Genomic DNA, 45117 nt, shown 5'->3' with positions numbered 1-45117 from the left:
CTCCGGCAGCGCCCGCCGTCACCGCAGCGCCCGCTGCGGGTGCGGTAACACCAGACCAACCCTCACAGCCGAGGTGATCCCGTGAGCATGGACATCAGCGATTTTTACCAGACGTTTTTTGACGAGGCCGATGAGCTGTTAGCGGACATGGAGCAACACCTGTTGGGACTGGATCCCCAGGAGCCCGATGCCGAACAGTTAAATGCCATTTTTCGTGCCGCTCACTCTATCAAGGGCGGGGCGGGCACGTTTGGCTTTACGGTTTTACAGGAGACAACCCATATCCTGGAGAACATTCTGGATGGTGCGCGCCGCGGCGAAATGCAGCTCAGCACCGACATCATCAACCTGTTTTTGGAAACCAAAGATATTATGCAGGAACAGCTCGATGCGTATAAAACTGCGCAGGAGCCTAATGCGGAGAGCTTTAACTACATCTGCGAGGCGCTGCGTCAACTGGCACTGGAAGCGAAAGGTATTCTGCCTGAAGCGCCTGCTGCTGCGGTAGTCGATATCCCTGCAGCGGCGAAGGCTGCCAGCCGCGGCCTGCGCCTGCAGCTGGTCGATCTTAAAGAGAAAGAGCCAGAGCTGATGCTGGAGGAGCTGAGCAACCTCGGCAGCGTCACCGACGTCGTTAAAGGCACGCATTCGCTGGAAGCCACGATTGAAGGTGTGGATAAAGATGACATCGTTGCGGTGCTCTGCTTTGTCATCGATGAAGCGCAGATCCGCTTCCCGCAGGCAGAGGCCGCCGCCCCGCTTGCAGAAGCAGCAGCTGAAACGGCAACCGCGCCGCCGCAGAGCGCGACGGTAACGGATATCACACCGGCAGTAAAACGCGAAAGCAAGCGCGCCGCGGCGCCGGCCAAAGCGAGCGAATCCAGCAGTATTCGCGTGGCGGTGGAGAAAGTGGATCAGCTGATTAACCTGGTCGGCGAGCTGGTCATTACCCAGTCGATGCTGGCGCAGCGTTCCGGTGCGCTGGATCCGGTCGCCCATGGCGATCTTCTCAACAGCATGGGCCAGCTGGAGCGCAACGCGCGCGACCTGCAGGAGTCGGTGATGTCGATTCGTATGATGCCGATGGAGTATGTGTTCAGCCGCTTCCCGCGTCTGGTACGCGACCTCGCGAGCAAGCTCGGTAAAGAAGTTGAGCTGACGCTGCTGGGCAGCTCAACCGAGCTGGATAAGAGCCTGATTGAGCGCATTATCGATCCGTTAACTCACCTGGTGCGCAACAGTCTGGATCACGGTATCGAAACACCGGAAAAACGCCTGGCAACCAATAAAACCGCCACGGGTAATCTGACGCTCTCTGCTGAGCACCAGGGCGGCAATATCTGTATTGAGGTGATCGACGACGGAGCTGGCCTGAATCGCGAGCGCATTCTGGCTAAAGCGCTCTCTTCAGGGCTGCCGGTCAGCGACAGCATGAGTGATGAAGAGGTCGGCATGCTGATCTTCGCTCCCGGCTTCTCTACCGCTGAGCAGGTTACCGATGTCTCCGGACGCGGCGTGGGTATGGACGTGGTGAAACGTAATATCCAGGAGATGGGTGGCCATGTCGAGATTGCGTCAAAACAGGGCAAAGGCACAACCATTCGTATTCTGCTGCCGCTGACGCTGGCAATCCTGGATGGCATGTCGGTACGCGTAGCGGATGAAGTCTTTATCCTGCCGCTGAACGCCGTCATGGAGTCGCTGCAGCCAACGGCAGAAGAGCTGAAGCCGCTGGCTGGCGGAGAGCGCGTGCTGGAAGTGCGCGGCGAATATCTGCCGCTGGTTGAGCTGTGGAACGTCTTTGATGTGCAGAATGCCAAAACCGATGCGACGCAGGGGATCGTGGTTATTCTGCAGAGTGCGGGCCGCCGCTATGCGCTGCTGGTCGATCAGTTAATCGGTCAGCATCAGGTGGTGGTGAAAAACCTGGAGAGTAACTACCGCAAAGTGCCGGGTATCTCTGCTGCCACCATTCTGGGGGATGGCAGCGTAGCGCTGATTGTGGACGTCTCCGCACTGCAGTCGCTGAACCGTGAAAAGCGTGTGGCCGGTGCCGCAGCATAACTGATAAATAAAGGGCAAAAAAATGACTGACATGGCAACCGTGACCAAAATCGCTGGCGAAACCGTCGGCCAGGAGTTTCTGGTATTCACCCTGGGTGATGAAGAGTACGGCATCGATATTCTTAAAGTACAGGAGATCCGCGGCTACGATCAGGTCACGCGCATCGCCAATACGCCGGAATTTATCAAAGGGGTGACCAATCTGCGCGGCGTCATCGTGCCAATTATCGACCTGCGCGTGAAGTTTTCGCAGCCGGACGTCGAGTACAACGATAACACCGTGGTGATTGTGCTCAATCTGGAGCATCGCGTGGTCGGCATTGTGGTGGATGGCGTTTCCGATGTGCTGTCGCTGACGCATGAGCAGATCCGGCCGGCACCGGAGTTCGCCGTGACGATGTCTACCGAGTATCTGACCGGACTCGGCGCGCTGGGCGAGCGCATGCTGATTCTGGTCGACATTGAAAAGCTGCTCAGCAGCGAAGAGATGGCGCTGATGGATACGCTGCGCAGCGTATAAACCTTACCGCCGGGCCGCCTCAGAGCGGCCCTTTTTCTTTACCACTATCCTGTTTCGATGGACCCCATTATGTTTACCCGAATTCGTGTTGTCACCAGCCTGCTGGTGGTACTGGTGCTTTTTGCTGCCCTGCAGCTGACGTCCGGATCGCTGTTTATCCGCGCACTGCATCATGACAAAACCAGTTTTTCGGCCTCACAGCTCTCTGCGCAGAATCTTGCGGCGATCACCGATGCTTATATGAGCCTTAACCAGAGCCGGGTGGTGTTGACGCGTATGCTGCTGCGCATCACTACCGGTAAACTGGAGGGGAAAGAGGCTGATGTCAGCGAACTTTACTTACAGAGTCGGGATTTCCAGCAGCGAGCTGCGGACAACTTTACTCTGTTCCGTAATCTGCCTGATACGCCGGGGCTGGATAAACAGCTTAATCAGCAGCTGGAGCAGAGCTACAGCGCTTACAGTCAGGCGCTGGCTGCAATGCAGGCCGCGCTGCAAAATAAAGATATGGTACAGGCCTATAAAGCGCCGGTAGCGCCCAGCCAGAGCGCCTTTTACGCTGATTACACGCGCTGGCGGGCCGACCAGAACCGTCTTACGCAGGCTGGCGCAGAAGAAAACAGCGCGGCTTATGCCCGTATGCTCTGGCTGATTGGTGCCGTTATGACCGTCGTGATTGCCGTTGGTGTTCTGTGCTGGTTCGGGCTGCGCCGGATACTCATCCAGCCGCTTAATCAGAGCATCCAGCATATCCGGCATATTGCGCAGGGCGATCTTACCCAGCCGATTACCATCACCGGGCGCAATGAGATGAGTCAGCTGGCCACCAGCCTGCATGAGATGCAGCAGGCGCTGACGCGCACGGTCAGCGACGTGCGCGACGGCGCAGATGCGATCTTTACCGGGGCGAGTGAGATCTCCGCCGGTAATAACGATCTTTCGGCGCGCACCGAGCAGCAGGCTGCATCACTGGAGCAGACGGCGGCCAGCATGGAGCAGCTGACGGCAACGGTGAAGCAGAATGCTGAAAATGCCCGTCAGGCGTCGCAGCTGGCGCTGACCGCTTCAGGCACGGCGCAGAAAGGCGGCACGGTTGTCGAGGGCGTAGTCTCGACAATGAAAGATATTGCCGGCAGTTCAAAGAAAATCGCTGACATTATCAGCGTCATTGACGGCATTGCATTTCAGACCAATATTCTGGCGCTTAACGCTGCGGTGGAAGCCGCCCGCGCTGGCGAGCAGGGCCGCGGCTTTGCCGTTGTGGCCGGTGAGGTACGCAGTCTGGCGCAGCGCAGCGCTCAGGCGGCCAAAGAGATCAAAGGGCTGATTGAAGACTCAGTCCGGCGCGTTAATAGTGGTTCCGTGCTGGTAGAGAGCGCCGGTGAGACCATGGGTGAGATAGTCAGTGCGGTGACGCGCGTCACCGATATCATGGGCGAAATTGCTTCAGCGTCTGACGAGCAGAGCCGGGGTATCGATCAGGTGGGTCACGCGGTCACTGAAATGGATCGGGTCACTCAGCAAAACGCGGCGCTGGTTGAAGAGTCGGCCTCAGCTGCTGCTTCACTGGAGGCGCAGGCCAGCCGCCTCAGCCAGTCGGTGGCGCTGTTCCGCATTACGCGAGGCGCTGCGCAGGTGACTGGCGTGCGTCATCCGCAGATTGCCCCGCCTGCAGTTGCAGTTGCTGCCGCACCGCGTCGTGCGGCCACGACCACAGGCGCAGAGAGCCACTGGGAAACCTTCTGAGTGTCGTTATGCCCTCTGTCATGCGTGACGGAGGGCAGTTTTTTTAGTTATTAATCAGGCTCAAAAGCTTCAATAGGACCAGACTGGCGCAAAGAAGCGTAAACCGCCTCAATTAATTGCGGCTGGCGTCGATAACAGGGTGTCAAAATTCTTCCTGGAGACACCATGTTAAAACGTATCAACGTCGTTACCAGTCTGATCGCCGTGCTGCTGATTTTTGGCGCGCTGCAGCTGCTCTCGGGCGGCCTGTTCTGGTCAGCGCTGAACAAAGATAAAGAGGCGTTTGCCGTCGCACAGACCTCTACCAATAATGTTGCCGCTATGTCGGATGCGTGGATTGAGCTTAATCAGACCCGCACCGTGCTCAACCGCGCCATGCTGCGTATGCAGGGCAGTATGGCAGCGCAAACCAACGGCGGACAGCTCAATGCGCTGATTGCCCAGACGGAAAAGCAGCTGAGCGTGGCCGCAGAGCACTACCAGCGTTACTACAACCTTCCTTCCACACCGGGCCTGCCGGAAGCCTTAACCGAACGGCTGGAGTCTGACTACAACGCGTTTAACGACGGCCTGAAAGCGATGCTCGATCGCCTGAAAGCCAACGATCTGCAGGGTATGTTTGCGCAGAATATTGAGGCGCGCCAGGTCAAAATGAAAGCGACCTATGAAGAGTGGCGTACTGCCCAGGCGGAACTCGCGGCGAAAGGCGTCGTCCAGAACCAGCGCGCCTTTACCACCATGATGTGGCTGCTGGCCGCGGTGATGGTCGTGGTGATCGCGGTGATCGCGGGCTGCTGGTTTGGCCTGCGGGTGGTGCTGATCCGTCCGCTGCACGCGCTGCTGGGGCATATCCGACATATCGCATCCGGCGACCTGACCCAGCCGATTCAGGTGGAAGGACGCAATGAGATGAGCCAGCTGGCGGCCAGCCTGCATGAGATGCAGCAGTCGCTGGTGCGTACCGTCAGCGATGTGCGCGACGGCTCCGATGCGATTTTCACCGGTGCCAGCGAAATCTCTGCCGGCAACAATGACCTTTCCGCCCGCACCGAAGAGCAGGCGGCCTCGCTGGAACAGACGGCTGCCAGCATGGAACAGCTGACCGCTACGGTAAAACAGAACGCTGAAAATGCCCGTCAGGCGTCGCAGCTGGCGCTGAGCGCTTCTGATACTGCCCGTAAAGGCGGTGACGTGGTGGAAGGTGTTGTGCGCACCATGAGTGATATTGCCGGCAGTTCAAAGAAGATTGCCGACATTATCAGCGTTATCGACGGCATTGCGTTCCAGACGAATATTCTGGCGCTCAACGCTGCCGTTGAAGCGGCACGCGCCGGTGAGCAGGGCCGCGGCTTTGCTGTCGTGGCGGGTGAGGTGCGCAGTCTGGCACAGCGCAGCGCTCAGGCGGCGAAAGAGATCAAAGGGCTGATTGAAGAGTCGGTCACGCGGGTTAACGCCGGTTCGCAGCTGGTCGGTACCGCCGGTGACACCATGAGCGATATTGTCGGTGCCGTCACGCGCGTCACCGATATCATGGGCGAGATCGCCTCGGCGTCAGATGAACAGAGTCGCGGTATTGATCAGGTGGGTCACGCGGTCACTGAGATGGATCGCGTGACGCAGCAGAACGCCGCTCTGGTCGAGGAGTCCGCCGCCGCCGCCGCGTCACTGGAAGCGCAGGCGAGCAGGCTGAGTCAGTCGGTTGCCGTGTTTCATATTCCGCGTACTGCAGCGCCGGCCGCTCAGCGTCTGACAGAGAGCAGAAAACCGCAGCCGCTGCGCAGCCCGGCGCGCAAAGCCGCTACCGCCGCCCCGGCCAGCGATACGAACTGGGAAACGTTTTAAGGGATTTTACCAGGTCGCATAAATGCCGACCCTGCATGCTTATACACTGCGCATTCACGGCTAATCAGACACCGGCATGAATGCCAGCCCGTTAATCCCGCAGGGAGCGCATTAATGCGCTCCTGGCCCGGTCTGCCTTACTGCCACCTCTGCACCCAACGCATAAACTGCGTGCCGCGTGCATAAAGATCCCCTCATCCACGCCGATAACTACAGCGATCCGCCAACCAATGAGGTGTTTATGTTTAGTCGTATTCGTGTTGTTTCCGGCCTGCTCTGCGTGCTGGCGCTGTTTGCGCTGCTGCAGCTCTTTTCCGGTGGGATGTTCTTCTCAACGGTAAAAGCTGATAAAGATAATTTTGCCTATAACCAGCGCCTCAGTACCCTGCAGCGCGCCATGGGCACCTCCTGGGTATCGCTGGTGCAGGCGCGTAATACGCTAAACCGCGCCGGTATTCGCTATTTACAGGATAGCCAGATGGCAGGATCGGGGGCCACGGTGAAAGAGCTGGTTGCGCTCGCCAATGAGGAGCTGCAAACCGCCGATGCGGGCTTTGCCGATTTTAATGCCAGCCTTTCGGAGCAGGGCAAAAGCGCTGCGAACGTGCTGGCGCTGCAGGCCAACTATAAAGCCTACCGCGATGCGCTGGCTGAGCTGGTGGTTTTCCTCGGCTCAGGCAACTTCAAAGGGTTTGTCGATCAGCCTACGCAGAGTCTGCAGGACAAATTTGAAAAGGATTACAACGCCTGGCTCACTACTAACCTTGGCCTGGCGCAGCAGGGCGTTGACGCCAATGAGAGCGCATATCGTCACGCCATTATGCTGGTGCTGGGCACCCTGCTGGTGACGCTGCTGGTGATTATGCTGGTCTGGAGCGGAATGCGCTCAGCGCTGATCCGGCCGCTGAAGCAGAGCATTGAACATATCCGCCACATTGCGCGGGGCGATCTGACCCAGAGTATTGACGTCAGCGTACGTAACGAAGTGGGCGATCTGCTCAGTTCGCTGGCAGAGATGCAGCAGGAGCTGGCGCGCACGGTGCGTACCGTACGCGATGGATCTGACGCTATCTATACCGGCGCGAGTGAAATCGCGATGGGCAATAACGACCTCTCTTCCCGTACCGAACAGCAGGCGGCTTCGCTGGAGCAGACGGCTGCCAGCATGGAGCAGCTTACCGCCACGGTGAGACTGAATGCAGAAAATGCACGTCAGGCCTCGCAGCTGGCGCTTAACGCCTCAGAGACCGCGCAGCAGGGCGGCAAAGTGGTCGATGGCGTGGTGAGCACCATGAAAGATATCGCCGGCAGCTCGAAGAAAATTGCGGACATCACCAGCGTTATTGACGGTATCGCATTCCAGACCAATATCCTGGCGCTGAACGCTGCCGTAGAAGCGGCACGCGCCGGTGAACAGGGACGCGGGTTTGCGGTGGTTGCAGGTGAAGTGCGCAGTCTGGCACAGCGCAGCGCTCAGGCGGCGAAAGAGATCAAAGCGCTGATTGAAGACTCTGTCAGCCGCGTTAACACCGGCTCGGTGCTGGTCGAAAGCGCAGGTGAAACCATGAGTGAGATCGTCAGCGCCGTAACGCGAGTGACCGATATCATGGGTGAAATCGCCTCCGCCTCCGATGAGCAGAGCAAAGGTATCGACCAGGTGGGCGTGGCCGTGACGGAAATGGACCGGGTAACACAGCAAAACGCCGCGCTGGTTGAAGAGTCTGCGACGGCCGCTGCCGCTCTGGAAGAGCAGGCCAGCCGCCTGAAACAATCCGTTGCCGTGTTCAATATTGGTAAAGAATTTGTCGCGCAGGCCGTTAACGTATCTACAGCGTTAAAAAAGGTATCGCCGGTTGCGCAAAAAGCGCTGGCACCCGCTACTGGCGCACGCGGCGCTGATGATAACTGGGAAACCTTTTAATGCAGCCGGGCCGCTTTGGGCGGCCCGCTTACCCGGTAAGTACCGGCAGCAGCGTAGCAATCAGAGAACTATCACTTAACAGTTTGTTGCCGGATGGCCCGAGATGAAGAAATCGACGTTCCTCGATCAAAATGAGCCGACCACGCTGCTTGCGCAGATGGTACAGCGTCTGCCGCTTTCCGATACGCACTTTCGTCGTATCAGCCAGCTGATCTATCAGCGCGCGGGTATTGTCCTGGCCGATCATAAGCGTGAGATGGTCTACAACCGCCTGGTTCGCCGGCTGCGGACGCTGAATATCGACGATTTCGGCCGCTATCTGGCGCTGCTTGAACAGGATCCAAACAGCGCGGAGTGGCAGGCGTTTATCAATGCGCTGACCACTAACCTGACCTCGTTTTTTCGCGAAGCGCATCATTTCCCGATCCTGGCAGAACACGCCCGGAAACGCAGCGGCAGCTACAGCGTCTGGAGTACGGCCGCGTCAACCGGCGAAGAGCCCTATTCCATTGCGATGACGCTGGCTGAAACGCTGGGCACCGGACCTGGCAAATTTCAGGTTCACGCCAGCGACATCGACACGCAGGTGCTGGAGAAAGCGGTAGCGGGCGTCTATCGCCAGGAGGAGCTGCGCACGCTGTCGCAATCGCAGCTGCAGCGTTTCTTTCTGCGCGGCACCGGCCCGCATGAAGGCATGGTGCGCGTCCGCCCTGAGCTGGCAGGTATGGTGCACTACTCGCAGCTTAATCTGCTGGCTAATGAGTGGGCGCTGCCTGGCCCGTTTGACGCTATTTTTTGCCGCAACGTAATGATCTACTTCGATAAAGAGACTCAGGAAAAAATCCTGCGCCGTTTTGTTCCGCTGCTGAAGCCGGGCGGAGTGCTGTTTGCCGGGCATTCAGAAAACTTCAGCCAGATCAGCAAAGAGTTCTGGCTGCGCGGGCAGACCGTGTATGGGCTGACTAAGGAAAGACGATGAGCAAAATCACCGTGATGTGCGTGGATGACTCGGCGCTGATGCGCCAGCTGATGACGGAGATCATCAACAGCCATCCCGATATGGAGATGGTTGCGACGGCACCGGACCCGCTGGTAGCGCGGGATTTAATCAAACAGTACAACCCGCAGGTGCTGACGCTGGATGTTGAGATGCCGCGTATGGATGGCCTCGACTTTCTGGAAAAACTGATGCGTCTGCGGCCGATGCCGGTGGTGATGGTCTCCTCTCTCACCGGTAAGGGTTCGGAAGTCACGCTGCGCGCGCTGGAGCTGGGCGCGGTGGATTTTGTCACGAAACCGCAGCTGGGGATCCGCGAGGGCATGCTGGCTTACAGCCAGATGATCGCCGACAAAATTCGCGGCGCGGCGCGGGCGAAGCTGCATACGCGCACCGTGTCGCCGGCGCCGGTCACGCTGAAAGCGGGTCCGCTGCTCAGCAGTGAAAAGCTGATTGCGATCGGCTCGTCCACCGGCGGTACGGAAGCGATCCGCCATGTACTGCAGCCGCTGCCGGCGACCAGTCCGGCGCTGCTGATCACGCAGCATATGCCGCCGGGATTTACCCGCTCGTTTGCCGAGCGGCTGAACAAGCTCTGCCAGATCACCGTGAAAGAGGCGGAGGATGGCGAACGTATTCTGCCGGGTCACGCCTATATCGCGCCAGGCGCAATGCATATGGAGCTGGGGCGTAGCGGAGCGAACTACGTTGTAAAACTTAATGATGGCCCGCCGGTTAACCGGCACAAACCCTCTGTGGATGTGCTGTTTCGCTCGGTGGCCGTCAATGCAGGACGAAATGCAGTGGGCGTCATTCTGACCGGGATGGGAAATGACGGCGCGGCCGGGATGCTGGAAATGCATCGCGCAGGCGCCTGGACCATCGCGCAGGATGAAGCCAGCTGTGTGGTATTTGGCATGCCGCGCGAAGCAATAGCGATGGGCGGCACCAGTGAAGTGGTCGATCTGGGCCACATCAGCCAGCATATGCTGGCAAAAATTAGCGCCGGACAGGCATTGCGAATTTAACGAGCCCGTCCTGCCGGACGAGACAACACAGGAGTAGATATGGCTGATAAAAATATGCGCTTTTTGGTAGTGGACGACTTTAACACCATGCGTCGCATCGTCCGCAACCTGCTGAAAGAGCTGGGTTTCAATAACGTTGAAGAAGCCGAGGATGGCGTTGATGCGCTGAATAAACTGCGCGCAGGCGGCTTCGACTTCGTGGTCTCTGACTGGAACATGCCAAACATGGATGGCCTGCAGCTGCTGCAGACCATTCGCGCCGACGCCACGCTGAGCAAGCTGCCGGTGCTGATGGTGACGGCAGAAGCGAAGAAAGAGAACATTATTGCTGCCGCTCAGGCTGGCGCCAGCGGCTACGTAGTGAAACCTTTCACCGCCGCCACGCTGGAAGAGAAGCTGGGTAAAATATTCGAAAAACTGGGCATGTAAGGAGATGTGATGAGCGACCTTCCGAAATCAACTGAAGAAGCCTCGGCACACGACATTATTGTCCGAATTGGCTCGCTGACGCGTATGCTGCGCGACAGCCTGCGTGAACTCGGGCTGGATCAGGCGATTGCCGAAGCCGCAGAAGCGATCCCGGATGCCCGCGATCGTCTGGATTATGTAGTACAGATGACGGCGCAGGCAGCAGAACGCGCGCTGAACAGCGTGGAAGCGTCACAGCCGCATCAGGATAAGATGGAAGCGGGCGCCACGCAGTTAAAAGGGCGCTGGGATGCGTGGTTTGAAAACCCGATTGAGCTTGCTGATGCGCGCGAGTTGGTTTCGGATACGCGTGAGTTTCTCGCTGAGGTGCCGCAGCACACGTCATTCACCAACAAGCAGCTGCTGGATATTATGATGGCGCAGGATTTTCAGGACCTCACGGGTCAGGTGATCAAGCGCATGATGGATGTCATCCAGGAAATTGAACGGCAGCTGCTGATGGTGCTGCTGGAGAACATGCCAGAGGCAAACGCGGCGGCGCGCAAAGAGGCCACCAGCCTGCTGAACGGCCCGCAGATCCACGCTAATGCCCCTGGCGTGGTTTCCAGTCAGGATCAGGTTGATGATCTGCTGGACAGCTTAGGTTTTTAACCGCAGCGCAGAGACAGGCACCCGGTCTGTCTCTGCACTGCTCTGCCATACGCCCGCACCGCTTTCCGTAAATCCTCCTAAATTGCCTGCAGAATCAGCAGAGTGTGATAAGGTTAGATCTGCCGTTTTGTGATCGCCGTCTACTTTATTACCGAAACGATAGCTGATTTTATGTTGCCACTGCTTATCCGCACACTTCTGCCATTCTGCCTGACTGGCGTAGCGCTGCCTGCGCTGGCGCTGACGACCGCTACCCGCGTGGCTGACGCGCCCTTTACCGATCCCGCTCACTTCCGGCAAATGGCTGATGACCTGCCGGCGCTGGGCTATAACGCTGATAGCGACGTCTTAAGTAAAAAACTGGCGACCATCGCAAAGAGCATCGGCGAAGCGAGCCAGAACGGTGACAGTGAGACGTCGCTCGGGCAGCAGGCCGGGATCTGGGCGTTTAATCACTTTCGCGATGAGGTGGCCACCCGGGTGGCGGATGAAGGCCAGCTGCTGCTGTCGCCTTACGGTCAGGCGCAAATCGATCTTAATGTCGACATGGAAGGTAACTTCAGCGGCAGCGGGGCGTCGCTGCTGACGCCGTGGGCCGATCGCTATAACTATCTGACCTTCAGCGAGCTGGGCGTGCATCAGACGGATAACGGGCTGATTGGTAATGCTGGCCTGGGTCAGCGCTGGGTGGCGGGCAACTGGCTGCTTGGTTATAACGGATTTGTCGATCGTATGTTCGACAGCGGGCTGCAGCGGGCATCAGTGGGTACGGAGGCCTGGTCTGACTTTTTGCGCTTTTCAGCCAACTACTACACGCCGCTCTCAGGCTGGCGCAACCGCAATCCGTTTCAGCAGCAGCGGCTGGCGCGCGGTTATGACGTTACCACGCGCGGCTATCTGCCGTTTTATCGTCAGCTGGGCGTCTCCGTTAGCTGGCAGCAGTATCTGGGCAACAATGTCGATCTGTTCAACTCCGGCAACACGTATCACAACCCCTCTGCGCTGACGCTGGGCCTCTCCTATACGCCAGTGCCGCTGGTCACCGTTTCCGCCAGCCACAAAACCAGCAGCGAAGGGGAGAGTCAGGATCAGCTCGGGCTGCACCTTAACTACCGGTTCGGCGTGGCGCTCAGCCAGCAGCTCAGCCCGGATAACGTTGCAGCCACCCGTTCGCTGCGCGGCAGCCGCTACGATACGGTGACGCGCAGCTCGACGCCGGTTCTGGCTTTTCGCCAGCGAAAAACCTTCTCTGTTTTTCTCGCCACGCCGCCGTGGCAGTTGAATCCTGGTGAGAGTCTGTCGCTGAAAGTGCAGATCCGCAGCGCGAATCCGGTACGTAAAGTAAGCTGGCAGGGCGACACGCAGGCGCTGAGCCTGACGCCGGGGACCCGGCCTGACGATCCGCAGGGCTGGAGTATTATTATGCCCGCCTGGGACACGTCGCCAGGCGCAACGAATCACTATCGTCTGTCGGTAACGGTTGAAGACAGCAAACAGCAGCGGGTGACGTCAAACTGGATCGATCTTCAGCTGCAGCCGCCGGTGGCACTGGCGCCACAAAACCAGGACAGCTTCGATATCATGGCGCCCTGATCGCCCCCGTGCGCGAAGGCGCTTTTTCGCACCATGATAGCGCGTGCTGCGCTGCCAGCGCGCGCCATCTGCCCTGTTATGGCGAAATATTTGTTGTGCGATCACAAAAGCAACATTTCCTTCCATAAATGCATAAATCCGCTAAATAATTTGCTGCCTTAGCGGCGGCGCAACCGTAATATTCACTTTTTATGCAAAATAAGTGAATAGCAGCCTGCCGTAACCCATTGAAATTTCGTCGCTGACTCCCTTTTATGCATTATTCCCTCTGGCTGGCACGCTTGCTGCACCTTATAGTCGGGCTGCTGATTACGCACTCTTAACAATTTTAAAACAATAGCTTCACCCGGGGTGAGGCAGGAGATCCGGCTATGTCACTGCAGGTTACACGTCACGATTTTGATCAATGGATGATGCCGGTCTATGCACCCGCAACCTTTATACCGGTACGGGCTGAAGGATCGCGGTTGTGGGATCAACAGGGCAAAGAGTATATCGATTTTGCTGGCGGGATCGCAGTGAATGCGCTGGGTCATGCACACCCGGCGCTGCAGCAGGCGCTGACAGAGCAGGCGGCAAAGCTGTGGCATACCGGCAATGGCTATACCAACGAGCCGGTATTGCGGCTGGCAAAACAGCTGATTGATGCCACCTTTGCCGACCGCGTTTTCTTCTGCAACTCCGGCGCTGAGGCGAACGAAGCTGCGCTTAAGCTGGCGCGCAAAGTGGCACACGACCGTTTCGGCGATCAAAAAAGCGGCATTGTGGCGTTCACTAACGCTTTTCATGGCCGCACCCTGTTTACGGTGTCGGCTGGCGGCCAGCCCGCCTATTCGCGCGACTTTGCGCCGCTGCCGCCGGCCATTCAGCATGCGCAGTTTAATCACCTGGAATCGGCCGCCGCGCTGATTAACGACAGCACCTGTGCCGTGATTGTTGAACCGATTCAGGGCGAGGGCGGCGTATTGCCTGCCGATGCAGCCTTCCTGCGCGGCCTGCGGGAGCTGTGCGACCGCCATCAGGCGCTGCTGATTTTTGATGAAGTGCAGAGCGGTGTGGGACGCACCGGATCGCTTTACGCCTATATGCACTATGGCGTTACGCCGGATGTGCTGAGTACCGCAAAAGCGCTGGGCGGCGGCTTTCCGATTGGTGCCATGCTGACGCGTGAGGATCTGGCGCAGGTAATGGGGGTGGGCACCCACGGTACGACCTATGGCGGTAACCCGCTGGCGGGTGCGGTGGCGGGTAAAGTGCTGGAGCTGGTCAACCAGCCCGCTTTTCTCGCTGGCGTGACCGAGCGGCATCAGTGGTTTGTTGATCGGCTCCAGGCGATTAACCAGCGGCTGCCGGTGTTTAAAACCATCCGCGGCCTCGGGCTGCTGATTGGCGCCGTACTCAACGACGATTTCGCCGGAAAAGCCAAACAGTTCAATCTCACGGCCGCCGAAGAGGGCGTCATGGTCCTGATTGCCGGTGCCAGCGTCGTGCGCTTTGCGCCCGCGCTAAACATCAGCCAGGAGGAGGTGCAGCAGGGGCTGGCGCGTTTTGAGCGCGCCTGTGAACGTATTCTCAGAGGAGCCACATCATGATGGTGATCCGCCCGGTTGAACATGATGACCTGGCGCAGCTGCTTCTGCTGGCGGGTAAAACCGGCGGCGGCCTTACCTCGCTGCCGGAAGACAGCGCCACGCTGCAGGCGCGTATTGAGCGTTCACTGCTGACCTGGCAGGGGGCGCTGCCGCGCGCTGAACAGGGTTACGTCTTTGTGCTGGCCGACAGTGACGATAACCGGGCCGTGGGGATCTGCGCGATTGAAGTGGCGGTCGGGTTGCAGGAGCCGTGGTACAACTTTCGGGTTGGCACGCAGGTACACGCCTCCAGAGAGCTGAACGTGTATGCCAGCCTGCCAGTGCTGTCGCTCAGCAACGATCACACCGGCAGCAGCGAACTCTGTACGCTATTTCTCGATCCCGACTACCGCGACGGCAGAAACGGCTATTTACTCTCTAAATCACGCTTTCTTTTTATGGCGAACTTTCGCGATCGCTTTATGCGCAACGTGGTGGCAGAGATGCGCGGCGTCAGCGATGACAGCGGTCATTCCCCTTTCTGGGAGAGCGTGGGCAGCCATTTCTTCTCTATGCCGTTTCGCCAGGCTGATTTTCTTAGCGGTACCGGTCAGAAAGCGTTTATCGCAGAGCTGATGCCGAAACATCCGCTCTATATTCACTATCTCAGCGAGGCAGCGCAGCGCGTCATTGGTGAAGTACACCCGAAAACGGCGCCGGCGCGCGCGGTGCTGGAAGCGGAAGGTTTTCGCTATCAGAACTATGTCGACATCTTTGATGGCGGACCGACGCTGGAGTGTGAAATTGATCGTATCCGGGCCATTCGCAAAAGTACGCTGCTGCCGGCAGGCGCCGGTGACGCGCAGGCGCACTGGCCGCTCTGCCTGGTCGCTAACAGCAACTATCAGCAGTTTCGCGCCACGCTACTGCCGGTGGATATCGCCGCCGGTCACGTCTGCCTCAGTGAGAGCCAGCGTCAGGCGCTGCGCTGTGAATATGGTGATGCGCTACGGGTTGTAACACTCTGCCGTGAGGAGAAACAGGCATGACGCACTTTATTAATAATCAGTGGCTGCGCGGCGACGGTGACCTCTTCACAAAAGCCGATCCGGTCTCAGGCGAACAACTGTGGCAGGGCAACGCCGCCTCTGCGGCTCAGGTCAGCGCCGCCTGTGCGGCAGCCCGCGCAGCGTTCCCGCACTGGGCGCGCCTGCCGTTCACGGCACGTCAGGCAGGAATTGAAACCTTTGCCGCGCTGCTGGAGCAGCATAAGGTGGAGCTGGCGGAGATCATCTCACAGGAAACCGGCAAGCCGCGCTGGGAGACGCTGACGGAAGTGCAGGCGATGATCAATAAAATTGCCATTTCAGTGAAAGCGTATCACGCCCGTACCGGCGAACAGCAGTCGGGTGAAAGCGCACTGCGCCATCGTCCGCACGGTGTACTGGCGGTATTCGGGCCCTATAATTTTCCGGGGCATCTGCCAAATGGCCACATTGTGCCCGCGCTACTGGCAGGAAACTGCGTGGTGTTTAAGCCGAGCGAGCTGACGCCGCTGACGGCGGAACGCACCGTGCAGCTGTGGAAGCAGGCAGCGCTCCCGGCGGGGGTCATCAATATGGTGCAGGGCGGACGGGAAAGCGGCCAGGCGCTGGCACAGGCAGAGCAGATTGATGGCGTACTGTTTACCGGCAGCGCGGCTACCGGGTATCACCTGCACCGGCAGTTTGCCGGCCAGCCGGAGAAGATGCTCGCGCTGGAGATGGGTGGCAATAATGCGCTGATTGTGGAAGATCCGGCCGATATTGATGGCGCCGTACATATCGCCATCCAGTCAGCTTTTATTTCTGCCGGGCAGCGCTGCACCTGCGCACGTCGCCTGCTGGTAAAACGTGGCGCGGCGGGCGACGCGTTTCTGCAGCGGCTGGTGGCTGTCAGCGCCCGGCTGCAGCCCGCAGCGTGGAATGCTGAGCCACAGCCATTTATGGGCAGCGTCATTTCGCCTGCGGCGGCCGGACAGATCTATCAGGCGTGGCAGCAGCGCGTGGCGCTGGGCGGTGAAGTGCTGCTGAATATGCAGTGGCCGGATCGCCAGCGCGCACTTATTACGCCAGGCATTATCGATATGACCCATGTAAGTGCGCTGCCGGATGAGGAGGTGTTCGGACCGCTGCTGCAAATCATCCGTTATGACGACTACAGTGAGGCGATTACGCTGGCTAACGCCACGCGCTATGGCCTCTCATGCGGTCTGATCTCACCGCAGCGGGCGCAGTTTGATCAGCTGCTGCTGGAGGCGCGCGCCGGTATCGTCAACTGGAACAAGCCGCTGACCGGTGCGGCCAGCACCGCGCCGTTTGGCGGCATAGGCGCCTCCGGCAACCACCGCGCCAGCGCCTGGTACGCTGCAGATTACTGCGCCTGGCCGATGGCAACCCTGGAGAGCAGCAGTCTGGCCCTGCCCGATACGCTCTCGCCGGGTCTCGATTTCTCTGCTCAGGGAGCGCGCCATGAACGCAGCTGAAGTCAATTTTGATGGACTGGTTGGCCTGACGCACCACTACGCGGGCCTCTCATTTGGTAATGAGGCGTCAACCCGCAATCAGCTGCAGCCCTCTAATCCCAGGCTGGCGGTGCTGCAGGGACTGCGCAAAATGAAAGCGCTGGCCGATCTCGGCTATCTGCAGGGCGTGATCCCGCCGCACGAGCGGCCTAATCTGCCGCTGCTGCGCCAGCTCGGTTTTCACGGCAGTGACGCGCAGGTGCTGGCGCGCGCTGCGCAGCAGGCGCCGCAGCTGCTCTCAGCCGCCAGTTCAGCCTCGGCGATGTGGGTTGCCAACGCGGCCACCGTATCGCCCTCGGCAGACAGCGGTGACGGACGCGTTCATTTTACCGTTGCCAATCTGAATAATAAGTTTCACCGGTCCATTGAAGCACCGGAAACGGCTGATCTGCTGCGGGCGATCTTCCGCGACCCGCAGCGTTTCTGCGTGCATGACGCACTGCCTCAGGTGGCGCTGTTTGGTGACGAAGGAGCCGCGAATCACAATCGCTTCGGGGCGCGCTACGGCGACGCCGGCCTGCAGCTGTTCGTCTATGGACGCGAAGGGCAGCACGCCGGCATCACGCCGGAACGCTATCCGGCGCGCCAGACGCTGGAAGCGAGCAGAGCGGTCGCGCGTCTGCATCAGCTTGACGAGGCGCGCACGCTCTTCGTGCAGCAGAACCCGGCGGTGATCGATCAGGGCGTTTTCCATAACGACGTGATTGCCGTCAGTAATCAGCAGGTGCTGTTCTGTCACGAAGAGGCTTTCGTCAATCAGCCTGCGTTGCTGGAGCAGCTGGCAGAGCGGGTGCCGGGGTTTACCGCCATCGTGGTGCCGCGCGCGCGCGTATCCGTCAGCGACGCGGTGGCGACCTATCTCTTCAACAGTCAGCTGCTGCAGCACCCCGATGGCGGTATGCGGCTGATACTGCCTGAAGAGGCACGGCAGCATCCGGGCGTCTGGGCTTATCTGACGGAGCTGGCAGAGAGCGGCGGACCGATTCGGGAGCTCACGGTATTCGATCTGCGTGAAAGCATGTGCAACGGCGGCGGGCCAGCCTGCCTGCGCCTGCGGGTTGTGTTGACGGCAGAAGAGCAGCGGGCGGTCAACCCGGCGGTAATGATGAACGAGCAGCTGTTTACGCAGCTCAGCCAGTGGGCAGAACGCCACTATCGCGACTATCTCACGCAGGCGGATTTAGCCGATCCGGCGCTGCTGCAGGAGGGGCGTGACGCTCTGGATGCGCTGACGCAGCTGCTGAAGCTGGGCAGCGTCTACGCCTTTCAGCGCTGAGGCTGAGGCAGGATTAAGGAGAAAATATGCGCAGTTTTTTACAGCAGACGCTGGCGGGCACGCCGCCTGCCGTCACGCAGGGCGAGACAGCTTATCTGCGCTGGCAGTGGCAGGCGGAAGGGATCCTCTCGCTGACGCCGCTGACGCACTGCGACCGGGCGCTGGTGCTGTCAGCCGGGATCCACGGCAATGAAACCGCGCCGGTGGAGATAGTGGAGCAGCTGCTGGCGCCGCTGCTTAGCGGAGAAAAACCGCTGGCGGTGCGGCTGCTGGTGATACTGGGTAATCCGGCGGCGCTGCGCAGCGGCCGTCGCTATCAGCAGTACGATCTCAACCGGCTGTTTGGTGGCCGCTGGCAGCGGGTCAGTGAAACCAGTGAGGCACAGCGCGCCCTGCAGCTGGAACAGGTGATGGAGCGCTTCTGGCGCAGCTGCCACAGGCAGACGTCGCGCTGGCATCTTGATCTGCATACCGCTATTCGCGGCTCTTATTATCCACGCTTTGCCGTTATGCCCGCGAACGCGCGACCGTGGCCGGATACGTTTATGCAGTGGCTGGCCGCAGCTGAGCTGGAGGCGCTGGTTTTTCATCGTGCGCCGGGCGGCACCTTCACCCACTATAGTTGTGAGCATCATCATGCGGCGAGTTCGACGCTGGAACTGGGTAAGGCGCTGCCGTTTGGTGAAAATGATCTCACGCAGTTCAGGGCAGTGCAGCGGGCACTCGCTGCGCTGCTGGAGGGCGAAACGTGGCCGCAGCCGCATACGCAGCCGCGGCGCTATCACGTTTCACAACAAATCACCCGTCAGGGAGAGGGATTTACGCTGCATATGAGCGCGGACACGCTGAATTTCACCGCGTTTCCCCAGGGCACGCTGCTGGCAGAAGAGGGCGACACGCGCTATTACGTACAGCAGGCGCGGGAATATGTACTGTTTCCCAATCCGCAGGTGGCGCCGGGATTACGCGCCGGGCTGATGCTGACGGAAGAGAACGCACAGATGCCGGCGCAATAAACGGCTGCAGCATAGCTGACGCCTGATGGCGTCAGCCATGCTGATAGCGATCGCTTAACATTTTGCTTTCCCGGCGCGGGCAAACTCATTACACTCCTCCTTAATTCCTGCCATTTTCCCGCTATTGTCATACTTTTTTGCATTTTCTCACGTAATTCTTCGCAATCTCTCCACGATCGCACGATATCTATCTTCTATGCTTTCAGGGCTTTACTCAGGTTCTGAGTAGTTGACGTTCAGCGTCGTATGCTTGTTTCCGAAGACGCGACACAGGCTGTCGTCATATAACTGACAAGAAAGGACAATATTATGCGTAAACTGACTTCTGTTTTTCTGGCTACCGCAATGGCACTGGGTGCCGCCAATATCGTCCACGCTGCGGCCGATAACCTGACGCCACCGCCGGCCGGCACTGAAAAGCCGATGCATAAGCCGATGCGTCATCACGGTATGGAGATGTTCAAAGGCATTACTCTGACCGATGCGCAGAAAACACAGATCCGCACCATCATGCAGGATGGTCATAAAGAGATGCAGCGCCCGTCGCCGGAGGCGCGCCGCGCGAACCATGCCATTATTGCCGCCGACAGCTTCGATCGCAGCAAAGCGGAAGCACAGGCTGAGAAGATGACCGCAAACGCCAAAGAGAATGCGGTACGCATGATGGAAACCCAGAACAAAATCTACAACGTACTGACGCCGGAACAGAAAAAGCAGTACAACGCCAATTTCGAAACGCGCCTGACGGAAAAAGCGCCACACGATGGTAAAATGCCACCACCGCCTGCTGACGGTGAGTAAACACACACCGTGATCGATCCGGATTAAGACCGCCGGCGCTGTTCAGGGCAGAGTACCGCCCTGAACAGCGTCGGCGGTTTTTTTTATAGTTCTATCAGCGGGAACTCGCCGGAAAGCAGCGGACGGCAGAGAATTTTATAGCCGTCGTGATCAAACCCCTGGCGCGCGCGCTGCAGCTGGCGCGCTTCCGCTTCAGTGGCAACAGAACCCAGCCAGAACCAGTGATCGATCACATGGATTTGTGTCATCTCAGCGCCGCGCTCCACCATGCCAACCGGGCCTTCCCACGGCCAGCACACCACGCGAAAGCGTTCCAGCCCCTCGCGGAGCCGCTGCTGGTGCGCTTCAACACTCTCTTTTCCGCAGCAGGCGCCGGCACAGCGCTTCAGTGCTGCGCGAAAGCAGCCGCGCCCTGGCCGCAGGCTCTCCAGCCCAAGCAGGCCGTGACAGAGCTGCAGCTCATCGGCCATGCTTTTAAGCTTCTCCAGCGCGGCAAAACGGCTGCGAAACAGCCCGTAGAGATCGGGTGAACGAGAGAAATCGACATCTTTTGCATAGACCACTTCCGGCGCGCCTTCTCCCAGCTGAAGTGAGCAGAGCTGACGATTTTTGCGCAGGCGCTTATTAAATAACGGCTGCTGCGTTTTAATCATCTGCGCTTCCAGCAGCTGCGCGCCAATATCGCCGGCGGTGGGGATCCAGCTTACGCGCCGCGCCTGACGCAGCATGCTCGCTTCATCCGTGGTGCGAAAATGCGCCATCACCCGGCTGCGCAAATTAATGCTCTTGCCGATATAAAGAGGCAGATTTTCACTCTCGCCGTGAAAGGTATAGACGCCAGGCACTTTAGGCAGCCCTTCAAGCCACTGGCGCAGGTGTTCGGGATATTGATAGATTGCCGCCGCGTCAAAGTCGAGGCGATGGCTGGTTGCTCGTCTGACCAAAGAATGCTCCGCTTACTGGTTTTGTATACAGTGTATCAGCGTGCTGCTTTTATCGCCAGTGGCAAGCGAGGCGCGACTCTCTCTCCGCAGAGGGAGAGTCGCAGGGAGGGTCTACTTTTTCCAGTAGTCGTCAAACACAGTCACCGGCATACGGCGCTTATGTTCGGTTTTGGTGTACCAGCCCTCGATAATTTTCGCCGATTCGCCATTGATGGTTTTGCCTTCCAGATAATCATCGATCTGCTGATAGGTTACGCCAAGCGCCACCTCATCCTGCAGGCCGGGACGATCGTCTTCAAGATCGGCCGTGGGATGTTTCATCCAGAGGTGCTCCGGGCAGCCCAGCGCCTTCAGCAGCTGTTTACCCTGGCCTTTGTTAAGGCGAAAGATCGGGTTCACGTCGCTGCCGCCATCGCCATATTTGGTATAAAAACCGGTCACCGCTTCCGCCGCGTGATCGGTGCCCAGCACGATACCTTTGGTCATGCCGGCGATGCTGTACTGCGCCTTCATGCGTTCACGCGCCTTTTCGTTACCGCGGACAAAATCTGACAGCGCAATACCCGCTTCCTGCAGTGCGCGCTCGCTCGCCAGCACCGCCTCTTTGATATTGACCACCAGGGTACGATCGGGCTGAATAAACGCCAGCGCATCCTGACAATCCTGCTCGTCGGCCTGTTTACCATACGGCAGGCGCACGGCAATAAAGGTGTACTCTTTATCGCCGGTCTCATGACGCAGTTCGCTGACCGCCATCTGCGCCAGCTTACCGGTCAGCGTTGAGTCCTGCCCGCCGCTGATGCCCAGCACCAGCGTTTTCAGAAAAGGATGCGCTTTCAGGTACGCTTTCAGGAAATCGACGCTGACGCGGATCTCCTGCTGCGGATCGATAGCGGGTTTAACACCAAGGGCCTGAATAATTTCCTGCTGCAGTGACATGAACCTCTCCTCAAGTCAGAAGCCTGACGGCATGATGCGTAACATCAGCTAAAGCTAACGCCTTGGCCGCAAAACAACAAGCCAAACGGCGACTGGCGCAGACGGTTTGCTGCTGAATCAGGCGCTTTCAGGCCGCTGCGCCAGCAGGGTAAACATCAGGATTGCCAGCATAAAGCAGCCGAAAATGGTGGCGCTCATGCTGATAACCGAGGTCCCGCCCACGCCGCTAACCGGCACGCTGATGGCGCCCAGCGTAAACATGGTGACGCCGATAACCGCAGAAGCACTGCCGGCGCGGTGCCCCTGACTCTGCATCGCCAGCGATGCGGCGGTGGTTGCGATTACACCGTTACTGGCAATAGAGAAAAATAGCGCCACCAGAATCACCGGCAGGGCGGCGTCGCTCAGCGCGGCGGTCAGCAGCGTGGCGGAGGCGACAAATGCCAGCGTCAGCCCGCCCTTAAGCACCCGGTATTCGCCCCAGAGCGGACAGAGCCGTGCGCTGGTTTGTGAGGCGATAATCAGGCCGCACCCGTTGGCAGCAAAGCAGAGGCTGAACGCCTGAGGCGAGAGGCCGTAGATCTGCTGCAGCACAAACGGTGAGGCGCCGATATAGGCAAACATGCCTGACATCATAAAGCCCTGCGTCAGGCAAAAACCCATAAAGGGCCGATGCGTAACGACCTGGCCCAGCGCCGCCCAGGCGGAAAACAGAGAGCCCTGGCTACGGCGTGCAGGCGGCAGCGTCTCATGCAGCTGCCAGCGCGCCAGCAGAATCAGCAGAATGGCGATCGCCGCCAGTACGAGAAAAATGCCGCGCCAGCTCATGATTGTCATCAGCGCGCCGCCCAGTACCGGCGCTCCCACCGGTGCAAGGCCGTTGACCAGCATCAGCAGCGCAAAAAAGCGCGTCAGCTCGTGTCCGCTATACATATCCCGGGCGATAGCGCGCGACAGCACGGCACCGCCAGCGCCAGCCAGCCCCTCAAACAGGCGGGCAATCAGTAGCGAATGGATATCTTTTGCCAGCGCGCAGCCGACAGAGGCAATAAACAGCAGCAGCAGCGACAGCAGCAGGGGCCGGATGCGGCCAAATTTATCGCTCATGGGACCAAATAGCAGCTGTCCCGCCCCGAGGCCCAGCAGGCCGGCAGTCAGACTGAGCTGAGCGGTGGAGGTCTGCGTGTGCAGATCGCGCGCCAGTTCAGGCAGAGCGGGGAGATAGAGGTCGATACAGAGCGGTCCGAGCGCCGCCAGAAGTCCGAGCGTGATGGCGTAAACCAGCCGGTTAGGGTGTGCAGATGTCATGGGGCCTCTGAGCCGGGTAAAAAGTTAACCGCGCGATTATACGGAGCAGGGCGCAGCAGCACAGCTTTTTTACTCCGGATATATTGCGATGAACGCATCTAAAAGCGTCGCCACCAGGTTGATAAATCTGAATTTGTGTTCCAGGCTTATTCCGACATGGACAAAGTATGAGGAACAAAAAATGAATAAAGTGCTGGGATGTATCGCTGCCGCTATGACGCTGGCTGCTCTGTCTGGTTGTACCACTTACGATCGCGCGGAAAGTTATGTCACCAAACCGGTGGTAAAAGATGTTAAAAAAGGCATGACGCGTGAACAGGTGCGTCAGATTGCGGGTCCGGCTTCGACCGAAGTGACCATGGCGCACGCGCGTGGCACCTGCCAGACTTACGTTATCGGCGAGCGCGATGGCAAAATGCAGACCTATTTTGTCAGCTACAACGATACCGGTCGCGTGATGAACTACGGCTTCCAGAGCTGCAAAGAGTACGACACCGATCCGCAGGTTGCGCAGTAACTCTTTTTTGCTGAATAAAAAAGGGCCCGTCTGAGACGGGCCCTTTTTCATGCTGAAGTCAGCGCTTAGCGATGCGCCAGTTCGGCGTGCTCATCGCTCTCCAGAATTTTTTTGTCGGTCTGACCCAGCCAGCGGCTGGTCAGCGAACCGGCCGTCATTGAGCCGTTCACGTTGAGCGCGGTACGGCCCATATCAATCAGCGGCTCAATGGAAATCAGCAGCGCGACCAGCGTCACCGGCAGCCCCATTGCCGGCAGCACAATCAGCGCAGCAAAGGTAGCACCGCCGCCCACACCGGCTACGCCAGCGGAACTCAGGGTGACGATCCCGACCAGCGTGGCGATCCAGACCGGATCAAACGGGTTAATACCGACAGTAGGAGCAACCATCACGGCCAGCATTGTCGGATAGAGTCCGGCACAGCCGTTCTGACCAATTGTGGCACCGAAGGAGGCGGAAAAGCTGGCAATCGCTTCCGGCACGCCGAGACGGCGCGTCTGCGTTTCCACATTCAGCGGAATGCTGGCCGCGCTGGAGCGGCTGGTGAAAGCGAAAGTGATCACCGGCCATACTTTGCGGAAGAAGCGCAGCGGATTGATGCCGTTGATCGACAGCAACAGCGCATGCACGCCAAACATAATCGCAAGGCCAAGATAGGAGGCGAGAACAAAGCTGCCCAGCTTAACGATATCGTGCAGGTTAGAGCCGGCGACCACTTTGGTCATCAGAGCCAGTACGCCATATGGCGTCAGCTTCATGATCAGGCGCACCAGTTTCATCACCCAGGACTGCAGCGTATCAATCGCCGCCAGTACGCGTTCACCTTTCACTTTATCATCGCGCAGCAGATGCAGTGCAGCGACGCCGAGGAAAGCAGCAAAGATAACGACACTGATAATGGAGGTCGGGTTCGCGCCTGCCAGATCGGCAAACGGGTTTTTAGGGATGAAAGAGAGCAGCAGCTGCGGCGTGCTGAGATCTGCGACTTTACCCGCATAGTTGCTCTGAATAGCATTCAGACGCGCGGTCTCCTGCGCACCCTGCACCAGCCCTTCAGCGCTGAGGTGGAAGAGGCCGGTCACCATCACGCCGACCAGCGCGGAGATAGCCGTGGTAAACAGCAGTACACCGATGGTCAGCACGCTGATTTTGCCCAGCGAGGAGGCGTTATGCAGACGCGCCACCGCGCTCAGTATTGAGGCGAATACCAGCGGCATAACAATCATCTGCAGCAGCTGTACATAGCCATTACCGACCAGATTAAACCAGCCGATCGAATCCTTAACCACTGCGCTGTTTTCGCCATAAACCGCCTGAAGCGCCAGGCCAAACAGCACGCCCAGCACCAGGCCGGTCAGTACGCGCTTTGACAGGCTCCAGCTCTGGTTGCCAATGCGGTTAAGCAGCACCAGCAGAGCGGCAAAGACCACTATGTTGATAATAAGAGGGAAATCCATACTTAACTCCAGAAAGATGCCGTCCTGCAAAGTGCAGGCGGCATAGCGTAACGTAAATTTCTATCAGAGAATGTCAGGGATGTTAGCAGCACAATTAAGTGCAGGCTTATACCCAAAAAGTATGGGTTATAACTTTTTGTTTAATATGGCGTAATTATTATCCGTTTAGCGGATTAATTAACCGGTTCACGCTGGATTGCAGTGTATCAAACAGCTGCTGCGGCCAGCCGTTTGCACCAAAATCAGGCATGCCAGCCGGAAACCAGAGCGCCGCAACCACCAGTCCCAGACAAAGTATCCGCTCCAGCTGATTACCGCTCTGGCTTCTGAGAATAGGCAGACGAAAGCGCCAGCGGCAGGGCCACAGCAGCGGAACGCCAGCTGGCGTCAGCATGTCAGCCACGATATGGCTCAGGTAGCCCAGCGTCAGTCCCTGCAGCACATCCGCCGGCAGAAACCAGTCTGCCGGCACGTTCACTTTAAACAGCCACAGGCTGATAGCCACTGCCAGCAAACTGTGGGTAAAACCGCGATGTCCAAACGCCCGCGCGATGGGCTGAGAGAGCCAGCGAAAACGCTGGCCCAGCGTGGATCGGGGGTGGTCGATATCCGGCAGCAGGCAGGTCAGCAGCGTAGCGGGAACCAGATGCCACCAGTCCGCCGCAGCCAGAACCGGTGTCAGCTCAGCACGCTTGGCAAAAATAGCGCTGGCGATAGCAAAAATTACATGGCCTTCGGCCGTCATGATTAAATCCGGATACAAAACTGTCAATGCATCCAGTATAGGGATTTATCCAGTAAATGAGAACGGTGACGCTGTAACGAAGAGTGAATTATTTTCGCGCTGGCTGACCGCTGTATCAGACTGCGCCATACACCCTGCGGTCAGTTAAACAGATGCTCTGCGCGCAGTTCCGTCAGGCTCGGCAGCCGCACTTCTGCCAGCGCCCAGCGGGCATCCGCGTAGTGTGCAGCCGCAGGCACCACAATAGAACGCATGCGCGCCGCTTTACAGGCGATCATGCCGTTGAAGGAGTCTTCCAGCGCCACACAGTTAAGCGGATCGATATCAAGCGCCGCTGCCGCATTCAGATAGACCTGCGGATGAGGTTTGCTCAGCGGCAGCGCTTCAGCGGAGGCGAGGGCGGAAAAGCAGGGCCGCAGCCGGAACATCTCCAGCACCCGCTCCAGCATGGCCAGCGGCGAAGCGGAAGCGAGCGCAATCCGCAGCCCCTGCTGCTGACAGAGCTGCAGCGCCTGATCGACACCGGGCAGCAGCGGCTGCTGCGCTTCGATCAGCGATAGCGTACGATCGATAATACGCGCCGTGACGTCGGCCTGAGTCGCACCCTGCCACGGCTGTGCCTCATACCACATGCGTACGGTCTGATCGATGCGCAGGCCAAGCGTGTCAGGCAGCTCCGCGCGACGACTGACGTCAACGCCAAGGCTTGCCAGTACCTCCATCTCAGCCTGATCCCACAGCGGTTCAGAATCAATCAGTAAACCATCCATATCAAAAATAGCGGCGTACACCGGACGACGATAGCGCATGACAATATCCTTCTTAGCGGTTTGCGCCACCTTATCACGCCAGAGTGCGAAAACAAGGACGCGACAGGTAACGCATTTTTCAGGAAAAAATCGCCGACTGCAGGTAGACTTAGGGCAAAATAATTATCTGTATAGGGAAGTCTGCATGACATACCAACAGGCTGGCCAGGTCGCCATCCTTAAGCGCGTGGCTGGCTGGATCATTTTCATTCCGGCACTGCTGTCGACAATTGTTTCCATGCTCGGTTATTTATATCAGCACAGCGTAAAGCAGCCCGGACTGGATGCCGTATTGCTGGATTTTATCCATGTCATGGTGGACATGCTTAAGTTCAATACGTCGTTTCTCAATCCGTTCTGGCACAACTCGCCGGTGCCCGATTTTCACGGCGGGGCAAATATCGGTTTCTGGATCGTTTATGCGCTGATTTTCATCGGCATGGCTTTACAGGCATCGGGTGCGCGCATGTGGCGCCAGTCGCGGCATGTTAAAGAGGGCATTGAAGATCAGCTGATTCTGGAGCAGGCAAAGGGCAGCGAAGGCCGCACGCGCGCGCAGCTTGAGGAAAAAATCCGCGTCCCGCACCACACTATTCTGCTGCAGATTTTTCCGCTCTATATCCTGCCAGTAATTATTGCTGTTGCCGGCTACTTTTTACTGACGCTGCTGGGCATGCTTTAAATCATCAGGCCGGTCTGGCCCGATCCTGCGCCAGTTTGTCGTCGCTAAGCAGCTGACTGACGGCAAACTGCGCCTCCTCCTGCCACTGGCCGGAAAAAACGTTCGCGCGGTTCAGCAGGTAATAGAGCTGATATACAGGCTGGCGTTGCGAAAATCCCTCTGCCAGCGGCCACTCTGCGTGATAGCCCTGCATGATCTCACGCGGCAGTTCATGGTAATAACTCAGCATCGCCAGGTCGCATTCGCGGTCACCCCAGTAGCAGGCAGGATCGAAAATCCATGGCCCGCTGCTGCTATCTGCACAGTTGGCAGGCCAGAGATCGCCATGCAGTAGCGAAGGCTGCGGATGATGATGAGCCAGCGCCTGCTGAACGCTGTCAATAATCTGATTCATGTCACCATAGGTTACACCGCGTTCCGCTGCCAGCTGCAGCTGCCAGCCGATACGCTGCTCCGCAAAAAACAGCGACCAGCGCCGCAGCCAGCTATTGGGCTGCAGGGTAGTGGTAATATTATTATCGAAATCGAGTCCGAACTGGCGCTGCTCACTCCATTGATGCAGGCGCGCCAGCTGCTGCCCGAGCTGATAACCCGCTTCCGCGCTGAGCGGCTGCGGCGGAATATACTCCAGCAGAAGAAAACTGGCGTCGCGCGTGCTGCCGACGCCGTAGACGGTCGGCACCCGGACTGTCTGCGTGCGCGCCAGCAGACTGAGCTGATCGGCCTCCCAGCGGAACAGGTCCAGCCGGTCATGGGTGTTGCACTTGACGAAGACATCCAGATCGCCGTAGCGGATACGCCAGGCGGGATGGATATCCCCGCCGGGCAGGGGCTCGCGCTGCGTAATCTCTGCTGGCTGAGTCTGTTCGCTTAACAGGCGGCTGATGGCTGACCACATGGCGGGCTCCTCGTTAATCGCGATATCGCTGCAATTGTAGCGCGCAAAAAATAGGCAAGGCCAGTTTTACCGGCGGCCTCAGACAGGGTTCTGCAAAAATTGCTGCAGCGTTGTAACCTTTGTCTGCGGAGACTGATGCAATGCCACCTCTGCAATACGCGCAGCCTGCTCCGAAACCGCTTCAGGCGTCAGCGTGCTGACAATGCCGAAGCTGTTGGTTCCCAGTTCATGCGGATGTCCTTCAGCATCGTGCAGGGTGGTGCTATATCCGCTATTGACCATAGCGCTGGTCAGCGATTGAAGATCGCTTAGCCCCGACTCCTGATAGTGGAAAGTGACAACGTAACTCATAACGTCCAGCGTGCTCATTTTCTCACCTCACTGTAACCAAACAGATTTCAGCGTAGTCCACCCCACAGCTGAGAGCGAATTTTGTTCAGTTGCAGCGTAAGGCTGTGTCAGCAGCGGCAAAATTCCTGATAATTGCGGGCTGTTATTTCTCTGAACGGCACCTATAATGCGCGCCGTTAGTGAACGCGTCTGCAACGTATCATGCTGGTTGATGCAGGGAACGGCCTGATGCCGCCTCATAATTTTTTACAAAACTTACAGTAAATTGCATTGATTGCCGGTAAAAACGCTGCAGACTCACCTGTTTTTAAATTGCCGCACGGATCACCCTTTAATGAAAGTTCTTAATAAGCTGTCCGCTATTTTTCTGCTCTCTGCCGGAGCATTTTGTCACCAGGCTTTTGCTGATAACGCTGTCTTCACCTCAATGGATGATCCTTCAACGGCCAAACAGCCGTTTGAAGGCAGCGCATCAGCCGGTTACCTGGCGCAAACCGGTAATACCACCAGCTCTTCGCTGACGGCTTCAACCAGCATGACCTGGTATCAGACCTCAACGGCTTACAGCCTGTGGGGCAACGCGGCGAACACCTCATCCAACGATGAGCGTTCATCTGAAACCTACAATATCGGTGGCCGCAGCCGCTACAACATGAACAGCGCTGATTATCTGTTTGGTCAGGCCAGCTGGCTGAGCGATCGTCTGAATGGTTACGATTCCCGCGACGTGCTGACGGCCGGTTATGGTCGCCAGATCCTCAACGGTCCGGTGCACTCTCTGCGCGCGGAATTTGGTCCGGGCGTACGTTACGACGACTTTCACGACGGCGGGCATGAGACCAAAGCGCTGGGCTATGGCGCAGTCAGCTATCAGTGGCAGCTGACGGATACCACGAAATTCATTCAGGGTGTATCCGTGCTGAGCAGCTTCGGCGAAGATACTACGGTGAACTCAGAAACGGCCCTGCAGGTCGCCATCAATGAGCACTTTGCGCTGAAGATGGGCTACAACGTGACCTGGAACAACAATCCGCCAGAGTCCGCGCCCGATCGTACCGATACCAAAACCACGATTCAGCTCTCCTACGCAATGTAACTGCCATACCAGAAAACCGCCGTCCGGCTCAGGCTGCACGGCGGTTTTTTTTCGTGTTTGCTTAGACTTAGCCCGCAAGGCGGGTTTTGCTGCAGGGTGAAAGCTGTTATCATATTTGCCGCTTTATGCGCCTGGCGTCATTCCGACAATGTGGGTCTGACATCACGCCGGGTACACACACCAAACACAGTGTTGCATGTAGGCTTTCGTGTGGCTTACCACTGCAATTTAAGGATATAAAATGCCAGTAATTACTCTTCCTGACGGCAGCCAGCGCGTTTTTGACCACCCGGTCAGCGTAATGGATATTGCGCTGGATATTGGTCCCGGCCTGGCGAAAGCCTGTATCGCCGGTCGCGTAAACGGTGAGCTGGTAGATGCGGTTGATCCCATCACCGACGATGCTCAGGTAGCAATCATCACCGCAAAAGATGAAGCGGGTCTGGAGATTATCCGGCACTCCTGCGCGCACCTGCTGGGCCATGCTATTAAACAGCTGTGGCCTGATACCAAAATGGCGATTGGCCCGGTCATCGATAACGGCTTCTATTATGACGTCGATCTCGACCACACGCTGACGCAGGAAGATCTGGAACAGCTGGAAAAGCGTATGCACCAGCTGGCTGAAACCAATTACAACGTGGTAAAGAAAAAAGTCAGCTGGCAGGAAGCGCGCGACGTCTTTGCTGCGCGTGGCGAAAGCTATAAAACCACAATCCTTGATGAGAATATCAGTCACGACGATCGTCCTGGCCTCTATCATCATGAAGAGTATGTGGATATGTGCCGCGGTCCGCACGTGCCGAACATGCGCTTCTGCCACCATTTTAAGCTGCAGAAAATTGCGGGCGCTTACTGGCGCGGCAACAGCGATAACAAAATGCTGCAGCGTATTTACGGCACGGCCTGGGCAGATAAGAAGCAGCTGTCAGCCTATCTGCAGCGCCTGGAAGAGGCAGCAAAACGCGATCATCGCAAAATTGGTAAACAGCTCGATCTCTACCATATGCAGGAAGAGGCGCCGGGCATGGTGTTCTGGCACAATGACGGCTGGACGATTTTCCGCGAGCTGGAAGTTTTTGTCCGTACCAAACTGAAAGAGTATGATTACCAGGAAGTAAAAGGTCCGTTTATGATGGACCGCGTGCTGTGGGAAAAAACCGGCCACTGGGAAAACTACAAAGAGGCGATGTTTACCACCTCTTCAGAAAACCGCGAATATTGCATTAAACCGATGAACTGCCCGGGTCACGTGCAGATCTTCAATCAGGGTCTGAAGTCCTATCGCGATCTGCCGCTGCGTATGGCAGAGTTCGGTAGCTGCCACCGTAACGAGCCATCGGGTGCGCTCCATGGTCTGATGCGCGTACGCGGCTTTACGCAGGATGATGCTCACGTATTCTGTACTGAAGATCAGGTGCGCGACGAAGTAAACAGCTGTATTCGTATGGTGTACGACATGTACAGCACGTTCGGTTTTGAAAAAATCGTCGTGAAGTTGTCTACCCGTCCGGAAAAACGCATCGGTACCGATGAGATGTGGGATCGCGCAGAGGTTGACCTGGCCGAAGCATTGAAAGAGAATGATATCCCCTTTGAGTATCAGCCGGGTGAAGGGGCATTCTACGGCCCGAAAATCGAGTTCACCCTGTATGATTGTCTCGATCGTGCCTGGCAGTGTGGCACGGTTCAGCTAGACTTTTCTCTGCCAAAACGTCTTGATGCCACCTATGTGGGTGAAAACAACGACCGTCAGACACCGGTGATGATTCACCGTGCGATTCTGGGCTCTATGGAGCGCTTTATCGGTATTCTGACTGAAGAGTTCGCTGGTTTCTTCCCGAGCTGGCTGGCACCGGTACAGGCTGTAGTGATGAATATCACTGACAGTCAGGCAGAATATGTCAGTGAACTGACAAAGAAACTGCAAAATGCTGGCATTCGTGTCAAAGCAGACTTGAGAAACGAGAAGATAGGCTTTAAAATCCGCGAGCACACATTGCGTCGCGTCCCTTATATGCTGGTTTGCGGTGAGAAAGAGGTGGAAGCAGGCAAAGTTGCCGTGCGCACCCGCCGTGGTAAAGACCTCGGGAGCATGGACGTAGATGTGTTTGTTGAGAAGCTGCAACAAGAGATTCGCAGCCGACATCTTCACCAATTAGAGGAATAAGGTTATTAAAGGCGGAAAACGAGTACAACCGACGCGTCCAAACCGTATTAACGGCGAAATCCGAGCCACCGAAGTGCGCCTCACTGGCGTTGACGGCGAGCAACTTGGCATTGTCTCTCTACGCGAAGCGATTGAGAAAGCTGAAGAAGCTGGCGTAGATTTAGTTGAAATCAGCCCGAACGCCGAACCGCCGGTATGCCGTATTATGGATTACGGCAAGTTCCTTTATGAAAAGAGTAAGTCTTCTAAGGAACAGAAGAAGAAGCAGAAAGTTATCCAGGTTAAGGAAATTAAATTCCGTCCTGGTACCGATGATGGCGACTATCAGGTAAAACTCCGCAGCCTGATGCGCTTTCTGGAAGAGGGCGATAAAGCCAAAATTACGCTGCGTTTCCGCGGTCGTGAGATGGCGCACCAGCAGATCGGTATGGAAGTGCTTAACCGCGTCCGTAAAGATCTGTGTGAAGATATCGATCTGGCAGTGGTCGAGTCCTTCCCTTCGAAGATCGAAGGCCGCCAGATGATTATGGTGCTCGCACCCAAGAAGAAACAGTAGGCTTTCAAGTAATGATGCCGCGCAGCGTTCGCGCTGTGCGGAATTATTCGCCTGTCTGGTTCATTTTTTTAACAATGCGAAGTGGATATTTGTAAAAATGCCAAAGATTAAAACTGTACGTGGCGCGGCTAAGCGCTTCAAGAAGACCGCCTCTGGCGGCTTCAAGCGTAAGCACGCAAACCTGCGTCATATTCTGACCAAAAAGTCTACCAAGCGTAAACGTCACCTGCGTCCAAAAGGCCTGGTGTCTAAAGGCGATCTGGGTCTGGTTATTGCCTGCCTGCCGTACGCATAAGTAAATTTTTTTAATTCGCCCGTCGCGCTGTAAGGCTTATCGCCAGCAGGGCACCGGCAAAACAGAATATGATTAAGGAGAGCTCATGGCTCGCGTAAAACGTGGTGTAATTGCTCGCGCACGTCACAAAAAAATCTTAAAACAAGCTAAAGGCTACTACGGTGCACGTTCACGTGTTTACCGCGTTGCTTTCCAGGCTGTTATCAAAGCTGGTCAGTATGCTTACCGCGACCGTCGTCAGCGTAAGCGTCAGTTCCGTCAGCTGTGGATCGCGCGTATCAACGCAGCGGCGCGTCAGAACGGTATGTCTTACAGCCGTTTCATCAATGGCCTGAAAAAAGCGTCCATTGAGATTGACCGTAAAATCCTGGCTGACATCGCTGTATTCGACAAAGCAGCCTTCGCTGCTCTGGTAGAAAAAGCGAAATCAGCTCTGGCGTAAGTCAGGTAAAAAAGGGAGCTTGCTCCCTTTTTTATTACCTGCAACTCACGCAAAAGATTGACATTTTCGCCGCCGGGCATTTCAATAGGGCGGTTTTTAATTTTCTCAAGGTAATGCAAGCATGCACGCTGCTCTTTTCCGTTTCTTTTTTTACTTTAGCGCCTGAACATCAGGGGCTTGTGCGCATAAGAAAAGAAACGAAAAATCGCGCTGAAAGCCTCCCTCGTGGAGGCTTTTTTGTTTCTGGCGAGACTTAATCGGATCCCGGATCCCAACAAGAACTGACCAGCCCGGCTGGAAGAAGAGGAAATCATGTCCCAACTCGCAGACCTGGTGGCCCGTGCCACGGCCGCCATCGACGAGGCGTCGGATATCGCCGCTCTGGACGCTGTACGCGTCGAATTTCTGGGTAAAAAAGGGCACCTTACCCTGCAGATGACCACCCTGCGTGAACTGCCGGCTGAAGAGCGCCCGGCGGCAGGTGCGGTGATTAACGAAGCAAAACAGCAGGTACAGGATCATCTTAACGCCCGTAAAAATACGCTGGAGAGTGCGGCGCTGAATGCGCGCCTGGCGGCAGAAACGATTGATGTCTCACTGCCCGGACGCCGCAGCGAAAACGGCGGTCTGCATCCGGTAACGCGCACCATTGACCGCATCGAAAACTTTTTCGGCGAGCTGGGTTTTGCCGTGGTGACCGGACCGGAAATTGAAGATGACTATCATAACTTCGACGCGCTGAATATTCCGGGTCACCATCCGGCCCGCGCCGATCATGACACCTTCTGGTTTGATGCCACGCGCCTGCTGCGTACGCAGACCTCAGGCGTGCAGATCCGCACCATGAAAAATCAGCAGCCGCCGATCCGCATTATCGCGCCGGGCCGCGTTTACCGTAATGATTACGATCAGACCCACACGCCGATGTTCCACCAGATGGAAGGCCTGATTGTCGATAAAGACATCAGCTTTACCAACCTGAAAGGAACGCTGCACGATTTCCTGAATAACTTCTTTGAAGAGAATCTGCAGATCCGCTTCCGCCCGAGCTACTTCCCCTTTACTGAACCTTCAGCGGAAGTGGATGTAATGGGCAAAAATGGCAAATGGCTGGAAGTACTGGGCTGCGGCATGGTGCATCCGAATGTACTGCGTAACGTCGGCATCGATCCGGAAATTTACTCCGGCTTCGCCTTTGGTATGGGCATGGAACGTCTGACCATGCTGCGCTATGGCGTCACCGATCTGCGTGCTTTCTTCGAAAATGATTTACGTTTCCTCAAACAATTTAAATAAGGGCAGGTTATCCAATGAAATTCAGTGAACTCTGGTTACGCGAATGGGTAAATCCAGCCCTGGACAGCGCTGCGCTGTCTGAACAGATCACCATGGCAGGCCTTGAGGTTGATGGTGTTGATCCCGTTGCCGGCGCGTTTCATGGCGTAGTCGTGGGTGAAGTGGTGGAGTGCGGCCAGCACCCGAACGCGGATAAACTGCGCGTAACCAAAATTAATGTCGGTGGCGATCGCCTGCTGGATATCGTCTGCGGCGCGCCTAATTGCCGCCAGGGACTGAAAGTGGCAGTGGCTACCGTCGGTGCCGTACTGCCAGGTGATTTCAAAATCAAAGCGGCCAAACTGCGCGGCGAGCCTTCTGAAGGCATGCTCTGCTCCTTCTCAGAGCTGGGTATTTCCGACGATCACAACGGTATTATCGAACTGCCAGCCGATGCGCCAGTAGGATGCGACATTCGCGACTACCTGAAGCTGGATGACAATACTATCGAGATCAGCGTGACGCCAAACCGTGCGGACTGCCTGAGCATCGCCGGCGTGGCGCGTGATGTGGCCGTGGTTAACGGACTGCCGCTGACGGCGCCTGCAGCAGAACCGGTTGCGGCGACCATTACCGATACATTCCCGATCCGCATCGACGCTACCGATGCCTGTCCGCGCTACCTGGGACGCGTAATTAAAGGTATCAATGTCAAAGCTGAAACGCCGCTCTGGATGCGTGAGAAACTGCGCCGCTGCGGCATTCGCTCAATTGACCCGGTGGTCGATGTCACTAACTATGTGCTGCTTGAGCTGGGTCAGCCGATGCACGCCTTCGATCTCGACCGCATCAGCGGCGGCATTGTGGTGCGTATGGCGCAGGAGAATGAGACGCTGACCCTGCTGGATGGCACCGAAGCAAAATTGCAGAATGACACGCTGGTTATTGCCGATCACCAGCAGGCGCTGGCGATGGGCGGTATTTTTGGCGGTGAGCACTCAGGCGTAAATGAAGCGACACGTAACGTGCTGTTTGAGTGCGCCTACTTTGATCCGCTGGCCATTACCGGCCGCGCACGCCGCCACGGACTGCATACTGATGCGTCACATCGCTATGAGCGTGGTGTCGATCCGGCGCTGCAGCATACAGCGATTGAACGTGCGACCCGCCTGCTGCTGGATATCTGCGGTGGTGAAGCCGGTCCGGTTATCGATCAGACTGATGCCTGTAAACTGCCGCCGCGCGCCACGATTACGCTGCGCCGTACAAAACTCGATCGCCTGATTGGCCACGTTATCGCCGACGAACAGGTGACAGATATCCTGACCCGTCTCGGCTGCGAGGTCACGCAGGGCGAAGGCGAGTGGAAAGCGGTGGCACCGAGCTGGCGTTTTGATATGGCGATTGAGGAAGATCTGGTTGAAGAGGTTGCCCGCGTTTACGGCTACAACAACATCCCTGATGTGCCGGTAAAAGCCAGCCTGATTATGACGCAGCATCGTGAAGCCAGCCTGTCGCTGAAGCGGGCGAAAACGCTGCTGACAGACAAAGGCTATCAGGAAGCGATCACCTACAGCTTTGTCGATCCTAAAGTGCAGCAGCTGCTGCATCCGGGGGAAGAGGCGCTTATCCTGCCAAGCCCTATCTCCAGCGATATGTCAGCAATGCGCCTGTCACTCTGGACCGGTCTGCTCAGCTCAGTGGTTTACAACCAGAATCGCCAGCAGGGGCGTGTGCGCCTGTTCGAGAGCGGTCTGCGCTTTGTGCCTGATACGCAGGCCGATCTCGGCATTCGCCAGGATCTTATGCTGGCGGGCGTAATCAGCGGTCATCGTGACGAAGAGCACTGGGATCTGGCGCGTCAGCCGGTTGACTTCTATGATTTGAAAGGCGATTTAGAGTCGCTGCTGGAATTAACCGGCAAATCTGAAGCGATTTCATTCCGCGCGGCTGCCAATCCGGCGCTGCATCCCGGACAAACAGCGGCTATCTGGCTGGACAATGAACAAATCGGATTTATCGGGGTGGTTCACCCGGAGCTGGAACGCAAGCTGGATCTCAACGGTCGTACCTTAGTGTTTGAACTGCTTTGGAATAAGGTTGCAGACCGCGTCCTGCCTGACGCGCGTGAGATTTCACGCTTCCCGGCTAACCGCCGTGATATCGCTGTTGTGGTGGCAGAAAGCGTCCCTGCAGCAGATATCATCGCAGAGTGTAAGAAAGTTGGCGTAAATCAGGTAGTTGGCGTAAACTTGTTTGACGTGTACCGTGGTAAAGGCGTGAACGAAGGCGAAAAGAGCCTTGCGATTAGCCTGATTTTGCAGGATACCAGCCGGACACTCGAAGAAGAGGAGATTGCTGCGACCGTTGCCAGATGTGTAGCAGCATTAAAAGAGCGATTCCAGGCAACCTTGAGGGATTGAACCTATGGCGCTTACAAAAGCTGAAATGTCAGAATATCTGTTTGAAAAACTCGGGTTGAGCAAACGCGACGCCAAAGAGTTGGTCGAGCTTTTTTTCGAAGAAGTTCGCCGCGCGCTGGAAAATGGAGAACAGGTTAAGCTGTCCGGATTTGGTAACTTTGATCTGCGCGACAAAAACCAGCGTCCGGGCCGTAACCCGAAAACGGGAGAGGATATTCCTATCACGCGCGCCGTGTGGTGACCTTCCGTCCGGGGCAAAAGCTGAAAAGTCGCGTTGAAAACGCGTCACCGAAGGATGCTGACTGATTTCAGTATGATAAAAAGGCCGCTCAGCGGCCTTTCTTATTGCTGCGCCAGCCTGCAGGGGATGGCTTTCTTTTTGCCATAATCCCTCTACAATCGTGACATTCTCCTGCTTAACTGCCTCGCTTATGACTCTGCTCGATCAGCTTGCCCGTCAGACCGGTCGCCGTAGCCGGCGTACACTGCTGCTGCTCGCCGCGCTGCTGTTGCTGCTCAGCCTGCTCAGCCTGTGTGCCGGCGAGCGCTGGCTGCTGCCTGCCGAATGGTTTACCCCGCAGGGCGAGCTGTTTGTCTGGCAGATCCGTCTGCCGCGTACGCTGGCCGTTATTGCGACAGGCGCCGCGCTGGCGCTCTGCGGTACCGTTATGCAGGCGCTGTTTACAAATCCGCTGGCTGAGCCGGGACTGCTCGGCGTCTCTAACGGTGCCGGCGTGGGAGTAGTACTGGGCGTGCTGCTCGGCAGCGGCTCCCTGTGGAGCCTGGCGCTGGCGGCGATGGCTGGCGCCCTGGCAATTACGCTGATCCTGCTGCATTTTGCCCATCGTCAGCTCGCCAGCAGTCGCTTACTGCTTACCGGTGTGGCGCTGGGTATTATCTGCAGCGCTGTGATGACGTGGGCAGTCTACTTCAGTACCACGCTCGACCTGCGTCAGCTGATGTACTGGATGATGGGAGGCTTTGGCGGCGTTGACTGGCGCTATGGCTGGCTGATACTCAGCCTGATGCCGGTAATCGCTGCGCTGCTGTGCAGTGCGCGCACGCTGAATCTGCTGGCGCTGGGCGAGACGTCTGCGCGGCAGCTCGGCTTACCGCTGCAGCTGTGGCGTAACCTGCTGGTGCTGGCCATGGGCTGGCTGACAGGCGTCAGCGTGGCGCTGGCGGGGGCGATCGGCTTTGTCGGGCTGGTTGTCCCGCATCTTCTGCGGCTGAGCGGCATCAGCGATCATCGCTATCTGCTGCCTGCAGCAGCACTGGCGGGTGCGGCAGTGCTGCTGGCGGCGGATATTCTTGCGCGGCTGCTGCTGACCTCTGCTGAGCTGCCGATAGGCGTGGTGACCGCGACGCTGGGCGCACCGCTGTTTATTCTGCTTTTAGTAAAATCTTCACGCTAGCTGCGGCTGGCGTTATCTGACGGACACAGGAGAACACCATGACGTTGTATCAGATCCCGCTGAAAACCCTTGATGGTACCGCCACTACGCTGGAGGCCTGGCGTGACCGCGTACTGCTGGTAGTGAACGTCGCCTCCCGCTGCGGACTGACGCCGCAGTATGAGCAGCTTGAGTCACTCCATAAAGCGTTTCAGGCGCGGGGCTTTAGCGTGCTGGGCTTTCCCTGCAACCAGTTCCTGGAGCAGGAGCCGGGCACTAACGAAGAGATCCGGACGTTTTGCAGCACCACGTATGGCGTGACGTTTCCTCTGTTTGATAAGACGGACGTTAACGGCGCGCAGCGCCATCCGCTCTATCGCACGCTGGTCAGCGCCCAGCCGGAAGCTGAACGTCCGGAGGAGAGCGGTTTTCTTGAGCGTATGATAGCGAAAGGCCGGGCGCCGGCAGAACCCGGCGATATCCTGTGGAACTTCGAGAAGTTCCTGGTCGATAAACAGGGTAACGTTATCGCCCGTTTTTCACCCGATATGGCTCCGGATGCGCCGCAGGTGCTTAAGCGTATTGAGCAGGCGCTGACCGCCTGACATGCTGCTGGCGTGTCACGGTCTGAGCTGCCCCGGCCGGCTGGCGCCGCTGGATCTCGCTCTCGCGCGCGGGGAGTGGGTACATCTGGTGGGCGCTAACGGCGCCGGAAAGAGCACCCTGCTGGAGGCGCTCAGCGGTCTTGCGACTCCGCGCGGAGAGCTGCTGCTTAACGGCACCGCTGTTGCTGCGCTGTCAGGAGAGGCGCTGGCTCAGCAGCGTGGCTGGCTGCCTCAGCAGCAGCCTGCGCCCGGCGCGATGCCGGTCTGGCACTACCTGCAGATGCATCTGCCGCGTGGTGCTGGCACAGAGCTGAATAACGTGCTGGCGCGTTTGCTGTCGCAGCTGAGTCTGCATCACAAGCTGGAGAGCGCTCTGACGCAGCTCTCCGGAGGGGAGTGGCAGCGGGTGCGCCTGCTGGCGGTGATACTGCAAATTCATCCTGACATCAATCCGCAGGGCAGCCTGCTGCTGCTCGATGAGCCGATGAGCGCGCTGGATGTGGCGCAGCAGCAGGGCGTCACCCGGCTTCTGCAGCAGCTTTGCGCCGCCGGCATCGGCGTGATCACCAGCAGTCACGACCTGAATCATACGCTGCGCTACGCGGATCGCGTCTGGTTGCTGCATCAGGGAGAGCTGAAATATCAGGGCAGGGCGCATGAGGTGCTGACGGCCGCCCGGCTTGCGCCGCTGTTTCAGACAGAGGTGACAGAGGTGGATACACCGCAGGGGCGTCTGCTGCTGCTCTCCTGACTTGCACACCGCGCGCGTTTACGGCTACAGTGTCTGCCGGATCGGGCTGACAGGGAACAGGCTATGCGGTTACTTATTCTGCTATTCGTGCTGATGGTCACAGGGTGCAGTCATCATGCGCCTCCGCCTGATTCCCGTCTCTCAGATCCTGCCGCAGTGCAGACCCGGCTCAACTATCAGCTCAGCCGCTGGCAGGGCACGCCGTACCGCTATGGTGGCCTCAGTCCGCGTGGGGTTGACTGCTCCGGCTTTGTCCTGCTGACGTTCCGCGATCGCTTTGACATCGCGCTGCCACGCTCCACACGCGCTCAGACAAAAATCGGCAACCGTATCGATCCACGTGATTTGCTGCCTGGCGATCTGCTGTTTTTCAAAACCGGCAGCGGCGAAAACGGGCTGCATGTCGGTATCTATGCCAGCAACAACACCTTTATACACGCCTCTACCAGCAAAGGCGTTATTCGCTCTTCGCTCAATAATGTTTACTGGCAGCGGGTCTTCTGGCAGGCGCGCAGAATATGACAAGTTGCATTCTGGATGAATGAAATAGCGCGGCGAAAAGAGAGCTTAATTCGCACAATGGGTTCTTTTTTTGCTGAAATAAAGCTCTCATTAAAATTGGTACTTTACCACCTGACAAATTACTACTAAAAATAGAGCTAAAGATTTTATCATTGTGGATATTAACACGGCGTATTTGGCTTAAGTATAATTTAATGATTAATAGCTTGCATTAGGCGCTAAAACACCTTCTCTTCCGGCGTTTGGTGCTATTGCCTGACTCTTTTCATTGATATACGATGCCTTCATTGCCACTGCCTCTGGCTGTAAAAAATGAAAGTCCATATTTCGGCCGACTATCAGTCGGAAACCTGGTTTTATCCGGCTTATACGCTGGAGGGCCAGCTCACTGCGGTTGAGCTGGTTACACAATTTGTTCATGACAGTGCGCCAATTACGTTGCCACAGGATTTACTGTTGCCGCAACTCGATGCCAGTCAGCAGTTAAGGCTGCTGCAGGCTCAGCTTTTAATCCTGGAAAAGCACCGCGCTTTCTTTGAGCGTAATCATGTTGATGCGCTAATGAGAATTGACGAATCGCTGGCTGAAACGCTGTTAGAGAGTGAAATTCTGTTAAGGAAATTTAAACAGCTGCCATTTATCGTAATGGATATCAGCGAAACGTTTCCGCAATTATCTGCCGGCAAAGCGCATCCGGTTTTATCCCGACTTAATCATCAATTCCGTTTATCGCTTTCACAATTCGGAGCTGGCAAAGCCCCGGCAACGGCAGTCTATGATTCGCTGTTTAGCGTCCTGAAGCTGGATAAATTATTTATCCAGAATCTGGCGAAGCGCGCCTCCTTTATCCCTTTTATGCAGACGGTTATCGATAATTTCAGCGGCTATACGCAGCAAATTATTATTTCTGGTATCGATGATGCGCGCCTGCTGAGCAAAGTCAGCGATCTGAGCGGCGTGCACATTCAGGGTAACGTGTTCCCGGTGGTTAAAGCGGAACGGTTAGAAGATCTCATCACTCCTTTTCTGACGCAGACCACACCCTCGCAGCAGTAATTCAGGCGCTGTTTTTCCCGGGCGCCCCGTGCCAGACTATCCTTTACTCTCTACACGCTATCCTGGTGCTGCATTATTAAGCACCTCTGGAGTATATATGCAATTTATCAATAGCTGGCAGCAGGAGCTGACCGGATATTACACATCGCTGCAGCCTACACCGCTGGCGGGAGGGCGTCTCCTCTATCATAATGCGCCGCTGGCGGCGGAAATGGCGCTGGATGCGGAGCTGTTTGCCGGCGACGGCCACGGCGTATGGAGCGGTCAGGCGCTGCTGCCAGGCATGGCTCCGCTCGCTCAGGTGTATAGCGGCCATCAGTTTGGCGTCTGGGCCGGGCAGCTGGGTGACGGACGCGGCCTGCTGCTGGGTGAGCAGCAGCTGGAAGATGGGCGCAAGCTGGACTGGCATCTGAAAGGCGCAGGCTTAACCCCTTATTCCCGCATGGGAGATGGACGGGCGGTGATCCGCTCAAGCGTGCGGGAGTTTCTCGCTTCAGAAGCGTTACACCATTTGGGTATCCCCGGGACGCGCGCCCTGGCGCTGGCCATCGGTGACGAACCGGTGCTGCGCGAAACGCAGGAGCGCGGCGCGATGCTGATGCGTATTGCGGAGAGCCATCTGCGTTTTGGTCACTTTGAACACTTCTATTACGCAGGGGAGACGGATAAAGTACGCCAGCTGGCAGACTATGCGATTCGTCATCACTGGCCGCACCTTGAGGCGGAACCGGATCGCTATCTGCTGTGGTTCACGGATGTGGCAAAACGTACCGCCCGCCTGATCGCACTGTGGCAGAGCGCAGGCTTTGCTCACGGAGTGATGAACACGGATAACATGTCGATTCTCGGCCTGACGCTGGATTACGGTCCTTACGGCTTTCTCGATGAGTACGATCCCGCCTTTATCTGCAACCACAGTGACTATCAGGGGCGCTATGCGTTTAATAATCAGCCGACGGTTGGCCTGTGGAACCTCAACCGGCTGGCGCACGCGCTGTCGGGATTGCTGACCACGGAGCAGCTGAAGCAGGCGCTGAGCCACTATGAGCCTGAACTGATGCGCATCTGGGGAGAGCGCATGCGGGCGAAACTTGGCCTGCTGACGCCGCAGGCAGAGGATAATACGATTCTGAGCAACCTGCTGGCGCTGATGAGCAATGAGCACAGCGATTACACCTTTACGTTTCGTCAGCTCAGCTATACCGAACAGCAGGAAAGGCGTTCGCCGCTGCGCGATGAGTTTATCGATCGCGACGCGTTTGATCGCTGGTATAGCAGTTATCAGCAGCGGCTGCTGCAGGATGAGGCCAGCGACAGCGAACGGCAGGCGGTGATGCAGGCGGCCAACCCCGCCATCGTGCTGCGCAACTATCTTGCCCAGCAGGTGATTGAAGAGGTGGAGCGGGGCGAGACTGCGGCCCTTAAAGAGCTGCATCTGGCGCTGCAGCACCCCTTTGATGAAGCGGCCAGCAGCGCGACGTTGCGCCAGCGGCCGCCGGAGTGGAGTAAAACGCTGGAGGTCAGCTGCTCCAGCTGATATCAGAAACGGCTGTCGACGGCGGCAGCCAGCTCTGCCAGTACCGCCGCGCTATCGTCCCAGCCGAGGCAGGGATCGGTAATCGACTGGCCGTACACCAGCGGCTGACCAGCCACCACTTTCTGGTTTCCTTCCTGCAGAAAACTCTCAATCATAACGCCTGCTACCGCTCGCGAACCGGCGCGGATCTGCGCGGCGATATCGCGCGCCACATCACGCTGGCGACGATGCTGCTTAAGGCAGTTGCCGTGACTGAAATCGATCACCATCTGCTCAGACAGGCTGAACTCACGCAGGCTGGCTGCCGCCGCCGCCACATCTTCCGCATGATAGTTTGGCTGACGCCCGCCGCGCAGGATCACATGACCGTGCGGATTGCCGCTGGTCTGATAAATGGTCATCTGGCCCGCTTTATCCGGCGAGAGGAACATATGGCTGGCGCGGGCAGCACGAATGGCGTCAACGGCGATCTGTACGTTACCGTCCGTGCCGTTTTTAAACCCTACCGGGCAGGAGAGCGCAGAGGCCATTTCGCGATGGATCTGGCTTTCAGTGGTGCGGGCGCCAATGGCACCCCAGCTGATGAGATCGGCTATAAACTGGCCGATTACCATATCGAGGAATTCAGTCGCCGTTGGCAGACCCAGCGCGTTGATATCCAGCAGCAGCTTGCGGGCGATAGCAATACCGCGATTGACATCAAAGCTGCCGTCAAGGTCGGGATCGGAAATCAGCCCTTTCCAGCCCACCACGGTACGCGGTTTCTCAAAATAGGCGCGCATGACGATTTCCAGCCGGTCCTGATACTGCTCGCGCAGCTGCTGCAGGCGTGCCGCATAATCCAGCGCAGCGCGCGGGTCATGCAGCGAACAGGGCCCGATTATGACCAGCAGGCGCGGATCCTCGCCGGTCAGAATGCGCGCAATACGCTGGCGCGCGGCCGTAACGCTCTCTGCGATATCAGACGATAGCGGGTGCTGGCTGGCCAGCGCGGCGGGCGTAATCAGGCTGCCAATTCGCGCCGTACGCAGTTCATCAGTCTTATTCATAGTGGCTCTCAAACAGGTTCTTCGCAGCGGTGATATACCGGGAAGTGATGAGGTTCACAATAAACCAATGCGTCCTGAATTCAACCAGCAAAATCACAGAGATAATAAATACGCGGGCCGCTTAGCGCATCAGTCAGTACATATGTCGCTCCAGCCCCATAATGTCGAGGATTTTGGTGGCAATCTCCTCGACCGAGTAGTTGGTACTGTTGAGGTAGCGAATCTGATGTGTACGGAACAGCGCTTCCACTTCACCCACTTCCAGCCGGCACTGGCGTAGCGAGGCGTAGCGGGTATTCTCCGCCCGTTCCTGGCGAATGGCCGCCAGCCGTTCCGGATCGATGGTCAGCCCGAACAGCTTGTGCTGATGCGCGCGCAGCGCAGGAGGAAGCTTGAGGTTATCCATATCATCGGCAATAAAGGGGTAGTTGGCTGCGCGAATACCAAACTGCATGGCAAGATAGAGGCTGGTCGGAGTTTTGCCACAGCGCGAAACACCCAGCAGGATCACCTGAGCATCTTCGAGTCCGCGCAGTGAGATCCCGTCATCATGCGCCAGGGTGTAGTCAATCGCGGCGATACGCGCATCATATTTACCCAGGTTATTCGCGGTCAGTCCGTGAGTGCGGTGTGCCACCGGCATAGAGGAGACGCCCAGTTCACTCTGCAGGGGAGCCACCAGCGCCTGCACAATATCCTGACAAAATCCCTCACTCTCCAGAATGATGTCGCGAACCTCAGGCGTAACGATGGAAAAAAAGACCAGCGGCCGCACGCCGCTGCGCTGCCAGAGCGCGTTGATCTGCGCTTTGACCGCCTGGGCCCGCTGCACGTTTTCTACAAACGGCAGGGTAACGCTGTGCGTATCAACCGGAAACTGCGAGAGCACCGCATGGCCCAGCACTTCTGCTGTAATGGCGGTGCCGTCTGAAATATAAAACACGCTGCGTTCAGTGCTCATTGAAAAGTGCTCTCTGAATGAATAGTGAATTAACCGATTTCATTTCAAATTAAATCGAAATGAAATATCCATATGCCGCCGTGCTCAGACCGGAATAGTGTCATACCTGACGTTAATAGCATCATAAAGAAAAAGCGATAAATAAACGTCCGCGCCCGCCACAGTTTCATAAATGACGCGCAGACTCTGTCTGATGTCGTTTGCGCAACAGCAATCCGCTGATAATGCTATAAAAATGGAAAATTCGTTATTGCAGCAAGCTGTTAGTAATAATAGCGCCGTTTGCGCAACGTCAGCCCCGGCAGGTAATAGTCTGA

The 45117-nt window shown here is 57.3% G+C and carries 43 protein-coding genes, 1 pseudogene and 1 other annotated feature; of the genes and pseudogenes, 33 read left to right on the top strand and 11 right to left on the bottom strand.

Features of this window, described 5'->3' with window-relative positions:
- Positions 1-87: 87 nt before the first annotated feature.
- From cheA to spy, 16 genes are all read left to right on the top strand, one after another.
- The gene (gene cheA, locus HA43_RS13920; protein ID WP_190289144.1) at positions 88-2064 is read left to right on the top strand and encodes a chemotaxis protein CheA; all 1977 of its coding nucleotides are present in this window, start codon (positions 88-90) and stop codon (positions 2062-2064) included.
- A gap of 22 nt (positions 2065-2086) precedes the next feature.
- On the top strand, positions 2087-2584 hold the full coding sequence (cheW, locus tag HA43_RS13915) for a chemotaxis protein CheW (RefSeq protein WP_039384003.1): 498 nt from the start codon (positions 2087-2089) through the stop codon (positions 2582-2584).
- 69 nt (positions 2585-2653) lie between these two features.
- Positions 2654-4330: a methyl-accepting chemotaxis protein gene (locus HA43_RS13910; protein ID WP_039384005.1), complete on the top strand. Its 1677-nt coding sequence runs from the start codon at positions 2654-2656 to the stop codon at positions 4328-4330.
- A gap of 165 nt (positions 4331-4495) precedes the next feature.
- Positions 4496-6172, top strand: coding sequence for a methyl-accepting chemotaxis protein (locus tag HA43_RS13905; RefSeq protein WP_071668764.1), 1677 nt, complete (start codon positions 4496-4498; stop codon positions 6170-6172).
- A 241-nt stretch (positions 6173-6413) separates the two neighbouring features.
- Positions 6414-8093: a methyl-accepting chemotaxis protein gene (locus HA43_RS13900; RefSeq protein WP_094111911.1), complete on the top strand. Its 1680-nt coding sequence runs from the start codon at positions 6414-6416 to the stop codon at positions 8091-8093.
- A gap of 103 nt (positions 8094-8196) precedes the next feature.
- The gene (gene cheR / locus HA43_RS13895) at positions 8197-9072 is read left to right on the top strand and encodes a protein-glutamate O-methyltransferase CheR (RefSeq protein ID WP_039384010.1); all 876 of its coding nucleotides are present in this window, start codon (positions 8197-8199) and stop codon (positions 9070-9072) included.
- On the top strand, positions 9069-10118 hold the full coding sequence (locus HA43_RS13890) for a protein-glutamate methylesterase/protein-glutamine glutaminase (RefSeq protein ID WP_039384011.1): 1050 nt from the start codon (positions 9069-9071) through the stop codon (positions 10116-10118). The genes cheR and HA43_RS13890 overlap by 4 nt, the downstream gene beginning before the upstream one ends.
- 39 nt (positions 10119-10157) lie before the next feature.
- A complete protein-coding gene (gene cheY, locus HA43_RS13885; RefSeq protein WP_039384013.1) occupies positions 10158-10547 on the top strand; it encodes a chemotaxis response regulator CheY in 390 nt (129 codons plus the stop codon).
- Between the two features lie 9 nt (positions 10548-10556).
- Positions 10557-11198, top strand: coding sequence for a protein phosphatase CheZ (cheZ, locus tag HA43_RS13880; RefSeq protein WP_039384014.1), 642 nt, complete (start codon positions 10557-10559; stop codon positions 11196-11198).
- A 171-nt stretch (positions 11199-11369) separates the two neighbouring features.
- Positions 11370-12791, top strand: a complete 1422-nt coding sequence (locus HA43_RS13875; protein WP_071668915.1) for a YchO/YchP family invasin — start codon at positions 11370-11372, stop codon at positions 12789-12791.
- A gap of 371 nt (positions 12792-13162) precedes the next feature.
- Complete coding sequence (locus HA43_RS13870) at positions 13163-14383, top strand: aspartate aminotransferase family protein (protein ID WP_094111909.1); 1221 nt, start codon at positions 13163-13165, stop codon at positions 14381-14383.
- Positions 14380-15411 (top strand): arginine N-succinyltransferase, encoded by a 1032-nt coding sequence (gene astA / locus HA43_RS13865; protein WP_039384017.1) that lies wholly within the window; start codon positions 14380-14382, stop codon positions 15409-15411. Before HA43_RS13870 ends, astA begins: the two co-directional genes overlap by 4 nt.
- Entirely contained in the window at positions 15408-16886 is a 1479-nt protein-coding gene (gene astD, locus HA43_RS13860; RefSeq protein ID WP_094111908.1) for a succinylglutamate-semialdehyde dehydrogenase, read from the top strand. Before astA ends, astD begins: the two co-directional genes overlap by 4 nt.
- The gene (gene astB, locus HA43_RS13855; RefSeq protein WP_094111907.1) at positions 16873-18201 is read left to right on the top strand and encodes an N-succinylarginine dihydrolase; all 1329 of its coding nucleotides are present in this window, start codon (positions 16873-16875) and stop codon (positions 18199-18201) included. The genes astD and astB overlap by 14 nt, the downstream gene beginning before the upstream one ends.
- 26 nt (positions 18202-18227) lie before the next feature.
- Entirely contained in the window at positions 18228-19217 is a 990-nt protein-coding gene (astE, locus tag HA43_RS13850) for a succinylglutamate desuccinylase (RefSeq protein ID WP_039384022.1), read from the top strand.
- 309 nt (positions 19218-19526) lie between these two features.
- Positions 19527-20018: an ATP-independent periplasmic protein-refolding chaperone Spy gene (gene spy, locus HA43_RS13845; RefSeq protein WP_039384024.1), complete on the top strand. Its 492-nt coding sequence runs from the start codon at positions 19527-19529 to the stop codon at positions 20016-20018.
- Positions 20019-20101: 83 nt separating this feature from the next.
- On the opposite strand, the gene cho is transcribed toward spy, so the two are convergent.
- The 3 genes from cho to HA43_RS13830 form a co-directional block, all read right to left on the bottom strand.
- Positions 20102-20962: an excinuclease Cho gene (gene cho / locus HA43_RS13840; protein WP_039384025.1), complete on the bottom strand. Its 861-nt coding sequence runs from the start codon at positions 20960-20962 to the stop codon at positions 20102-20104.
- Positions 20963-21073: 111 nt separating this feature from the next.
- Complete coding sequence (gene nadE / locus HA43_RS13835) at positions 21074-21901, bottom strand: ammonia-dependent NAD(+) synthetase (RefSeq protein WP_094111906.1); 828 nt, start codon at positions 21899-21901, stop codon at positions 21074-21076.
- 117 nt (positions 21902-22018) lie between these two features.
- Positions 22019-23209 (bottom strand): multidrug effflux MFS transporter, encoded by a 1191-nt coding sequence (locus HA43_RS13830; protein ID WP_039384031.1) that lies wholly within the window; start codon positions 23207-23209, stop codon positions 22019-22021.
- Between the two features lie 181 nt (positions 23210-23390).
- On the opposite strand from HA43_RS13830, the gene osmE reads away from it, so the two are divergent.
- Positions 23391-23726 (top strand): osmotically-inducible lipoprotein OsmE, encoded by a 336-nt coding sequence (gene osmE, locus HA43_RS13825; protein ID WP_039384034.1) that lies wholly within the window; start codon positions 23391-23393, stop codon positions 23724-23726.
- A 65-nt stretch (positions 23727-23791) separates the two neighbouring features.
- On the opposite strand, the gene HA43_RS13820 is transcribed toward osmE, so the two are convergent.
- The 3 genes from HA43_RS13820 to hxpB form a co-directional block, all read right to left on the bottom strand.
- Entirely contained in the window at positions 23792-25183 is a 1392-nt protein-coding gene (locus tag HA43_RS13820) for an L-cystine transporter (protein WP_071668767.1), read from the bottom strand.
- Between the two features lie 157 nt (positions 25184-25340).
- Positions 25341-25928 carry a metal-dependent hydrolase gene (locus HA43_RS13815; protein ID WP_094111905.1) on the bottom strand — a complete coding sequence of 196 codons (588 nt, stop codon included), beginning with the start codon at positions 25926-25928 and terminating at the stop codon, positions 25341-25343.
- A gap of 140 nt (positions 25929-26068) precedes the next feature.
- Positions 26069-26737, bottom strand: a complete 669-nt coding sequence (gene hxpB, locus HA43_RS13810) for a hexitol phosphatase HxpB (protein WP_094111904.1) — start codon at positions 26735-26737, stop codon at positions 26069-26071.
- 145 nt (positions 26738-26882) lie between these two features.
- Between hxpB and HA43_RS13805 the strand changes: the two genes are divergently transcribed.
- Positions 26883-27419, top strand: a complete 537-nt coding sequence (locus HA43_RS13805) for a YniB family protein (protein ID WP_039384049.1) — start codon at positions 26883-26885, stop codon at positions 27417-27419.
- 4 nt (positions 27420-27423) lie between these two features.
- Here the strand turns inward: HA43_RS13805 and HA43_RS13800 are convergent, their stop codons facing one another.
- The gene (locus HA43_RS13800; protein WP_094111903.1) at positions 27424-28317 is read right to left on the bottom strand and encodes a fructosamine kinase family protein; all 894 of its coding nucleotides are present in this window, start codon (positions 28315-28317) and stop codon (positions 27424-27426) included.
- Between the two features lie 78 nt (positions 28318-28395).
- A complete protein-coding gene (gene ghoS / locus HA43_RS13795) occupies positions 28396-28686 on the bottom strand; it encodes a type V toxin-antitoxin system endoribonuclease antitoxin GhoS (protein WP_039384054.1) in 291 nt (96 codons plus the stop codon).
- A 316-nt stretch (positions 28687-29002) separates the two neighbouring features.
- Here ghoS and HA43_RS13790 point away from each other — a divergent pair, with 316 nt between their 5' ends.
- The 15 genes and pseudogenes from HA43_RS13790 to HA43_RS13725 all read left to right on the top strand — a co-directional run bounded on the left by HA43_RS13790 (position 29003) and on the right by HA43_RS13725 (position 42790).
- Positions 29003-29764, top strand: coding sequence for a DUF481 domain-containing protein (locus HA43_RS13790; RefSeq protein WP_039384056.1), 762 nt, complete (start codon positions 29003-29005; stop codon positions 29762-29764).
- A 241-nt stretch (positions 29765-30005) separates the two neighbouring features.
- A complete protein-coding gene (gene thrS / locus HA43_RS13785) occupies positions 30006-31934 on the top strand; it encodes a threonine--tRNA ligase (protein WP_039384058.1) in 1929 nt (642 codons plus the stop codon).
- 4 nt (positions 31935-31938) lie between these two features.
- Positions 31939-32490, top strand: coding sequence for a translation initiation factor IF-3 (infC, locus tag HA43_RS13780; protein ID WP_039384061.1), 552 nt, complete (start codon positions 31939-31941; stop codon positions 32488-32490).
- Between the two features lie 97 nt (positions 32491-32587).
- Positions 32588-32785 carry a 50S ribosomal protein L35 gene (rpmI, locus tag HA43_RS13775; protein WP_010275699.1) on the top strand — a complete coding sequence of 66 codons (198 nt, stop codon included), beginning with the start codon at positions 32588-32590 and terminating at the stop codon, positions 32783-32785.
- 85 nt (positions 32786-32870) lie between these two features.
- A complete protein-coding gene (rplT, locus tag HA43_RS13770) occupies positions 32871-33227 on the top strand; it encodes a 50S ribosomal protein L20 (RefSeq protein WP_039384062.1) in 357 nt (118 codons plus the stop codon).
- 116 nt (positions 33228-33343) lie between these two features.
- Positions 33344-33469, top strand: a sequence feature (Phe leader region).
- A complete protein-coding gene (gene pheM, locus HA43_RS18900; protein ID WP_139074214.1) occupies positions 33349-33393 on the top strand; it encodes a pheST operon leader peptide PheM in 45 nt (14 codons plus the stop codon). It overlaps the preceding feature by 45 nt.
- A gap of 70 nt (positions 33470-33539) precedes the next feature.
- Complete coding sequence (gene pheS, locus HA43_RS13765) at positions 33540-34523, top strand: phenylalanine--tRNA ligase subunit alpha (protein ID WP_039384066.1); 984 nt, start codon at positions 33540-33542, stop codon at positions 34521-34523.
- Between the two features lie 14 nt (positions 34524-34537).
- Positions 34538-36925 carry a phenylalanine--tRNA ligase subunit beta gene (gene pheT, locus HA43_RS13760; protein WP_039384067.1) on the top strand — a complete coding sequence of 796 codons (2388 nt, stop codon included), beginning with the start codon at positions 34538-34540 and terminating at the stop codon, positions 36923-36925.
- A gap of 4 nt (positions 36926-36929) precedes the next feature.
- Positions 36930-37231 (top strand): annotated as a pseudogene (ihfA, locus tag HA43_RS13755) (integration host factor subunit alpha).
- A gap of 125 nt (positions 37232-37356) precedes the next feature.
- Positions 37357-38340, top strand: coding sequence for a vitamin B12 ABC transporter permease BtuC (gene btuC / locus HA43_RS13750; RefSeq protein WP_039384070.1), 984 nt, complete (start codon positions 37357-37359; stop codon positions 38338-38340).
- Between the two features lie 38 nt (positions 38341-38378).
- Complete coding sequence (locus HA43_RS13745) at positions 38379-38924, top strand: glutathione peroxidase (RefSeq protein WP_094111902.1); 546 nt, start codon at positions 38379-38381, stop codon at positions 38922-38924.
- 1 nt (position 38925) lies between these two features.
- Positions 38926-39675, top strand: coding sequence for a vitamin B12 ABC transporter ATP-binding protein BtuD (btuD, locus tag HA43_RS13740; RefSeq protein WP_071668769.1), 750 nt, complete (start codon positions 38926-38928; stop codon positions 39673-39675).
- 63 nt (positions 39676-39738) lie between these two features.
- Complete coding sequence (locus tag HA43_RS13735) at positions 39739-40197, top strand: NlpC/P60 family protein (RefSeq protein ID WP_039384078.1); 459 nt, start codon at positions 39739-39741, stop codon at positions 40195-40197.
- Positions 40198-40509: 312 nt separating this feature from the next.
- Positions 40510-41253 (top strand): EAL domain-containing protein, encoded by a 744-nt coding sequence (locus HA43_RS13730; protein WP_039384082.1) that lies wholly within the window; start codon positions 40510-40512, stop codon positions 41251-41253.
- A gap of 97 nt (positions 41254-41350) precedes the next feature.
- A complete protein-coding gene (locus HA43_RS13725) occupies positions 41351-42790 on the top strand; it encodes a protein adenylyltransferase SelO (protein ID WP_094111901.1) in 1440 nt (479 codons plus the stop codon).
- Between the two features lie 2 nt (positions 42791-42792).
- On the opposite strand, the gene HA43_RS13720 is transcribed toward HA43_RS13725, so the two are convergent.
- The 3 genes from HA43_RS13720 to HA43_RS19065 form a co-directional block, all read right to left on the bottom strand.
- Positions 42793-43839 (bottom strand): 3-deoxy-7-phosphoheptulonate synthase, encoded by a 1047-nt coding sequence (locus HA43_RS13720; RefSeq protein WP_039384089.1) that lies wholly within the window; start codon positions 43837-43839, stop codon positions 42793-42795.
- Between the two features lie 133 nt (positions 43840-43972).
- A complete protein-coding gene (gene ppsR / locus HA43_RS13715) occupies positions 43973-44800 on the bottom strand; it encodes a posphoenolpyruvate synthetase regulatory kinase/phosphorylase PpsR (RefSeq protein WP_039384092.1) in 828 nt (275 codons plus the stop codon).
- Between the two features lie 84 nt (positions 44801-44884).
- Positions 44885-45117: hypothetical protein (locus HA43_RS19065; RefSeq protein WP_211279580.1), on the bottom strand; the 233-nt coding region annotated here is incomplete at its 5' end.

The organism is Pantoea eucrina, assembly GCF_002095385.1.
In the GTDB taxonomy this organism is placed as follows: domain Bacteria; phylum Pseudomonadota; class Gammaproteobacteria; order Enterobacterales; family Enterobacteriaceae; genus Pantoea; species Pantoea eucrina.
Note: the sequence above shows the minus strand (reverse complement) of the source record. Positions and strands in the feature narration are given on the sequence as shown.

Bases quoted from the DNA above. Each gene is read 5' to 3' on its own strand.
- cheA (WP_190289144.1), top strand. From the start codon at position 88: ATGGACATCAGCGATTTTTACCAGACGTTTTTTGACGAGGCCGATGAG.
- cheW (WP_039384003.1), top strand. From the start codon at position 2,087: ATGACTGACATGGCAACCGTGACCAAAATCGCTGGCGAAACCGTCGGC.
- HA43_RS13910 (WP_039384005.1), top strand. From the start codon at position 2,654: ATGTTTACCCGAATTCGTGTTGTCACCAGCCTGCTGGTGGTACTGGTG.
- HA43_RS13905 (WP_071668764.1), top strand. From the start codon at position 4,496: ATGTTAAAACGTATCAACGTCGTTACCAGTCTGATCGCCGTGCTGCTG.
- HA43_RS13900 (WP_094111911.1), top strand. From the start codon at position 6,414: ATGTTTAGTCGTATTCGTGTTGTTTCCGGCCTGCTCTGCGTGCTGGCG.
- cheR (WP_039384010.1), top strand. From the start codon at position 8,197: ATGAAGAAATCGACGTTCCTCGATCAAAATGAGCCGACCACGCTGCTT.
- HA43_RS13890 (WP_039384011.1), top strand. From the start codon at position 9,069: ATGAGCAAAATCACCGTGATGTGCGTGGATGACTCGGCGCTGATGCGC.
- cheY (WP_039384013.1), top strand. From the start codon at position 10,158: ATGGCTGATAAAAATATGCGCTTTTTGGTAGTGGACGACTTTAACACC.
- cheZ (WP_039384014.1), top strand. From the start codon at position 10,557: ATGAGCGACCTTCCGAAATCAACTGAAGAAGCCTCGGCACACGACATT.
- HA43_RS13875 (WP_071668915.1), top strand. From the start codon at position 11,370: ATGTTGCCACTGCTTATCCGCACACTTCTGCCATTCTGCCTGACTGGC.
- HA43_RS13870 (WP_094111909.1), top strand. From the start codon at position 13,163: ATGTCACTGCAGGTTACACGTCACGATTTTGATCAATGGATGATGCCG.
- astA (WP_039384017.1), top strand. From the start codon at position 14,380: ATGATGGTGATCCGCCCGGTTGAACATGATGACCTGGCGCAGCTGCTT.
- astD (WP_094111908.1), top strand. From the start codon at position 15,408: ATGACGCACTTTATTAATAATCAGTGGCTGCGCGGCGACGGTGACCTC.
- astB (WP_094111907.1), top strand. From the start codon at position 16,873: ATGAACGCAGCTGAAGTCAATTTTGATGGACTGGTTGGCCTGACGCAC.
- astE (WP_039384022.1), top strand. From the start codon at position 18,228: ATGCGCAGTTTTTTACAGCAGACGCTGGCGGGCACGCCGCCTGCCGTC.
- spy (WP_039384024.1), top strand. From the start codon at position 19,527: ATGCGTAAACTGACTTCTGTTTTTCTGGCTACCGCAATGGCACTGGGT.
- nadE (WP_094111906.1), bottom strand. From the start codon at position 21,901: ATGTCACTGCAGCAGGAAATTATTCAGGCCCTTGGTGTTAAACCCGCT.
- HA43_RS13830 (WP_039384031.1), bottom strand. From the start codon at position 23,209: ATGACATCTGCACACCCTAACCGGCTGGTTTACGCCATCACGCTCGGA.
- osmE (WP_039384034.1), top strand. From the start codon at position 23,391: ATGAATAAAGTGCTGGGATGTATCGCTGCCGCTATGACGCTGGCTGCT.
- HA43_RS13820 (WP_071668767.1), bottom strand. From the start codon at position 25,183: ATGGATTTCCCTCTTATTATCAACATAGTGGTCTTTGCCGCTCTGCTG.
- HA43_RS13815 (WP_094111905.1), bottom strand. From the start codon at position 25,928: ATGACGGCCGAAGGCCATGTAATTTTTGCTATCGCCAGCGCTATTTTT.
- hxpB (WP_094111904.1), bottom strand. From the start codon at position 26,737: ATGCGCTATCGTCGTCCGGTGTACGCCGCTATTTTTGATATGGATGGT.
- HA43_RS13805 (WP_039384049.1), top strand. From the start codon at position 26,883: ATGACATACCAACAGGCTGGCCAGGTCGCCATCCTTAAGCGCGTGGCT.
- HA43_RS13800 (WP_094111903.1), bottom strand. From the start codon at position 28,317: ATGTGGTCAGCCATCAGCCGCCTGTTAAGCGAACAGACTCAGCCAGCA.
- ghoS (WP_039384054.1), bottom strand. From the start codon at position 28,686: ATGAGCACGCTGGACGTTATGAGTTACGTTGTCACTTTCCACTATCAG.
- HA43_RS13790 (WP_039384056.1), top strand. From the start codon at position 29,003: ATGAAAGTTCTTAATAAGCTGTCCGCTATTTTTCTGCTCTCTGCCGGA.
- thrS (WP_039384058.1), top strand. From the start codon at position 30,006: ATGCCAGTAATTACTCTTCCTGACGGCAGCCAGCGCGTTTTTGACCAC.
- rpmI (WP_010275699.1), top strand. From the start codon at position 32,588: ATGCCAAAGATTAAAACTGTACGTGGCGCGGCTAAGCGCTTCAAGAAG.
- rplT (WP_039384062.1), top strand. From the start codon at position 32,871: ATGGCTCGCGTAAAACGTGGTGTAATTGCTCGCGCACGTCACAAAAAA.
- pheS (WP_039384066.1), top strand. From the start codon at position 33,540: ATGTCCCAACTCGCAGACCTGGTGGCCCGTGCCACGGCCGCCATCGAC.
- pheT (WP_039384067.1), top strand. From the start codon at position 34,538: ATGAAATTCAGTGAACTCTGGTTACGCGAATGGGTAAATCCAGCCCTG.
- btuC (WP_039384070.1), top strand. From the start codon at position 37,357: ATGACTCTGCTCGATCAGCTTGCCCGTCAGACCGGTCGCCGTAGCCGG.
- HA43_RS13745 (WP_094111902.1), top strand. From the start codon at position 38,379: ATGACGTTGTATCAGATCCCGCTGAAAACCCTTGATGGTACCGCCACT.
- btuD (WP_071668769.1), top strand. From the start codon at position 38,926: ATGCTGCTGGCGTGTCACGGTCTGAGCTGCCCCGGCCGGCTGGCGCCG.
- HA43_RS13735 (WP_039384078.1), top strand. From the start codon at position 39,739: ATGCGGTTACTTATTCTGCTATTCGTGCTGATGGTCACAGGGTGCAGT.
- HA43_RS13730 (WP_039384082.1), top strand. From the start codon at position 40,510: ATGAAAGTCCATATTTCGGCCGACTATCAGTCGGAAACCTGGTTTTAT.
- HA43_RS13725 (WP_094111901.1), top strand. From the start codon at position 41,351: ATGCAATTTATCAATAGCTGGCAGCAGGAGCTGACCGGATATTACACA.
- HA43_RS13720 (WP_039384089.1), bottom strand. From the start codon at position 43,839: ATGAATAAGACTGATGAACTGCGTACGGCGCGAATTGGCAGCCTGATT.
- ppsR (WP_039384092.1), bottom strand. From the start codon at position 44,800: ATGAGCACTGAACGCAGCGTGTTTTATATTTCAGACGGCACCGCCATT.